The organism is Pseudomonas sp. BP01, assembly GCF_022760795.1.
GTDB classification, from domain to species: Bacteria; Pseudomonadota; Gammaproteobacteria; order Pseudomonadales; family Pseudomonadaceae; genus Aquipseudomonas; species Aquipseudomonas putida_Q.
Genome location: NZ_JAFBKA010000012.1, coordinates 113,559 through 169,214, shown reverse-complemented (window position 1 = coordinate 169,214; position 55,656 = coordinate 113,559). Strand labels below are relative to the sequence as shown.

61 protein-coding genes and 2 pseudogenes (2 of these 63 running past the window's edge) are annotated in these 55,656 nt (G+C 53.2%); 51 read left to right on the top strand and 12 right to left on the bottom strand.

Annotation, left to right across the window (positions count from 1 at the left end; genetic code table 11):
- A protein-coding gene (locus tag JOY50_RS13390; RefSeq protein WP_243055384.1) for a terminase large subunit domain-containing protein crosses the window boundary here: on the top strand, positions 1-458 show its 3' end. The gene continues 1,099 nt to the left of window position 1, outside the view; the window shows 458 of its 1,557 coding nt (coding positions 1,100-1,557); its start codon lies beyond the left edge, outside the window; it ends in the stop codon at positions 456-458.
- Here JOY50_RS13390 and JOY50_RS13385 read toward each other — a convergent pair.
- Positions 430-933, bottom strand: coding sequence for a hypothetical protein (locus JOY50_RS13385; protein WP_243055383.1), 504 nt, complete (start codon positions 931-933; stop codon positions 430-432). The genes JOY50_RS13390 and JOY50_RS13385 overlap by 29 nt on opposite strands.
- A gap of 171 nt (positions 934-1,104) precedes the next feature.
- On the opposite strand from JOY50_RS13385, the gene JOY50_RS13380 reads away from it, so the two are divergent.
- From JOY50_RS13380 to JOY50_RS13350, 7 genes are all read left to right on the top strand, one after another.
- On the top strand, positions 1,105-2,412 hold the full coding sequence (locus JOY50_RS13380) for a DUF4055 domain-containing protein (RefSeq protein ID WP_243055382.1): 1,308 nt from the start codon (positions 1,105-1,107) through the stop codon (positions 2,410-2,412).
- A 21-nt stretch (positions 2,413-2,433) separates the two neighbouring features.
- Positions 2,434-2,751: a hypothetical protein gene (locus tag JOY50_RS13375; protein WP_243055381.1), complete on the top strand. Its 318-nt coding sequence runs from the start codon at positions 2,434-2,436 to the stop codon at positions 2,749-2,751.
- A gap of 59 nt (positions 2,752-2,810) precedes the next feature.
- The gene (locus JOY50_RS13370) at positions 2,811-3,179 is read left to right on the top strand and encodes a histone-like nucleoid-structuring protein, MvaT/MvaU family (RefSeq protein ID WP_243055380.1); all 369 of its coding nucleotides are present in this window, start codon (positions 2,811-2,813) and stop codon (positions 3,177-3,179) included.
- A gap of 54 nt (positions 3,180-3,233) precedes the next feature.
- Positions 3,234-4,040: a hypothetical protein gene (locus tag JOY50_RS13365; protein WP_243055379.1), complete on the top strand. Its 807-nt coding sequence runs from the start codon at positions 3,234-3,236 to the stop codon at positions 4,038-4,040.
- 189 nt (positions 4,041-4,229) lie between these two features.
- Positions 4,230-4,547 (top strand): hypothetical protein, encoded by a 318-nt coding sequence (locus tag JOY50_RS13360; protein WP_243055378.1) that lies wholly within the window; start codon positions 4,230-4,232, stop codon positions 4,545-4,547.
- Positions 4,544-5,191, top strand: a complete 648-nt coding sequence (locus JOY50_RS13355) for a hypothetical protein (RefSeq protein WP_243055377.1) — start codon at positions 4,544-4,546, stop codon at positions 5,189-5,191. Before JOY50_RS13360 ends, JOY50_RS13355 begins: the two co-directional genes overlap by 4 nt.
- A 241-nt stretch (positions 5,192-5,432) precedes the next feature.
- Positions 5,433-5,957 (top strand): hypothetical protein, encoded by a 525-nt coding sequence (locus JOY50_RS13350; protein WP_243055376.1) that lies wholly within the window; start codon positions 5,433-5,435, stop codon positions 5,955-5,957.
- 362 nt (positions 5,958-6,319) lie between these two features.
- Here the strand turns inward: JOY50_RS13350 and JOY50_RS13345 are convergent, their stop codons facing one another.
- Positions 6,320-6,580, bottom strand: a complete 261-nt coding sequence (locus JOY50_RS13345; RefSeq protein WP_243055375.1) for a hypothetical protein — start codon at positions 6,578-6,580, stop codon at positions 6,320-6,322.
- Positions 6,581-7,159: 579 nt separating this feature from the next.
- Between JOY50_RS13345 and JOY50_RS13340 the strand changes: the two genes are divergently transcribed.
- The 11 genes from JOY50_RS13340 (at position 7,160) to JOY50_RS13290 (ending at position 15,023) form a co-directional block, all read left to right on the top strand.
- Complete coding sequence (locus JOY50_RS13340) at positions 7,160-7,504, top strand: hypothetical protein (protein ID WP_243055374.1); 345 nt, start codon at positions 7,160-7,162, stop codon at positions 7,502-7,504.
- 25 nt (positions 7,505-7,529) lie between these two features.
- A complete protein-coding gene (locus JOY50_RS13335) occupies positions 7,530-8,177 on the top strand; it encodes a hypothetical protein (protein WP_243055373.1) in 648 nt (215 codons plus the stop codon).
- Positions 8,178-8,257: 80 nt separating this feature from the next.
- On the top strand, positions 8,258-9,049 hold the full coding sequence (locus JOY50_RS13330) for a hypothetical protein (protein ID WP_243055372.1): 792 nt from the start codon (positions 8,258-8,260) through the stop codon (positions 9,047-9,049).
- A gap of 130 nt (positions 9,050-9,179) precedes the next feature.
- Positions 9,180-10,343: a P22 phage major capsid protein family protein gene (locus JOY50_RS13325; RefSeq protein ID WP_243055371.1), complete on the top strand. Its 1,164-nt coding sequence runs from the start codon at positions 9,180-9,182 to the stop codon at positions 10,341-10,343.
- 89 nt (positions 10,344-10,432) lie between these two features.
- Entirely contained in the window at positions 10,433-10,744 is a 312-nt protein-coding gene (locus JOY50_RS13320) for a hypothetical protein (RefSeq protein ID WP_243055370.1), read from the top strand.
- Positions 10,745-10,748: 4 nt separating this feature from the next.
- Positions 10,749-11,468 carry an Ig-like domain-containing protein gene (locus JOY50_RS13315; RefSeq protein ID WP_243055369.1) on the top strand — a complete coding sequence of 240 codons (720 nt, stop codon included), beginning with the start codon at positions 10,749-10,751 and terminating at the stop codon, positions 11,466-11,468.
- Positions 11,461-11,769 (top strand): tail fiber protein, encoded by a 309-nt coding sequence (locus JOY50_RS13310; RefSeq protein ID WP_243055368.1) that lies wholly within the window; start codon positions 11,461-11,463, stop codon positions 11,767-11,769. Before JOY50_RS13315 ends, JOY50_RS13310 begins: the two co-directional genes overlap by 8 nt.
- 51 nt (positions 11,770-11,820) lie before the next feature.
- Positions 11,821-13,143, top strand: coding sequence for a hypothetical protein (locus tag JOY50_RS13305; protein ID WP_243055367.1), 1,323 nt, complete (start codon positions 11,821-11,823; stop codon positions 13,141-13,143).
- 32 nt (positions 13,144-13,175) lie between these two features.
- Positions 13,176-14,486 (top strand): hypothetical protein, encoded by a 1,311-nt coding sequence (locus tag JOY50_RS13300; RefSeq protein ID WP_243055366.1) that lies wholly within the window; start codon positions 13,176-13,178, stop codon positions 14,484-14,486.
- The gene (locus tag JOY50_RS13295; protein ID WP_243055365.1) at positions 14,473-14,856 is read left to right on the top strand and encodes a phage tail assembly chaperone; all 384 of its coding nucleotides are present in this window, start codon (positions 14,473-14,475) and stop codon (positions 14,854-14,856) included. Before JOY50_RS13300 ends, JOY50_RS13295 begins: the two co-directional genes overlap by 14 nt.
- Positions 14,853-15,023 (top strand): hypothetical protein, encoded by a 171-nt coding sequence (locus tag JOY50_RS13290; RefSeq protein ID WP_243055364.1) that lies wholly within the window; start codon positions 14,853-14,855, stop codon positions 15,021-15,023. The genes JOY50_RS13295 and JOY50_RS13290 overlap by 4 nt, the downstream gene beginning before the upstream one ends.
- A gap of 201 nt (positions 15,024-15,224) precedes the next feature.
- Here JOY50_RS13290 and JOY50_RS13285 read toward each other — a convergent pair whose 3' ends face one another.
- Positions 15,225-15,440 carry a hypothetical protein gene (locus JOY50_RS13285; RefSeq protein ID WP_243055363.1) on the bottom strand — a complete coding sequence of 72 codons (216 nt, stop codon included), beginning with the start codon at positions 15,438-15,440 and terminating at the stop codon, positions 15,225-15,227.
- Positions 15,441-15,504: 64 nt separating this feature from the next.
- Between JOY50_RS13285 and JOY50_RS13280 the strand changes: the two genes are divergently transcribed.
- From JOY50_RS13280 to JOY50_RS13245, 8 genes are all read left to right on the top strand, one after another.
- Entirely contained in the window at positions 15,505-15,708 is a 204-nt protein-coding gene (locus JOY50_RS13280; protein ID WP_243055362.1) for a hypothetical protein, read from the top strand.
- Positions 15,698-16,162, top strand: a complete 465-nt coding sequence (locus tag JOY50_RS13275; RefSeq protein ID WP_243055361.1) for a lysozyme — start codon at positions 15,698-15,700, stop codon at positions 16,160-16,162. The genes JOY50_RS13280 and JOY50_RS13275 overlap by 11 nt, the downstream gene beginning before the upstream one ends.
- Positions 16,159-16,617: a lysis protein gene (locus JOY50_RS13270; protein WP_243055360.1), complete on the top strand. Its 459-nt coding sequence runs from the start codon at positions 16,159-16,161 to the stop codon at positions 16,615-16,617. The genes JOY50_RS13275 and JOY50_RS13270 overlap by 4 nt, the downstream gene beginning before the upstream one ends.
- A complete protein-coding gene (locus tag JOY50_RS13265; RefSeq protein WP_243055359.1) occupies positions 16,617-17,573 on the top strand; it encodes a minor capsid protein in 957 nt (318 codons plus the stop codon). Before JOY50_RS13270 ends, JOY50_RS13265 begins: the two co-directional genes overlap by 1 nt.
- Before the next feature lie 150 nt (positions 17,574-17,723).
- Positions 17,724-18,098, top strand: a complete 375-nt coding sequence (locus JOY50_RS13260) for a phage protein Gp36 family protein (protein ID WP_243055358.1) — start codon at positions 17,724-17,726, stop codon at positions 18,096-18,098.
- Between the two features lie 6 nt (positions 18,099-18,104).
- Positions 18,105-18,581, top strand: coding sequence for a phage virion morphogenesis protein (locus JOY50_RS13255; protein ID WP_243055357.1), 477 nt, complete (start codon positions 18,105-18,107; stop codon positions 18,579-18,581).
- Positions 18,578-19,021 (top strand): hypothetical protein, encoded by a 444-nt coding sequence (locus JOY50_RS13250; RefSeq protein WP_243055356.1) that lies wholly within the window; start codon positions 18,578-18,580, stop codon positions 19,019-19,021. Before JOY50_RS13255 ends, JOY50_RS13250 begins: the two co-directional genes overlap by 4 nt.
- Positions 19,022-19,054: 33 nt before the next feature.
- A complete protein-coding gene (locus tag JOY50_RS13245; RefSeq protein ID WP_243055355.1) occupies positions 19,055-19,831 on the top strand; it encodes a hypothetical protein in 777 nt (258 codons plus the stop codon).
- Between the two features lie 213 nt (positions 19,832-20,044).
- Here the strand turns inward: JOY50_RS13245 and JOY50_RS13240 are convergent, their stop codons facing one another.
- Positions 20,045-20,899: a hypothetical protein gene (locus JOY50_RS13240; protein WP_243055354.1), complete on the bottom strand. Its 855-nt coding sequence runs from the start codon at positions 20,897-20,899 to the stop codon at positions 20,045-20,047.
- Between the two features lie 65 nt (positions 20,900-20,964).
- Here JOY50_RS13240 and JOY50_RS13235 point away from each other — a divergent pair, with 65 nt between their 5' ends.
- The 7 genes from JOY50_RS13235 to JOY50_RS13205 all read left to right on the top strand — a co-directional run bounded on the left by JOY50_RS13235 (position 20,965) and on the right by JOY50_RS13205 (position 30,977).
- The gene (locus JOY50_RS13235; RefSeq protein WP_243055353.1) at positions 20,965-21,372 is read left to right on the top strand and encodes a hypothetical protein; all 408 of its coding nucleotides are present in this window, start codon (positions 20,965-20,967) and stop codon (positions 21,370-21,372) included.
- Positions 21,373-21,678: 306 nt separating this feature from the next.
- On the top strand, positions 21,679-24,450 hold the full coding sequence (locus JOY50_RS13230; RefSeq protein ID WP_243055352.1) for a phage tail tape measure protein: 2,772 nt from the start codon (positions 21,679-21,681) through the stop codon (positions 24,448-24,450).
- A 47-nt stretch (positions 24,451-24,497) separates the two neighbouring features.
- The gene (locus JOY50_RS13225; RefSeq protein WP_243055351.1) at positions 24,498-25,370 is read left to right on the top strand and encodes a hypothetical protein; all 873 of its coding nucleotides are present in this window, start codon (positions 24,498-24,500) and stop codon (positions 25,368-25,370) included.
- Positions 25,367-26,296, top strand: coding sequence for a hypothetical protein (locus tag JOY50_RS13220; RefSeq protein WP_243055350.1), 930 nt, complete (start codon positions 25,367-25,369; stop codon positions 26,294-26,296). Before JOY50_RS13225 ends, JOY50_RS13220 begins: the two co-directional genes overlap by 4 nt.
- Before the next feature lie 2 nt (positions 26,297-26,298).
- Positions 26,299-27,807, top strand: a complete 1,509-nt coding sequence (locus JOY50_RS13215) for a hypothetical protein (protein WP_243055349.1) — start codon at positions 26,299-26,301, stop codon at positions 27,805-27,807.
- Complete coding sequence (locus JOY50_RS13210; protein ID WP_243055348.1) at positions 27,785-28,582, top strand: phage BR0599 family protein; 798 nt, start codon at positions 27,785-27,787, stop codon at positions 28,580-28,582. Before JOY50_RS13215 ends, JOY50_RS13210 begins: the two co-directional genes overlap by 23 nt.
- Before the next feature lie 25 nt (positions 28,583-28,607).
- Positions 28,608-30,977, top strand: coding sequence for a phage tail protein (locus JOY50_RS13205; protein ID WP_243055347.1), 2,370 nt, complete (start codon positions 28,608-28,610; stop codon positions 30,975-30,977).
- Positions 30,978-31,084: 107 nt separating this feature from the next.
- On the opposite strand, the gene JOY50_RS13200 is transcribed toward JOY50_RS13205, so the two are convergent.
- The 3 genes from JOY50_RS13200 to JOY50_RS13190 all read right to left on the bottom strand — a co-directional run bounded on the left by JOY50_RS13200 (position 31,085) and on the right by JOY50_RS13190 (position 33,547).
- Positions 31,085-32,041 (bottom strand): hypothetical protein, encoded by a 957-nt coding sequence (locus JOY50_RS13200; RefSeq protein ID WP_243055346.1) that lies wholly within the window; start codon positions 32,039-32,041, stop codon positions 31,085-31,087.
- Positions 32,042-32,257: 216 nt separating this feature from the next.
- Positions 32,258-33,232 carry a hypothetical protein gene (locus JOY50_RS13195; protein WP_243055345.1) on the bottom strand — a complete coding sequence of 325 codons (975 nt, stop codon included), beginning with the start codon at positions 33,230-33,232 and terminating at the stop codon, positions 32,258-32,260.
- Between the two features lie 36 nt (positions 33,233-33,268).
- Positions 33,269-33,547 carry a hypothetical protein gene (locus tag JOY50_RS13190; protein ID WP_243055344.1) on the bottom strand — a complete coding sequence of 93 codons (279 nt, stop codon included), beginning with the start codon at positions 33,545-33,547 and terminating at the stop codon, positions 33,269-33,271.
- A gap of 797 nt (positions 33,548-34,344) precedes the next feature.
- Between JOY50_RS13190 and JOY50_RS13185 the strand changes: the two genes are divergently transcribed.
- The gene (locus tag JOY50_RS13185; RefSeq protein WP_243055343.1) at positions 34,345-35,364 is read left to right on the top strand and encodes a DUF4365 and DUF1817 domain-containing protein; all 1,020 of its coding nucleotides are present in this window, start codon (positions 34,345-34,347) and stop codon (positions 35,362-35,364) included.
- A gap of 148 nt (positions 35,365-35,512) precedes the next feature.
- Here JOY50_RS13185 and JOY50_RS13180 read toward each other — a convergent pair whose 3' ends face one another.
- The 3 genes from JOY50_RS13180 to JOY50_RS13170 all read right to left on the bottom strand — a co-directional run bounded on the left by JOY50_RS13180 (position 35,513) and on the right by JOY50_RS13170 (position 38,282).
- A complete protein-coding gene (locus tag JOY50_RS13180; RefSeq protein WP_243055342.1) occupies positions 35,513-36,694 on the bottom strand; it encodes a relaxase/mobilization nuclease domain-containing protein in 1,182 nt (393 codons plus the stop codon).
- On the bottom strand, positions 36,691-36,984 hold the full coding sequence (locus JOY50_RS13175) for a plasmid mobilization protein (protein WP_243055341.1): 294 nt from the start codon (positions 36,982-36,984) through the stop codon (positions 36,691-36,693). Before JOY50_RS13175 ends, JOY50_RS13180 begins: the two co-directional genes overlap by 4 nt.
- Before the next feature lie 350 nt (positions 36,985-37,334).
- Positions 37,335-38,282: a hypothetical protein gene (locus tag JOY50_RS13170; RefSeq protein WP_243055340.1), complete on the bottom strand. Its 948-nt coding sequence runs from the start codon at positions 38,280-38,282 to the stop codon at positions 37,335-37,337.
- 576 nt (positions 38,283-38,858) lie between these two features.
- Between JOY50_RS13170 and JOY50_RS13165 the strand changes: the two are divergent.
- A pseudogene (locus JOY50_RS13165) lies at positions 38,859-39,420 on the top strand (site-specific integrase); the annotation flags it as partial.
- A 563-nt stretch (positions 39,421-39,983) separates the two neighbouring features.
- Here the strand turns inward: JOY50_RS13165 and JOY50_RS13160 are convergent.
- Both JOY50_RS13160 and JOY50_RS13155 read right to left on the bottom strand, forming a co-directional pair.
- Positions 39,984-40,610: a LysE family translocator gene (locus tag JOY50_RS13160; protein WP_138737216.1), complete on the bottom strand. Its 627-nt coding sequence runs from the start codon at positions 40,608-40,610 to the stop codon at positions 39,984-39,986.
- Positions 40,611-40,635: 25 nt separating this feature from the next.
- A complete protein-coding gene (locus tag JOY50_RS13155) occupies positions 40,636-41,349 on the bottom strand; it encodes an autoinducer binding domain-containing protein (RefSeq protein ID WP_138737217.1) in 714 nt (237 codons plus the stop codon).
- A 219-nt stretch (positions 41,350-41,568) separates the two neighbouring features.
- Between JOY50_RS13155 and trpC the strand changes: the two genes are divergently transcribed.
- From trpC to JOY50_RS13080, 15 genes and pseudogenes are all read left to right on the top strand, one after another.
- On the top strand, positions 41,569-42,357 hold the full coding sequence (gene trpC, locus JOY50_RS13150) for an indole-3-glycerol phosphate synthase TrpC (protein WP_138737218.1): 789 nt from the start codon (positions 41,569-41,571) through the stop codon (positions 42,355-42,357).
- Positions 42,354-43,388, top strand: a complete 1,035-nt coding sequence (locus JOY50_RS13145; RefSeq protein ID WP_138737219.1) for a Gfo/Idh/MocA family oxidoreductase — start codon at positions 42,354-42,356, stop codon at positions 43,386-43,388. Before trpC ends, JOY50_RS13145 begins: the two co-directional genes overlap by 4 nt.
- Positions 43,388-44,521: a DegT/DnrJ/EryC1/StrS aminotransferase family protein gene (locus tag JOY50_RS13140; protein ID WP_138737220.1), complete on the top strand. Its 1,134-nt coding sequence runs from the start codon at positions 43,388-43,390 to the stop codon at positions 44,519-44,521. The genes JOY50_RS13145 and JOY50_RS13140 overlap by 1 nt, the downstream gene beginning before the upstream one ends.
- Positions 44,518-45,633 (top strand): DegT/DnrJ/EryC1/StrS aminotransferase family protein, encoded by a 1,116-nt coding sequence (locus JOY50_RS13135; RefSeq protein WP_138737221.1) that lies wholly within the window; start codon positions 44,518-44,520, stop codon positions 45,631-45,633. The genes JOY50_RS13140 and JOY50_RS13135 overlap by 4 nt, the downstream gene beginning before the upstream one ends.
- The gene (locus tag JOY50_RS13130; RefSeq protein ID WP_138737222.1) at positions 45,617-46,486 is read left to right on the top strand and encodes a sugar phosphate isomerase/epimerase; all 870 of its coding nucleotides are present in this window, start codon (positions 45,617-45,619) and stop codon (positions 46,484-46,486) included. Before JOY50_RS13135 ends, JOY50_RS13130 begins: the two co-directional genes overlap by 17 nt.
- Complete coding sequence (locus JOY50_RS13125; protein WP_192902527.1) at positions 46,470-47,744, top strand: M20/M25/M40 family metallo-hydrolase; 1,275 nt, start codon at positions 46,470-46,472, stop codon at positions 47,742-47,744. The genes JOY50_RS13130 and JOY50_RS13125 overlap by 17 nt, the downstream gene beginning before the upstream one ends.
- 5 nt (positions 47,745-47,749) lie before the next feature.
- On the top strand, positions 47,750-48,835 hold the full coding sequence (locus tag JOY50_RS13120; protein ID WP_192902528.1) for an Ldh family oxidoreductase: 1,086 nt from the start codon (positions 47,750-47,752) through the stop codon (positions 48,833-48,835).
- Positions 48,832-49,749 carry a Gfo/Idh/MocA family protein gene (locus JOY50_RS13115; protein ID WP_138737225.1) on the top strand — a complete coding sequence of 306 codons (918 nt, stop codon included), beginning with the start codon at positions 48,832-48,834 and terminating at the stop codon, positions 49,747-49,749. The genes JOY50_RS13120 and JOY50_RS13115 overlap by 4 nt, the downstream gene beginning before the upstream one ends.
- Positions 49,739-50,155, top strand: coding sequence for a DUF6917 domain-containing protein (locus JOY50_RS13110; protein WP_138737226.1), 417 nt, complete (start codon positions 49,739-49,741; stop codon positions 50,153-50,155). Before JOY50_RS13115 ends, JOY50_RS13110 begins: the two co-directional genes overlap by 11 nt.
- A pseudogene (locus tag JOY50_RS29000) lies at positions 50,152-50,760 on the top strand (phenylalanine--tRNA ligase beta subunit-related protein); the annotation flags it as partial. The gene JOY50_RS13110 and the pseudogene JOY50_RS29000, both read left to right, overlap by 4 nt.
- Before the next feature lie 24 nt (positions 50,761-50,784).
- Complete coding sequence (trpB, locus tag JOY50_RS13100) at positions 50,785-52,017, top strand: tryptophan synthase subunit beta (protein ID WP_405045987.1); 1,233 nt, start codon at positions 50,785-50,787, stop codon at positions 52,015-52,017.
- Positions 52,014-52,799 carry a tryptophan synthase subunit alpha gene (gene trpA, locus JOY50_RS13095; protein WP_138737228.1) on the top strand — a complete coding sequence of 262 codons (786 nt, stop codon included), beginning with the start codon at positions 52,014-52,016 and terminating at the stop codon, positions 52,797-52,799. The genes trpB and trpA overlap by 4 nt, the downstream gene beginning before the upstream one ends.
- Positions 52,796-53,476 carry a phosphoribosylanthranilate isomerase gene (locus JOY50_RS13090; RefSeq protein ID WP_138737229.1) on the top strand — a complete coding sequence of 227 codons (681 nt, stop codon included), beginning with the start codon at positions 52,796-52,798 and terminating at the stop codon, positions 53,474-53,476. Before trpA ends, JOY50_RS13090 begins: the two co-directional genes overlap by 4 nt.
- 12 nt (positions 53,477-53,488) lie before the next feature.
- Positions 53,489-54,520 carry an anthranilate phosphoribosyltransferase gene (trpD, locus tag JOY50_RS13085; protein ID WP_138737230.1) on the top strand — a complete coding sequence of 344 codons (1,032 nt, stop codon included), beginning with the start codon at positions 53,489-53,491 and terminating at the stop codon, positions 54,518-54,520.
- A gap of 30 nt (positions 54,521-54,550) precedes the next feature.
- Positions 54,551-55,656 carry the 5' portion of a nucleotide sugar dehydrogenase gene (locus JOY50_RS13080; protein WP_202877132.1) on the top strand. 187 nt of this gene lie beyond the right edge of the window, so only the first 1,106 of its 1,293 coding nucleotides appear in the window; the start codon lies at positions 54,551-54,553; its stop codon lies off the right edge, out of view.

Here is a 55,656-nt window from a genome sequence, read left to right as displayed (position 1 = left end):
TGAGCGCCGGCAACATCGGTAAGCGCCTGAAAGCTAGGGAGCTCAAGCTGCAGGAGACCATCCTAAAAAGCCATGCGAAAGTGACGCCGGGGCCGGCTGACAATCAGATTTTTAATGGATCGAAGGTCGATCAGGGCACCGCACCGACCGTAGCCAAAGATCTTGCCGCCGAGGGAATGACTTTTGTAAACAGCGACAAATCGCCGGGTTCTCGCGTGACGAGTGCGCAGCTCATGTTCAACCGGCTGCAGGCGACGATTGAGCAGGATCCCAGCAAGCCGCACATCTATTTCTTCACGAATTGCAGGTTTCTGACTTCTTCTATTCCTGAGCTTCAGCGTGATGAAGATCAGCTTGATAGCGTGGCTAAGTGCGGCGATGACCATGCCTGGGACGCGCTTGCATACCGTTTGACTTGGAAGCGACCAGTTACATCAGTGCAGCAAGGCGTGCGGTGAATACAGGGCTCTTTTCATTGTAGTACCACTTGATGACCTCCATGTTCTGCAGCTTCGTTCGGAATGTGATGGATTCAATGTGGTTTGATGAGAATACTGTATATGCGTGGTTCGGTTCTCTAATTAATTCAAAGGTGCATATTTTGGTGCCAAACTCCTCACGGACTTTAACGTGCCCCCACATTTTCTGCTCTCGTAAAAGCTCACGGTTGGTGCCAGTAATTATGTCCGATGGGTTGCCTGGGCATTTTTCGTAGACGTGTAAGGTGATGTGGTTTTCAACGGAAAAGTCGACCATGACTACGGCTGCAGAGTTGTACTTTTTTCCTGGTCGCCATAGCCTGCGAATTCTTCTAGCCAGCTTATCCTCAAAGATGGCGCGAGATATCTTCTGATGCTTCTTGTCCCTCTCCCAATAAACTACGCGCATCCACCTATAGAGATCTTCATGAGTGCCAATTCCACGAGTAGCCATTTGATCACTCCAAATCATTGGTGGAGACAAACCTACAGCCCGTTTGCGGACTTGTAAAGTATGTGTTTACGCTTACGAAATTAGGGAAGTTTCAAAATCCACCAAGTTTCGTGTCAAGCACTATTTGATAAATGATAGAATATTTACATAACAATAAGAGGCATTAGCAAGATGTCCGTATCGACGCGCACCCTGAGGTGCCAAAAATTTTACGATGATCGCGAGCTGATCCGCGCCGTTCGAGGCGGGACGCAGGCGCTCAGAGCTGCTGGAACGAAGTACCTTCCGCGAGAGCCTGGCGAGTCACAGGACTCACACCGCAGGCGCCTGGACAGGTCTTTTCTGACGAATTACACCGACCGGACGGCCAAAAACCTCGCATCTAAGCCATTCACGCGCCCGTTAGTTTTGAAAAGTGAAAACTATCAAGACCTCGCGGATGAGTACCTAAAAGCTGTTGACGGTAGGGGAACAAGCCTGAGCGGACTGGCTTCGACGGTCTTCGAGGATGCCTTGTGGAACGGTTCGGGCTTCATTTCCGTCGACTGCGCTGTTCACGGTGGCCGGCCTTACGCATATCACCTCTCGGGAGACCACATTCTCGGATACAGACTCGATGAGGACGACCGCCTGACCGAGATCCGCATCCAGGAGAAGGCCGTGGTTGCTGACGGCGAGTGGGGCGAGAAAGAAGTAGTGCGGGTGAGGGTGTTCAAGCGCGAAGGTGAGCACGTTACCTGGTCACTCTACGAAGAAGACGGCACAGCCGTGGCGCTCGACCAGGCGTTTGCGCTCAAAGAAATCCCTGTCGCTCCGGTGCATTCATCAGCCGTCGTCGCCAGCGGTGAGCTCTTTGCGCCGCCGCCCTTGAAAGATCTGGCTTTCATGAACGTACAGCACTATCAAGAGAGCTCAGATCAGTCGAACATATTGCGGATTGCCAGAGTGCCTGTGCTTTTTGCATCGGGTGTTGCGGATGACGCCGCCATCGCGATTGGTTCGGAGTACGCGATCAAGGGCGATGCTGGGGCTGATCTGAAGTATGTTGAGCACAGCGGTGCGGCTATCGGTGCAGGGAGGGATTCCCTGAAAGACCTGGAAGCGAAAATGCAGAGCTACGGTTCAGATATGCTCGAAAATACAGGGGCTGTCGAGACTGCTACAGGTCGGGCGCTGCGAGCTGGGGAGACGAACAACAGGGTAGCGCTGATTGCTCTCAATCTGGCGTCGGCGGTAGAGCGGGTGCTGGGGTGGATTGCATACTTCAACAAAGTCGCTGAGCCTGATTTCCACGTCGACATCCACACCGAATACGGGATCAACAGCTCGGCTGAAGAGCTGGCGGCGCTTGCTAACGCCAGGGCGATGGGTGATCTGTCTCGGGAAGATTACCTCCAAGAGCTGAAGAGGCGTGGGTCGCTGAGGAACGATTTCAGCCTCAGTGATAATGCAGATAGACTCGCTGTAGAGCTCGCGTAATCTTAGCAACTGGAGATGCCTGTGAATATCCATGAACTGCACGATATGTACAGCTTGGAAGCCCACAGGCTTGTGGCCAAAAAGCTGCTGGCAGATCCGGGGCTGCTGGATGTCGCAAAGGCTAACTTAGCCAAGATTGCTGACGAACTCCCTGAGTCGTCAGTTGTCGTCCAAGAATGGGGGATCGTCTTGATGTGCAATGTCGAGAGCATTTGCGAGTTTATCACTCAAGACAACGATCACCTGCGCGAGTTGCGACAGTCTTCGCCCTTTTCGGGATTCATTAGTAAAACTGAGCGCGAGGCCTTACGCAAGGCTATCTACGATAGATTTACTTGACGTGGCTATTAGTACTTGTGTAAAACCTGCTTCAAATATACCCGAACATGAGGATTCTTATGTCACGTCTTGCCGAATTCCGCGCACTCGAACAGCAACTGGCCGCTCAACTGGCCGAGCTCGAAGCCCTAAAAAATGACGACTCGCTCAAAAAAGAGATCGAGTTCGAGCAAAAGCTCCGCGATCTGCTGGCCGAGTACGGCTACAGCCTGCGCAATGTGATCGCCATTCTTGATCCACAAGCTGCAAATCGCCGTTCTGCTCCAGCAGTGCAGACCAAAGCTGAGCGCAAACCCCGCCAGGTAAAGCAGTACAAAAATCCACACAACGGCGAAACGATTGAAACCAAAGGCGGCAATCACAAGGTCTTGAAAGAATGGAAGGCCAAGTGGGGCGCCGACGAAGTCGAATCTTGGTTGGCTAAGTAATACTGTTTGAGTACAAATCAGGGCCCTGCGGGGCCCTTTTCATTGGATACGGATATGTGGGATTTTTTGAAGGACAGGTTTGAAAGGAGGCTTTGTGCCTGGGCAGTTGGTGCTCTGCTTTGCCTGTGTGCGGTCAAGGTGAAATTTCCGGCAACCGACTACATGCTTTCAGACTGGCCCAAAGTCGTGATCTTCTTTCAGTCGAAAGCCTTTGAAGACATCGTGGGAGACCTTCTGACGGGGTTGATCGCAGCCTACTTCTTCTACTTGGTGATCGATGTCGTTCCTCGACTCCGCAAGGAAAAGCAGGTGATGGTGGTCTTAAATCGGCTGGTGGCTTCTGTCGTTGACTCTTACGCCACGACCGACTGGTTTGGACATACCAAGGAGATCACTCAATTCGATGTCGGCCTTCTGACAACCGAAAATATTGACACGCTAATCAACGAGGTGAAACAGGAAAATCCGAGTTTCGGAAAGCTCAAGTGTGCTCTATTTACAGCTCACTCAAGGCTATCAGACTTCACCTCGACCCTGAACCTTGCGGCTTCACTGGGCTCTGAGCGTGCTCTGCAGTGGCTGGTGCTGACTGACAAAGTTCGTTTACTTGTCGACAACTACGAAAAGCATCCAGAAAGCGATGACTATGAGCCGATTCATGTATACGGTAGCAGAAGAGCCGAAATCGACGACACAGCGGCTGATTTCCTTCAGTACGAATCAGCGCTGAATAGCTTTCTGGAGAGCCTGCAGTTCTGCGTGTTAGAGTACCTTGAGCAGGCCAGAAACTGGATCAGCCCAACCCCCGCTGGCGATCTATTGGAAGCATCGACCGACCCCGCCGCAACCAAAACCGACTGAATTATTTCAGGTTGAGTTCGAAAAAACTAATGGCCCCAGCGGGGCCTTTTTAGTTTTTGCTGTTCATGAGATCAGGCGGGGTGATGGCTAGTTGACATCAAAACTTTTTGTTTGTTAGTGTGTGTGGCACAACGACATCAAGGAGTAGATGAATTGGCAATACTATATCGAACGGGCTGGATCATTTTGATGATCTTAGTCGTTGCGCCTGGCTTCATCATGGCCGGCCAAGTTGATGGCATCACATACACGGAAGCCACCGCTGTCGTGACGGAAAATATTCATTATTGGTTCTCCATTCCTTGGGAAGTAGCCGCTGTTTTAAGTCCGGTTGTGGCATTTGTGGCTCAGTTATTTCCCGCATCGAGTGCAGTTGCAGTAATGGCCGGAGAGATGGTATGGGAGCACCTTGGGGTGATTCTCACGTTCTTGTTCTTCGCGACAATCAAGCCGCCGTTTTACGCAAAAATCCAAAAGAAATATGAACTGCAGGGGCAGGCAGCATGAAGTCACGTACTTTCAAGCAAGCAGTATGCATCCTTGCGACATTTTGGGTTTTGGTTGAGGTTTACTGGGGTTTCAGCAGAAGCCCGATTGATGACCGCTGGACGGGCGAGGTAAGCATTGTCAACGTGTTCAAACCAACCAACGTTGACGCGACAATGACCATGGATATGATCGACCCTGGGCTCATCATGAACCGGCGCCCGGACGTTGATAAGCCAGGGGCTCGCATCAGCTTTGACGGGTCGCAGGCCGACGGTATCCAGAAGCTTGGTGTTTCAGCCGCTTTTTTTGAGAATCCAGAGAGCTGGAAATTCAGCCAAGGCTTCTGTGCGCTCAAATTTGAGAAGCATCGTGGCTCGGGTGGTTCATGGATCAACGGCCATGAAGATGTACGAAAAGTGGCTGTGATAGATTACGAGTCAAACACCGCAGGCTGCTTTAACTTTGAGCTTGGCGTTGTCGACTTTGATCATATTGAATTCATGATCGTTAAGCCGGGCCAATCAATCACAAATCGCGAAAGCCTGAAGAACGTCGTTTTTGTTGAGCTGAAGCGCGACAGCCGTGTTAGCTTCATTCAGCGGCTGATCATGCGAGCTCGATTCTCGTCTTGGGTCGATAAACCATCTCTCATAGATGCATAAAAAGAAGGCCCCACGGGGCCTTTTTTATACAGAGCCGTGGTTTGCAAGAATAAGCATTGCAGCGCCAACGGCCATCATCACAACTCCCACAACCATCTTTTTAACGCCGCTGCGCATACCAACTCCAGCCCTAATGGCAAAGGGCCTTCTTATACCGGAGGGGTGGGTTGCCGTCAAACTGCGGAGCGGCCTTTGGATCAAACGGCTTTGAGGGGGTTGAGCTGCGTGCTACGTTGGGCCCATGAGCCAGCCTTTGTTTGACCTCGATCTTTCTCGCGTTACCCGTGAGCATTACATAACGGGTAAAGCCGCGATCAATTTCCCTTTTCCCGGAGTGACGACTGGCGGATGGCATTTTCTGTCGTATTGGGATCGAGCTGCAGGCATTGCGAAGGTGTCGCTAGCTGGGATTCACTACCCGGATACCACGAATTTTTTCGGTGATGCCGGAATCTGCGATGTCACCCAGGTGCTGGGGAGGCTTGGTTGGGTGGTTGCAGGCCAGGCGATCTACATAGCGGATCACTACAGGGCTGCAGCGGATATGGTCATCCGCTGGGCATTGAGCGAATCGCCGCACTGCAATGTCGAGATTGAGGAGTGGTTTCCTGGCGATGATGACAAGCAGCGGTTCGTCGATCTCCTTTTGACCGCTAGGCTTAGGCTGGGGGAGCTGGGGCGGCTTGAGAAAGTGTATTCCTGGTTGAGTGATCAGCTGGGGTTTCGCGGAGCGGACTGGATGCAGTATCTGCCGTCGTCGTCATAGATGAAGTACACACGGGTGGGCGACCACAAGTGCTTCTTGTGCACCAGCGTTTCGTCCAGGTTCGATGAATACCCTAGCTCGTCCACATTTATGATCTGAGCCAAATCACTGTTGCTGAAGTCATGCACGCATTCTTCGAAAAAGACTTCAGGTTCTTTCTTTGACAGAGCTGTACTAAGAAAGTCGCGGAGGGGCATTTCGATTGTGCCGCTGTAGAGCCAAGCCTTGTATTCAGGGGAGTTGAAGCTCATGACGACCTCTTGGTTGCTGTCAACTCAGGTGTTATAGCGCAGGGCGGCAGGGTCGTCAAAGCTGAGAGAAAAGGCACTACTGGGGCATGGGTAAGTAGAGAGCCCAGGTTGCTAGCTGCTCTCATTTGCAAAACCAGCAATAATACCTGAGCGATCTCTGAATGCTGGTTCTGAGAGTTGATTTTTGTCGAAGAAAATATCCCACTCTTCTTGAGTGACGCTTCTCATCGTCTTGAAGGTGTTCGAGCGGTCAGCTCTGCGCTGAATGTTAACAGTGAGACCGTTGCTCGTAGCTCTGAACATTGCGCCGCCGTAATAGAAGCAGCTGGGTCTGTAAATTTCTTTGAATCTAGTGCCGGTTTGATTGCCCATTTTGTGATTCCCGTTTGCGTTGGAGTTGATGTTTAAATTCTGGCAGTGGTGCTCAAGAGATAGCAATAACTTTTTTTGGCGGGAGTATGGCTATTTACTATAAATATCATAGCTCAGATGCCGGATTCCCTTTGGTTTAAAGGGATTTCTAGATTTTGCGTGGGGGCGACTCCTAGAAAAATATTTTCATTTGATAGTAACTTGCTATTAAATTCACAGGTATTTTACGGCAATATGCTATCAATTTGCGCCCGGTTGGCAGCGTTAGACGACTAAAGGCAGTCTCTCTTAGCCAAATAGCCTACTGCCACCACCCATGCCCCCCATTGTTTTCTTCTTTATATAGAGAGGAGGGCATCGGGGGTGAGGATGGGAATGCTGCAGCTACCAGTTTGGCTAAGAAAAACTTGAATAGATTGGTGAGAGTCATCATCACTGGCCACAGAATTAACAAGTTCAGTTGATTTAGACTTGCTGGCAAACTATTTTCAGGTATATGCAAAATAGTTCTAGACAACGATAAATCTGTCTGGCTACTATTTACTTAATAAGAAAAAGAATGTCTAAAAGGCATCGGTAATGACGCTAATCACATCAGTCACATCTGCGACCGTCGACATCTGCGCCATCTATCTGGTCGGCGGATACTGCGGTCATCGAGACAACGGTACGCGCAGCTACACTCCGCCACTGCACATCTTTCGTGCCGGGTACAAAGAGCGCTTTGCAAAGCTCTGCGCAGCTGCCGAAAAATTCGAACCGCAGGCACTCAGAGCTCTAAGAAAACTTGTCGAATCAGAACTCCGGCGCGCCAAGTGGCTTAGGTTTGATGGCAAAGAGTATACATTTGAGATTAAGTCTTTTGATCCGCCAGCCATCGGCTTCTTAATGAGAGAAGTGATGGCACAGGTTAACCCGCTATAACAATAATAAGAAAAGGGTGAGAACAATGAGCAAAATCCTTAAAGACTTTATCGTTAGCTGTGTCATCGAGTCTGACTATGTCGCTCTCAGCAGTCTCAAAGAGCAGGAGGGTGGTGTGCTCGACAGTATCTATCTGCCGATGTCGCGAGAGCTGCGTGCAGCTGAGTTGATGATGGGTCGACACTCTCTGGACTACGTCTACTCAGATCCGCAGCGCCTGACGCTGATCGAGCTAGCCAGGGTTTTTGGGACTGTCCAAGTACTCAAAGGCGTCACCAATTACGCGCTGCCAAACGATCTTGCACTTGTTGAGCACTTCTTGAGCAGCGGGGAATTCGACAAGAACTGCCGCTACGAGCTTCGTAATTTCGCAATGGCAGCGGCGAGACAGGGGCAGACTGAGGTTGTGCGGGCAATCGTTAAGTGGATGCTGAAGAATTTGAGCAAGACTGATCTGCCGGAGATAATCTACGAAATCTATGAAGTGGATAGTGATCCATGGATATTCCGCAAGATGTACGAAACTGGGTTGCTCGTGACAGTGCTAAACGCCGCACGCATTGGACGGTTCGGCATCCTCCCTGCGCTGCTTAATGACTTAAATGAAATGCAAGAGCTGGAGAAGTTGGAAGTGCTCACCGCGATCTTTAGAAAGAGAACTAGGCGAGCGTAAAAATATTTTCAAGTCAACCCCTTTTGATCTTTTTGTTGTTATAATGGAAGCATAACAATAAGAAGATCCTCGGGGGATCCATGCAACACTCCAACAAACTCGTTGTATTCCAAGCCTTCGGCGACGAAGAAGGTGCTAACGAGCCTGGGGCTCAAGTACCGATCACTGAAACTCCTGAATTCCAGGAAACCCTTCGCGCCGAGCTCGCCAAAGCCCTTGCAGCCGAAACTGGCGGTTTGAAGTCAAAGAACGCAGAAATTCTGGCTGAAAAGCGGAAAGTCCAAGAGCAGCTCAACGCTATTTTGGCTCAAGCGGAAGACGAAGCGGATCAAGCGGCATTGAAGTCCGGGAAGATGGATTTTCAGGCGTTGTTGGATAAACGCGTTAATGCCGCCAATGCTACTTGGCAGGAAAGGCTCCAGTCTGAGCAGAACGAGAAGGAAGAGCTGCGCAAAGCAGTTGAGGCTGAGAAAGTCCGATTAAAGCAGTTTCAGATCAAGCAGCTGATTGGAAATGAAGCCCTGAAAAATGAGTTCTTCCAGCCAACCGCCATCGACGACCTGATCAACCTGGCGGGTGGATCTTGGGAACTGACCGACTCGGGCGAACTGGTTAGCCGTGACCAACATGGTAACGTCGCGATGGGCAAATCGGGTCGAGCGCTGACTCCAAAAGAGTGGATTGAAAGCCTGACTCAAACTCGTCCGCACTACTTTAAGACGATGCCGGGATCTGGCGGTAAGCAAGGTACTGGTGGTGCTGGTAAATCAGTTAGTCGCGAAGAATGGCAGAGTATGATTATGCTTGCCGACGCTAAGACTCAGTCTGAACTTTTCGCGAAGAGAACGAAAGGCGAAATCGTTGTCAGTTAAGTAAGGCCGAAGTACCTGGGCCTAAGCCAAGGCCCAGATCCCCTGCTGGTCGGGCCAGCGACTGTTTTGCTCTGTGAGCGACAGATACCTCAGAAATACCAAATAAAAACAATAATAAATAGGTATATACATGTCTCAAAGTAATGCACTCGTTGTCCTGCGCGCCTTCGGCAATGATTTCGAAGCGCTGATTAACGAAACTATCCTGCCGGTGGCTATGTCCCGTTTGCGCGGCCAGCTGACTATGCCAAGGCTCATTTCGGTCGATAAAGCAGACGAGGCCAAGAAAGTTGGTGAATTGGTTCGCGTCAACAAACCAGTGGAGTTTGCTCAGGCTGACGAGCACGGCACTGGCGGTTCTGTTGCTACAGACCTGAACGTCGAGAAAGTCGAACTGCGTCTGGATCGCCATGTGTATAAGGAGTTCAAGCTCTCTGATCGCGAGTTCACTGGCATGCAGCCCGGCGTGATCCCTGATGCCCTGGCAGCTGCAGTGGATGTCCTGGCTCGTACTGTGAACGAGGCGATCTTCAACATGTACGCCGAGGTTCCGTACTTCTCGGGCGTGCTCACCTCAAGCAACGCTCGCGACAAGAAAGACCTGATCCAGGCTCGAAAATCCCTCAACAATCGAAAAGTGTTGGGTGACAAAAACCTCGTGCTGACTTCCGACACGGAAGCAGATTTGCTCGGCATCTTTACCGTGGGCACCGAACAGCCGGCAGAGAAAGAGGGCATCATTGGTCGCCGCTTTGGTTTCGACGTATACAGCGACGTTCAAGCCCCGATGCACTTTGCCGGTAGCGCTTCGGCGAGCAACGGGATCAAAACCTCAGTGGCTGGTAACGTCGGTTCGAGCCTGCTCGTACTGTCGGGTGCAGGCGCAAACGCAACGTTTGTTAAGGGTGACATCCTGACCGTCGCAGGCAGTGACCAGGTGTTCGCTGTGACTGCTGACATTGCCGCTGATGAGGATGGTGCTGTTGCTGTAGCTGTCACTCCAGAAATCACCACGGCCATCGCCTCGGGCACCTCGGTAGCCGTAGTTGGCGATCACCCGGTCGACCTAGCTTTCAGTAAGTCTGCGTTCCTGATCGCCTTCCGCCAGCTGGAAACCCCGGCTAATGCCCCAGGCGTGACCATGGGCAGCATGACCGATCCGGAGACCGGCATCACTCTGAGGCTGCTCAGCTGGTACAACGCCAGCACCGAATCAACTCACTGGAAGCTGGAAACGCTGTTCGGCACCAAAGCCGTGGCTCCAGAACGCGCAAGCCGACTCGGCGGGCACTGATAGAGCTGGCTCGCTAGAGCCGCAGGCGTAACCAAGCCCTCGTTTGCTGCGCACCAGCTGCGGGGGCTTTTCACTTTCAGGAGCTCAGAATGAGTGAAGTAACAGCAACAACGGAACGCAACGGAGCAATCCTGCCAATCGTTTCGCCTGGTATATCTCGCGGGAAATCAGCCCTGACGCAGGGCGCCACATTTACAAGCGAGGTCATCCAGAGCGAAGCGTTTTACATCTTCTGCCAGTCACTGATCCACCTGGCCGAAGGTGACACTGTCACAGACAACGACGCACCAATCGACCCGCGCGGCGGCATCTATTTGAATGCAAACCGGGGTAAGCGAATCAGTGTGCGGCTGCTGGCTGGGGAAGAGCCGGCGACAGTTTGGATTCACGAAGTGAGATGAACTGATGAATCTGCCTGGCCGCAATCTCTTATCGCTCACTGTTTATCATCTGCGTCGTGTCGTTCGGCTGGTGATCGGTGTGCCGACGACTCCGGAGCCAGGAGAGGTGAAACCTGGGGAGGGCGGCGGCACTGTCGTCGGCGGCGGTGGAGCGACCCCTGGTGATGACGTAGAAGTCACTCTGCCTGGCGGTGAGACCGGCTCGGGCGAAGTTGGTGACGGCGGCGAATGGGAAGTCGAGTTTCCGGATGTGCCGTACGACCCAGACGTGGAGCCCGGCGACGTCGACGTGGTGACTAAGCCTAAGCCTGGCGAACCTGTAATCGAAGTTATTACGCCAAACCCCGATGGTAGCGTGACAGTTGGCGGCGGAGCAAAGCCGGGCGAAACCGTTGAGGTCACATTCCCTGACGGTTCTGTCGGCAGTGGTACTGCAGACGACAACGGAAACTGGGCAGTAACGTCACCAACCCCGCAGCCACCCGACCTGGACTCGGATGATCTAACAGTCGTATCGAAACCAAGTCCATGGCAAGAGTCAGTGTCCGGCGCGGACGCTATTTGGATGGAAATTCTAAGCTACGATTTCGTTGAGTGCGACGATGACGGTGATTACATCGTTTTCGAAACTATAGTTGAGTTAGATCCTGCACTGATAGTTGAAACAATGAACCCGGACGGCTACGAAGTAACAGAGGGTGGGAGGTATATATCCTTTGGCTAAGATAAACGCTTTACCAGGATTCGCGGGCGGCAGCGACGCAGTAGCACACGTCTCGAAGTCCGGTACTTCGCAAAAGATTCAGGTCAGCCAGCTGGTCGATGCTCTGGGCCACATCCTGAGCACTGGTGACATCGTGATCCGTCCGAAAAAAACATATGCTGACGCCCTGATTTGCAATGGGCAGACATACCATTCAAATGCATATCCACAGCTGGCAGCAAAGCTCGGTGGCGGCGAAGCGTTTAACGTGCCGAACATCCAAATCAATGCAAGCAATATCAGTTACTATATAAAGACATAAAGCCCTGGTTTGCCATCAAACCCACATTGCAGACAACAACAAGAGAGCGCAATGACTACACCAATCAAAATCAGTGAGCTCCCGGCATGGGAAGGCGACACCAGCATGTGTTTGCATGTGAGCAATTCCGGCCACTCTCAGAAGCTTGCTGTTTCCGATATCGCTAGTCTGGGCACTGCTGGATCTGGTTTGGTAACTGGGGATATTGTACTCCGGCCTGATGGTGTCTATCCGGGGTTGCTGAAAGCCGATGGTGCTGTTTATGACGTTATCGCGCATCCGGGGCTGTTTGATGTGCTGTCTGAGAGGCTTGATAGTAAGTATCAGATTTACGGCTTGGAGTATTTGTCGCGTATCACTCTTGAGGGATTAGATTCGTCTAAAGCGATTGTTGATGCATGCTTCTTCGGTGATCGTATTGCTGCTGTTTCTGCAGATGGTACTGCTGGGGTTTTTAATCTCGACGGAAGCTTGGCATCCAATAGTGTTGATCTGGGAGTGGGCGGCAGTTCGCTTGACAAGTTCTACAAGGTATTCGCTACGGCTAATTCGGTGTACTTCAAGAATAATTCTACTAGCCAGCTATATGCTTACGACAAAATAGCTGGTGCTGTTGTTGAAGTCGGAAATATAGTTGTGAGTCGTGACTATGTTCCGGTTTCTGTTTCGCTGACAGAAGATGTGTTTCTAACTACTCCAGGTTCCGGCAGACTCGGCGTCAGCATATTCAATGTAGACCAGCTGGCATTTACTCAGCTTGATAAAATCACCGAAGACCTTGGCGCCGGAGCCCTGTTTATTAAGTGGAATAGTGAAGTCTGGACGCAGAAAGAGACTGGTAGTCGTGATTTTTGCAAGGTTATCGATCTGCTGACAACTCCAAGGCTTGCTGATGAGGTAGTCGCAAATCCTGTGCCGGGAGTCGGAGTCACCGCGTACACTGGAGTTTCAGACTACATCTATTTCCAGATCGAGCTGAACGGTGTTAACTGGAGGCTCGATACAGCAAATAACACGTTCGAAGCAGTGGCCGAGTATCACGAATCGTCCGGCTATACCCGACTCTTACCTTATTTGAACGCGGCTGTCAGAAGTGATACCTCTCTTGATGATCCAGGTGCAGTAGCGTTGTCTCTGATTTCCTATGACTTCTGTGAGAGCTGGCAGCAGTTACCAGACTTTAGCGGCAGCAGGATTGTAAGCTTGAGCGATACGTATGCTCTGCAAGCTGGAAAAATGACAACTGCCGGCGCACCTGACGGATCATCGGGTAATGTGCAGATATCCCGACTGTTACTCAACGACAGCCAAAAATTCCGTGTTCCAAGTCTAACTTCTAGCGTCACCGGCTTCAGTTATTACATCAAAGCCTGATGTATAATGAAAATAAATAAAGGGCTTGTTTGATGGTAACTAATAAAAAGAAAATCTCTGATCTGCCTGTTTGGGGCGGTGACAAAGAGATGAGGCTACATGCGCACAAGCCGGGTATGTCGCAGGCTGTTTCGATTGCTGAGATCGTTGCTGCCGTCCCGGTTCCTGAGGCTCAAGAGGGTGGGGCACTTCCGACTGGCGCTGTGGTGATGATGCCAGTCGGGGCGTATGAAGACTATTTGGAGTGCAATGGAGCAGTGATTGCTGACGCGTCTGCTCCTGAGCTTGCGCAGGTTTTGAAGACTGACGGGCATGGCCAAAAGTATGCTGGCTATATTGCAGACTCTGAAGTGAGATCTACGGTCGGCACGTCCGTTGAGATTTCGCATGCAGTCCGGCATAAAGGATATACGTTCTACAAGACTCCAACGGCTGGTAACTTGATTGTCGCTGTGGACTCGACTGGAAATGTAGTGTTTACGGGCACTACAGCAGCTTCCGGTGACTTATATGCGACAGAGAACGCCGTCTACTTTGTCAGTAGCAATAGTCTTTACTCCATTACGGTTGTTGATGGCGTTTTTAAAAGTCAGTACACAGGTGAGTCGGCTTCCTCATTTGGGGGTGTTGCTACTGTCAGCGAGACCGAAGATCTTTATATTCAGGCGACTGGTGTAGCTCGACTGTTTAACCCGGTTGCGAAGACGTCGCGCGCGGTCAGTTACGCTAATGGCGCATCGTTGTCCGGCATCTATACCGGCCTGATTGGATGTGCTGGTGGGCGAATCTTTGCCGCATCAACTATCAATACTGTGCCTGGGTTATACGAGTTTAAGTATGATCAAGTGACTGGCTTGCTTTCTGCTGATTTAGTTATGCATGCAAGTCCGGCGTTCAACGTTCTGGTGGCTAGCGTTAACAGTAGTGGCGTTTACTTTGGTGTGAATGGAATTCAGTATCGACTTGATGTTGCTAGCGGAAACGTCAATAGGCTGCATGCGCCGGTCTTTGCGTCATATAGCGCTAGTGTTTTTAAGGCGTATGCTTTGGATGATTTCGTTTTCTTCACGATGAACAGTGGAGGCAACCTAGCTTACATGTCTTTTGACGGCGGTAGAAATTGGGTTGGTGCACCAGGCTTTAACGCTAAGCTCTCGCTTGCATTCGTCGATGAAAGTACGGGTGAGTTGGTAGTTGCGGGTAGTGCCGGCTCCCAAGGTTCGGTTAATGGTTCTACTGGAAACATTCAGAGAAATTTGCTGAAACTGCTGGCAGTTGATCAGTTTATTCTTCCAAAAATTAATACGACTGCTGACGGATACAGATACTATGTCAAAAAGTAAGGTTCACTTCGCGCGGGATGGCTTTGTCGTCGGTGTCGGCGAAATTCCTGGTAGCGCAAACTTTGTGGAAGTTGATGGTGACGAGGTGCTGGCTGCTTTAAACGCTGGAAAGAGTGCGTCTGTAATTGACGGCCAGGTCGTAATTACCGAGAGTCGTGCGGAAAAGTGGTCTGAAATCCGTAGCGCACGCGACTTATTGCTTGCTGAGTCGGACGTTGAAATCCTGAAAATCAATGATCTTGAAGCGATCAATGGTCATGTTGACGTTGAGCTTCGTCAGAGCCTGGCTCAGTACAGACAAGATCTCCGGGATTTAACAACTCAATCAGATCCTTTCGACATTACCTGGCCGACTTGGAGTTCAATATGACAAAAGAAACAATCAAGCTTATCAAAGGCGAAGACTATGTAATCGTTGATCCCGGCTCAAGGGCGTATGAGCACTTCGTATCTTTGGGGTATCAAGAAAAAGGGGCGGCGCTAGAGAAGTCCAAGCCGAAGAGGCGGGTTAAAGAGTCGAGTGGTACTGCTGCTTGAGAGCTTTAATGCTAGCTTCGTTGCTGTAGATTTTAGTAATGCCGGCTGTAAGCTTGTCACGCGAGTAGCTATCGAGATGGTTGGGAGCTATTTGGCTGACGACGTAATCGATGACTATTTTGAAAAGCGCATCTCCGTGCTCTCGGCGCTCATTTTCGAACTGGCGATGCTCGATGTAAAAATGATACGGCGCCGGGTTTTTCATATATTCAGGTCTTCTTCAAAGCGATATTTGAGCATCTGTATCTCGTCGTCGAAGATCTGTTGAGCCGTTTCGCGTATAGCAATCAGTACAAGCGCTGGCTTATCTGTCAATCTGAATTCGTCTTGATGCATTTCCGTCGCAGCAAAGATTACACGTCGGCAGACGTCGTATCCAAACTTCTCTTGCTCTTTCGAAAATTCTTCGAATCGCATGCACAAACTCCTTTTAGATAGTGATACAATTATCAGAAAGCTATAATAATAACAAGAAGTGCTTATGTCAAATCTCCAAGAAGTGACGACTGAAGTTGTAAAGTCTGCGCCACCAATCGCTGTAACAAGTGCAATGATTATGGGTATTTCAGTCAGCGATTGGGCTGCAATTGTCACAATTGTTTACGCCTCACTCCAAATATTTTTTTTGCTTCGAAAGCAGTTAAAGAAAGAGCCTAAAAAACCGGTGGCTACAGATGCTAAGTAAACGCTTAGTAGCTGCATCCCTGGCTGCGACTGTTGCTATCGCTTCAGCTGTAGTGACGCATTTCGAGGGCTTGCGCACGAAAGCATATTTGGATCCTGTGGGCATACCGACCGTGTGTTTCGGACACACCTCGAGTGCCGCCCTGGGCCAGGTGAAAACCACCACTGAATGCCAGCAGCTCCTGGAAGCCGATCTCGCGGTTGCCATCAATGCCGTCGACAGCTTAGTCAAAGTGCCTCTGCCGGTTGAGCGGCGCGCGGCCCTGACTTCCTTTGTCTACAACGTTGGCGCGACGAAGTTTGCGAGTTCGACGCTGCTGCGGATGCTCAATTCTGGGGACGTGCGTGGCGCATGTGCTGAGCTGGATCGGTGGGTGTACGCAGGTGGTATGAAGCTCAACGGGCTGGTGGCGCGCCGGGCTGAGGAGCGGCAGCTGTGTGAGGTGGGGCTATGAGCAGGTATCTGGTAATCGCCTTGTCCGCCTTGGCGGCTGTGCTGTTGATTTGCTTTTTGATCAGCGACAGGGGGCGTCTGGCTGATGAACTGAAGGCTTCGCGCGCCATGGTTGTTCAGATGCAGGCGGACGCTGAATTTGCTGCGCAGACACTGGCCGCGCGGGATGCTTTGGATCGTAAGTATTTTCAGGAGTTGTCGGATGCTAAACGCGAAAACGAAAGCCTGCGCGCTGATGTTGCTGCTGGCAATAAGCGGGTGCTCGTCAAAGCCAGTTGTCCAAAGCCAGTGCCGGGCCCTGCCGGAGCCACCGGCTTGGATGATGCAACCGGCGCCGAGCTTAACGCCGATGCTCGACAAGATTATTTCGATCTCAGAGAGCAAATAGTCACCACCGAAAAGCAGTTAGCTGGGCTGCAGGAGTACGTGCGTACTCTTGTTCAGGCGGTGAAGTGATGTCCAAGAAAAGTAACCGTCACGCTGACGACACGATCCGCCACCAGATCATGCTGCGGGGTCAGTACACCAGGATCGCTAAGCAAGCAGTGGCTCACCTGGCTGCACTCAAAGGGCTGATCAAAGCTGAGCTCGATGAAGCATCGACAGCGAAGAACTGGAGCGCAGCGGCGAAGCTCAGAAAGACGTTGTACAACTTAGACAAGCTCGTCGAAGCTCAATATGCAGTGATGTCAGACGAGCTAATAGCTGAGCTGTCCGACCTTTTTTACTACCAGAGCGAGTGGACTTCGAAGCTTCTGGGGGCGGACGTTGGCTACTCCGTGCTGACAGAAAACGCTGTGCGGGGGCTGATTGAGAGTGACCCCTTTGATGGCAAAATCCTATCGGAGTGGATTGCGGAGCAGAGGCTCGGGACACAGACCAAAGTCAAGCAGGCAGTCAGGGTAGGCGTGATGAATGGCTTGCCGGCTAAGGATATCGTCGATGCGTTGATGAATGATCCCGCTAGCCCTTTTGTGGGTACCCGTCGCAACGCGGAAATGTTAGTGCGCACGGCTGCAGCCCATGTCTCGTCGCAAGCTGACATCAGGTCTTTCAGACAAGCCGGGTATGAGTCGTATCAGCTGTCTGCAGTGCTCGACACGCGTACTACGAAGCTGTGCGCGGCGTTGGATGGCAAGGTCTACAAGATGTCCGATCCGGCTCGAAAGGTGCCGCCGTTTCATCCCGGCTGTCGTACAACAATGATTGCGATTTTTGATGGCGATGAGCCATTTGGCGATAGCTACGAGACCTGGCTCGGCAAGCAGAGCGAAGCTGCTCAGCGGAAGGTTCTGGGAGCGGCTAGGTACAAAATGTGGAAAGCCGGCGCGGCGCTGGAGAGCTTCGTGGATCTGGACAGCGACCACGTCATCCCACTTTCCGATCTCAAATCTTCTGAAAGTTTCGCTTGACCAAGATAAACACGACCAAGTTTCTGACGTCACATTGCCACCCCCGATGCTATTCATCTCTCTTTATATAAAGAAAAGAAGTAGAGGGAGGGCATGGGGGGTGAGCGGTGCAGAGGTTGCTTACTTAGCAAGATTGGATAAGGAAAACTTATGAATATCACAGCTTACGCAACACCCGATGAATACCTGAATGAGTTTAGCGGTGACCTCACTCACGAAGACAGCAGCACACGCATCCCGCGCACGCTTGAGCGAGCTTCTCGTCTCGTCGACACGTACATCCGCTCGACGGGCATTGCAGTTCCGCTCAGCGATCCGGCAACTCTACGCGACGTTAAGGGCCCTGTGCTCGACCTTGCTCGGTATTTCGCTTGGCCCGACCAGCCCTCAGAAGAAGTCCGTGCGCGATACGAAGATGCGATCAAATTCCTAGAACTTGTGAGTACAGGCAAGATCAAGCTCGTTGTCGCTGGCCAGGAAGTCGTCAAATCCGGCTTCACCAACATCCGACTTTTTCGAGCGTAATAACCTATGCTGCCACTGATCGCCCGAGCCCTTGCCGCAGGCGGACAAAGCAACGGCCCTGACTTCGAACTGACTGTAGATACAGCCCAGCTCCGCGCGCTAGCAGACAAAGTAAAACGCCTAGGCCCGCAAAACCCCCACATACACCAGGCGCTAACGACTATCGGGCAAAACTGGATCAATAGAATCAAAGCCAACTTCCGCAACTCTATCAGCCCATACGGCGAAGCCTGGGCGCCAATCCACTACCGCGAAGGCCAACCTTTGCTCGACACTGGCGCACTACGAAATAGCATCAAAGCCGAAGTCAGGGGATTGCAAATCGTACTCGGCACAAACATGAAATACGGCCAAACCCATAACGAAGGGCTGAGCGTCAAAAAGCGACAATTCCTCCCCGACTCTGAACGAAAACTTCCAAACAACTGGCAGCAAGAGTATGAGAGAATACTTGTAGAACAAATACAAAAGGCTCTCCAGTGAACATAACTTCACATCTCGAAAACGTCAAATCATTGCTCGAGGGGTTGCCATCAAAGCCAATAATCAAACTTTTTTCGGGTACTTTTGCTGATACAGATTTAAAAAATCTTCAGCTTGACGGCCAACGTCCATATATTCTACTAGCTTGCGCGGGAGGCCCTATCCCTGAGAAGTCAAAGCGCATAAAGCTCGAAGTAGATGCTGTTTTTGGCGCTTTTGTGATCGGCAAGACTGATCCTAGTACACGCGGCGTTTCACGAGTTGCGTCTGATACTGCTGTCGAAATTGCCAAGCTGATCGAGAAATATAGAGCTAGCTCAGACTCAAATACTAAGCTGCCTGAGTTACAATCGATTGAGGAACTTTTCTCCGGAGAGAAGAGTGGCAATAGTTACTCCGCGTGGAGTGTTCTCTGGGCTCAAAGAATAGTCCTGGGATAAACCGAACTACCTATAATAATAAGAGGCTACAAAATGTCCTTAGGTTTTAACGCGCCTGATACCACAATCGGTTGGATCGCTAACGGCGGTTTGCTGATTTCCAAACTGGACGCTAACGATCAACCCATCGGAGGTTTCTTCACTGTCGGCCAGGCATCGTCCGCAGTTCTAGCCCTGTCCAGTGACAAAGTAGAAATGCAAGACATGGTTTATGGCACGCTAGGTGTAGCGAAGTCCAAGATCATTAAAAACACTGCCGAAGCCACGATTAACCTCAAAAGCTTTTCGCCCGAAGTGATGGAGCTTGCCCTTTTTGGTCAAGTCACCGAAGACATCGCAGAAACGGGCGCCACGGCTACAGCCAAGGCGTACAAAGGGCGCAGCATCATCGTCAACGGCATCATCGCTGCGGTCACGAGCGTCAAAATCAGTGGCGAAACGGAAGCTCTCGCCGCTGGCACTGACTACGTCGTCTCTAACGGCTCGATCTACTTCCCGGCCACCTCTAGCATCACTGATGGCGAACTGGTTGATGTCGTGTACGACAAGGCAGCCGTGCGCCGAATTGAAGGGATGGTAAATACCGGGGTCGATGTGATGATCGTCTTTGATGGCGTAAACTTAGCGGAAAGCGATACTCCGGTCAAAGTGACCTATCACAAAGTTTCGCTTTCGCCGGCAGCTCAACGTCAGCTTCTGTCTAGCGACTACGCCGACCAGGAAATCAAAGGAACTCTCCAGGTCTCTAAAGCCGTGACCGGCAGCGGACTCAGCAAAATGTTCAAAGAAGAGCACGTCGTAGCTGTTTGACAGCAAACGTTGAGACTGCAATTGCGCATTTCCAGGCTTGGCTTTCCAGCGCGGCCCCCTGGGTTTGGCAGCGGTGGAGCTGGAATTCACCGACGTAGTGACAATCTGGACTCACGATTGGATTCTGACCCCACGGCTTTACGGCCAGGAGCTAAAGAATCGCTGCGACTACAGCTTTCATCTCAACACCATCGGGGCCAGTGGCCCCTTTTTTTATTCATCAGCAACGACTACGCCCATCTTCTTGCTAGCAATCATGATTTCATCGATGTCCAGTAGTAGATCATTCAGCAGTTCCTGGTCACCAACAATCGTTTTGATCATCGCTATTGTTTCAGTTGGGCAGGCGTCCTTCTTGCCACATTTTTTCAGCATATTCCTTGCAGTCCTGTAACCGATGGAAACTCGACCGTTGTAGCCATTACTGGCGTATTTCTCGATCATTCCGATCCCGGCAGAGCGATTTTCGTTGTAGGTGTAGGCAACTTGCTGACCGGCCACGACCGCTTCATCAAACAGGCCCATGAATTGGCTTGGTGTCAGGTTCTTGGCTTTCTTCCAGGCGGGCAGTAAGGCGGCTTGGTAAGCAGCGGTGCCGTTGACATAAGCATTCTTGGCGTGTAGAGCTTCATGAAACATCGTTGCTGTATCTTCTATCCAGCGAGCGTCTGTGACCACGATTGCAGTAATTTTTTGATGGTCACCATTTCCTGGAATGTTCTTACCGCTGACGGTATAGGCGCGTACACCCGATTCTGCAGTGAGATTTTTGGAAATTCTGGTTAGTAGATAGTCAATTGTTTTGGTAGAAAGTTCAGCGTTTAAGAATGCTTCGCCATCAATCTGTTTTAGAAAGCGCCCGCGATCACCTTTGGCAAAGTAGACAATTGAGGCGTCTTTGGGAAGCACGTCTTCTACTGCAGCGAACAGTTCATGAGCCTCTGAATTCGGCTTGTAGATGTTAGCTGACAAAGCAGGCGTTGCGCACAGCAGTAATGTGTAACCAAGAACTCGTATACCCTGCATTCGATCTTCCTTGAGGGAGCTTGTTGAGGCGATTGTAAGCATGCGCCCATCCAAGTCAATCTTAATGATAAGATAGGAGTATAAAAACAATAATAAAAGGTAGCTGTATGTCTCTGCTCGATCTTTTCATCCCATCAAAAAAAGTAACTATCACTCAAACCGTCGGCGACCGCCCTGAGGTAGTGCTTGAAGTCTATGGCCTGACGACTGAAGACATCATTTATCTCGTCGACAGTCACAGCAAAGTCCTAGCCGCGATTTTCCTTAGAAACGCAAAAGAAGAGCTGAAGAGCTTGGAGAATTCCAAAGAGATCATGATGGAATTCCCTGCGTTCGGCGCTGCTTGCATTGCTGCTGGCTGCAAACAGCGCGAAGCAGCTGAGCATGTACAAAATTTACCAGTACTTACTCAAGTAGAACTTCTTTCAGCAGTTTTCGCTTTAACATTCCCTGAAGGCCTAAAAAAAAGCCTGGAGAAACTCGCGCCAACAATCGCACGGCTGCTGAAGAAGTAGCAGCTTACGAAGCTCAACGGAAAAAAGAAGATGCCGGCACAGATGAATCAATCGATGACTTTGTCGGCAGCTTACTGAGTACCTGCGAGTTTCTAATATCTCGCGGACACAATACTGCAGATCTGAATCCGTACAGATACTCAATTCGCAAATTATTTAAAGTGGCGGTTATTCAAAAGGATAACTACCGCAGCGAACTCATGGGTACCCTTTTTGCTCAGCATCTAAGTCGCATTTCTTGCGTGTCTGGCGATGTTAAGCCTTTTAATGATTTGATGACTAAATTGGCCGGAGAATAAAAATAATATGGCTGCCAGTGCTGTAATTAATTTAGTCTTAAAAGCTAAAGACCAGGCGTCGAGTGTTCTCACAAGCACCGCCGCTAAAGTAACCGCACTTGTCGCGTCTTTCGCGGGCGCAGTTGCTATCAAAGAGACTGTCCACAACTTAACTGAGCTGGATTTTGCGGCTAAGAGGCTGGGAGTCTCGATGCAAGATTTAACGGCGGCTCAGTATGCGGCGTTCAACGGAGCTAACGTTTCTCCGGATCAATTGATTGACGCGCTGGATGAGGTGCGCATTAAAGTAGAGGAATTCAGCTCCATTGGCTCAGGTGGTGCTGTCGACTTCTTTGAAGTGCTTAATGTCGATGTTGAGAAGTTCAACAAGCTAAATCCATTGGAGCAGTTGGAGAAAATATCTGAAAGCCTGAAAGGCATGTCAGATAACTCCGCGTTTACTTTCCTGGATCAAATAGGTTCTGACCCGCTTCGTAATTTGCTGCCAGTATTGCGGGATGGTGGTGGTGAATTTAAGAGGCTCATGGAAGAAGCCAAGCGCTTTAATCTAACGCTTAGCGACACTGAGACTATTGCCGTTTCGCAACTGGGCAAAGCATTTTCGCAACTAGGAAATGTTGGTAGTACTGCTTTTAGTAAGGTTTTCGCGGAACTGTCTCCGCAGATTACTGCTGCCGTGCAACTAATCACTGAAGCCATTGTTGGTATGTCTTCTGATATCGAGAAGCCAGTCAAAAGCATTGGTGATAAGTTTGCAGATGTTTTTGCTGGGATTCTTGGTGGCGTGGTATTTGCCGGGAAGATAAAAGACACATTTGACGTTGTGTTTAGTTTTTTGGGTGAAGGTTTTCTATTCGTAGTCGAGTTATTTATTCGCGGGCTGACGACGATTGATGAAGGCTTCGTTAAAACTGCGAATGGAATGACGAATATCTTCCGTGCAGGGTTCTCAGTCATTGTTGGCTTGTTCAATACTCAGGTTGTACAGCCGATCAAGAACTTCGCCGACGCGTTTAACATGACCGGCGCGTCTGAGAAGATGGATCGCTTTCAAAAGAAAGTGCTCGCTCTTCAGGCTAGTTCGAGAAAGCCGATTGTAGTAGCGAAGCGTGAACAGATTGAACCGGTTATTGAGGCTGTTGAAGGCCTCAGGAAAAAGCTTCACGAGGTCGGTAAAGAAAACTTCAACATTCTAAATAGCGATGCTGATCAAAAAGCGGCAGATGAGCTACTAAATAAATTCAAGACGCAAATCGTCAAGAATGAAGATGCGACTCAAAAAGAGTTGGATGCACGGCGGGATAAGTCCAATCAAAAGAATATTGCGAAACTTCAGACTAAAAACGTAGAAGCATCGGCAGCTATTGCAGCAACTCAAGCAAAGTTACAGGCAGATCTCGCTAAAAAAGAAATCGATATAACAATCTCGAAGCTTGAGACGAAAAAGCAGATTGAGCTATCAGCACTGCTAGAGCGCGCGCGGCTAGAGAATTTGTCGGCAGTCCAGGTGGCTGACGAAAAATTCCGGATCGAGATGGAAGCCGCTAAAAAGCTCAGCGAGCAAAAAAGGCGGTCACTCGATCTCGACATCAAAGCGCTCCGGGGGAGTCTCGCGGGCCAGCAAAAGCTCCTGGGTGTCACTCAGAACCTGAACGACCGGCCTGGCATCTTGGCGACGATCAGCCAACTCGAAGCTGACATCACTAGCAAGCGTGCCGATCAAGCTACGATTGGTGCAGAGCTGATCAACCAGGCCTCGCTGCTCAGAGCTGAGCGTGCAGCTGAGCTTGGCGTGATCAAGCAGCAACTGCAGCAGATCAAAGACGACGCGGAGATCGAGCTGCTGGCTATCGGCGGTGACCAGTTCAGCGCTGACATCAGGAAGATCGAAGCTGATTTCAAAGACACGATCAAAAACATGGAGTCCTTAGGCGACGACTCAACAGCTATTCAGAAGCTGATCAGCGCGAAGAAAGCACAAGCTGAACTGCAAGAGATCGAGCGTCAGTACGCGACTTTGAAGTCAAGGCTTGAAAAGCATCAGATCTCCCCCCTGGATTACCTCGACCAGGCGAATAGGCTGGAGGAGCGGGGCACAAAGGCTGCTGAGGTTACGGGTAACTCAGCCGACCTTGAGAAAGTTAAGGATGCCGCGAAGGCCGCGCGGGCCGAAGTTTTTGATCTGTCCACCCTGACTGACACCGTCTCGGACAGCCTGCAAGGCGGGCTCGAAGGCTTATTCACAGACTTCATCTCGGGCACGAAATCAGCAAAAGAGGCGTTCTCGGACTTCGCACAGGGCGTGCTGACCGAGGTCTCTAAGATCATTGCAAAGCTTTTGATTCAGCTCGCAGTGCAGACGATGCTCAACGCATATACCGGCGGTGCTAGTTCTGGAGCCAGCTCACTGATGAGTATGATCGGGGCTGGAGTAAAACATGATGGCGGAGGGATTGGTAGTTCGGGCCGCAGTCGGAGTGTTCCATTGAGTCTTTTTGCCGGCGCGCAAAGTTATAGCACGGGTGGTCAAATCGGTTTGAAGCCCGGTGAAGTCCCGATCATTGCAGAACAGGGCGAGTACATGCTTACTGCAAACGATCCGTATCACCCGAAAAATCGTCACAAGCTTAAAAGCGCTGCGGTTGATCAAAGTCCAAGAATCACCATCAACAACGTACTTGATAGACCAAGCCTCGCAAGCGCGCTCGAGGGCCCTGAGGGCGAAAGAATGGTTATGAATCACCTCAGGGCAAATCGCGGAGAGATCAAAAACTTGTAAGTCTTATATGTTAAGATGAGTGAATAAAAGCTAACAAGAATAACAATATGGCTTTCGTTCACTCTACTCATGCATCTGGAGCTGACTACCTGTCGGCTCTTGCCGTTTCCATTTTGCCATCAAATAACTGGGTTGCTGTCAAAAGTAGCGACAGCGAGATTGTATTTAGACTGCCGCATGCACAGGGCTATATAGCATTTATAGTCGCCGGGGATGTGTGTGAAATACAAGCGTTCCAAGAATATGAGCCTGCTGTTTCGGCTAAGCAGCAGGCTGCCGGATACAATACTGCGTACTCTCCGTTTCTGCCTCGCTTCAGGGTTCCTGCAGGCGCTGTTGAGGTTTGGACGCTTGTAAGCTCGCGGCGTGTTGCTGCTGTTATTAAGTCTGGCGATGTGTGGCATTCATTTTATGCTGGGCTGATGTTGCCATTTGGTACTAATAAGACTTATCCGTTTCCGTGTTTCATCGGCGGCTCTGGTCAGATCGGTAATGCGACTTATGAGTCTGCTTATCCTTTCTTTTCTGGTGGAGACTCTTATTGTCCGAAGGTCGTTCTACCTGACGGCCAGTGGCAGAAAGTTGGCGGTAATGCTGGCGGCACGTCTTCTTTCTACAGTTTTCCGTATTCGTATGCCTACTCCTATGTCTGGCCGTTTGATGGCAAATTCCAAAAGCTGGGGAGCAAGTTGGACGGGTCGGCGATGTTGTACCAGGCGTTAGTGTGTAGTTCTGGTCGTGTTGATGCAGCTGATGCGTTGAATGCTGATGACGGTAAGTGGCTTGGCTATTTGGACGGTGTGTTCGCGGTTTCCCAAGGGCGGGCGGCTGGTAGTGTGATTGAAGTTGATGGTGTTGATTATCTGGTCGTTCCAAATGTTTCTAAAGTATCGGAAACTTATGCGCTGAGGCTCTCATGAGATATTACACATCGGCTTACTCGTCCGCTGAAGACTTGGTCGCTATTATTAACCAGCGGCTGAAAGCGGAGGGGTGGACTGAGCATAAATATGCGGATATGCCCGATCCGCGCATTGGCAAGCAGCTGCATATATCAAAGGGTGGTTTGCATTTTGGGCTTAGGAGTCTTGGGGCTTATGATCCGTACGTTGATTACTACGCGGAGCGTGGGCATGGGCAGCAGGGCGTAATCATAAATTTAAAGACTGGATTTGATGGCAGTGTTGGATATTCTTCTCAGCCAGGTTTTCAGTTTTCGCCCAAGTGCTATTTGGAAAGTGGTAATAAAGGTGTTTGCCACATCTTCACTTCTGCTGATTATGTTTTGGTGATTACTAACTACGAGTCTGATCAGTATTCGTGCTTGGCTTTCGGAGAACTTCCGGTTTTTGTTGGGGGTACTGGCGGGCAGTTTGTGGCGTCTACAAATGCGTACGAAGCGACTAACCGTGAATCGATATTTGCTAACGCTAGTAATTTTTTTGGCCTGTATCTGAAAAGTTCGGAGTTCACTGGGTTTGACCGGGGCGAGAGAACTGTTGGCACGCTATCGACTACTTCGCGTGGTGCTGTTTACGGGCTACCGCACATGCATGCCGGAAACTCGTCGTTTGGTAGTGTTGGGTCGGTAGTTAGATCCTCTAGTTTATCTGGTGGGTATAGCGGGCTTATACCGGTGGATTTGTTTACTTCGCATGTTGGAATGTATTCGCCGTATAGTCAGTTCGCTGATCTCTTTTATGTGTCTCTTGATGTTTTAGAACCTGGGCAGACGTATGAGATCGGTAGTTCTAAGTTCATGGTTTTTCCGCAGTTCAAGAAAGAGTACCCACTTAATCGAAATGCCCCGCATTACAACCTCGGGCTGGCTGTCCTTTTGGATTAACAATGAATCAGATTTCTAAAAGCTTTGGCGATTTTTTCTTTGATAATGTCTTTTTGACTCCGGCAGTGATCGAAGCTGGTATCGTTGGGCCGTCAGATGTGTTCGACTTTGAGCTTTGGCATTCTTTTACTGCAGATCAACTTCTTACCGGAGTGAACGAGTCAGGGGGAAATGGCCTCGTACTTGACGGGGCTAAATCTGGCGTGCTGCCAAGCTTTGCATCGACTGAGTACCGAGTTTTTCTGAGTCAAAGTGGGGGCGGGCTCATAGCCTACGAGGCTGGTTTCGACTTCGGCTCGCGTGGCGTTTTCCCGTTTCGTTTGACCGCGACCATGGCTACTATAATTGCAGATGGAATCGATTGGTCGACTCAGCCAGAAATGAATGTGCAGTACTTGACTGAAGTCCTCGAAAGCTTTGACGGCACTGAACAGCGTATAGCTTTGAGAGATCAGCCGCGAGTTTTACTCACTTATCAGTATCTGCTTGATGATAGTGCGCTCATTGAGTTTGATGTGAAGTATGGGAACTTCGGCGGGCAATTATTAGTTCCGGTGTGGCCACAGGCCTCCGAGCTGACAAACGATGTTGTTCCTGGTGATCGGACTATCAATCTCGAAACTAATAGATACATAGAATGCTCCAATACGGTGATGATCACTGATGGCGTTGATTCAGAATTTGTTGGTGTCGAGTCCTTCGCCGAAGGGCAGGTGGTCTTATCTAATTTGGCTCAGAAAAACTTTAAGATTGGCTCTCGGGTTGTGCCGGTTCGCGCAGGATATAGCTCTGATGAAAGCAGCGCAGATGTCAAAACGGACTCGCTAGCAAGCCATGGCATTACTTTCGATCTTGACGAAACGATGTTCAGTAAGCCGACCCCAGTCGATAGTTTCGAGAGATACAAAGGAAAGCATTTAATACCGTTCCGACCTGATCGCTCAACTGACATAACTGTACAGTATCAGAGACTACGCGAGCACTTCGATCCAACCATTGGCGCGCGGAGCATCTACGAACGCACACCAGGCGCTGTTCGCATATTCAGTCACAGCTTCAGGTTCTTTTCAGAAAAGGAGCGCCAAAACTTTGAAGACTTCGCGGAGCTGCAGAACGGGGCCCAAGGTGAATTCTGGATGCAGTCTGCCTCTATCGCCATGGAAATTTCCGAAGATATTTACGACGAGACGTACAAACTAAAAATAAAACCTGTTGGTTACAGCAGGCTTGATAAATCAAAGTCATTTCCTCCAGCGATAGCTATTCATCTGTATAATGGAGCTACGATCAAGCGATCTCTAGTCAGTGCGAAGTCCATAAGCGGTTTTGAAGAGATAACTCTCGACAAGCCGCTCAGCGACATCAAAATCGAAGACGTAGATTCGATCAAGCCTTTGTACTTGTGTCGATTCGAGTCTGACGACTTTAGATACGTGTTTGACACGACGCAAGACAGCACAATAACAAAAACAATAAGACAACTTTTGCATGCTGACACTACAGACAATTGAAGCCGCTCTCTCTCTTTCCCGTCCGATTGAGCTCTATCTTTTCGAACACGGGGAGAGTAAGTACGCATATACCAGCGGCAGCAAAGCCCACATGCACGTCGACGGCCTGGTCTACAATCCCCTGGCACTGCGGCGCGGCAAGCTCCAGCGTACTAATGAAGACTACAAGAACCGATTATCTGTAGAGCTTCCAGGTGATTCGCCTGTCCCGCTACTCTTTCGCTCCACGCTACCCTCCAACCATGTAACACTGAAAATATTCCGAACTCAGCGCGACGCAAAGACACAGTTCATGAGTATTTTCTCCGGTGAAGTGGTCGGAGTGACCTGGAATAATTCAATCGCAACTCTGGATTGCTGCCCTGCAACAGCTCTGTTGCGCCGGCAGATCATGCGCACAGGATATCAAAGTCAGTGCAACCATCATTTGTACGACCAGCGCTGCTCACTTGAACTTCAAGACTGGCAAGAAGAAACAATTGTCGAGTCAATCTCAAACAGCGGCTATACAATTGAACTAACTAACAGAGCACACGAAGCCGAATACTACAAAGCTGGTTTGCTGTCAACAGATGGATCTGACTTCAGGCAAGTCAATTCTGTGGACGGTAATTTCTTTGAGTTGATGTCGCCGATTGACGGCTTGTCGGTTGGGGATGTTGTACAAGTTGCGAAAGGGTGTGATCGATCTGCTGCTGCGTGTCAGTCTTTCGGAAACTTTGACAATTTCTTGGGGTTTCTGACGATCCCGACCGACAATCCTTTCCAAGCCTAATAATTATAATAGAAGGTGTGATTTCATGTGGTTGATGGCTGTAACGCTGCTGCTAGCAATTATCAGCATGGTGGTTTTTAAGCCGAAGGTTCCTTCGCCTTCTGCTGCCGGGCTTGAAGACTTTAGCTTTCCATCAGCAGCTGAACGTCCAGTACAGATCCTCGCTGGCACCAGGCGACTGAGCGGGCCCAACGTAGTTTGGTATGGCGACTTGGGGACATCAAAGATCGTTAAGAAAGTGAAAGGTCTCTTCTCCACGACGAAAACAACGACTGGATACAGGTATCGCATGGGTATACAGCTCGGCATATGCCATGGCCCTGACGTTGTCTTGAGAGAGGTTAAGTTTGGCGATCACGTGGCCTGGAGCGGTGAGTCAACGGGCGGCGCTATTCAGATCAATAAGCCCTCGCTGTTTGGTGGGGATGAAGATGGCACGGGTGGGGTTTCTGGCACTCTGCGCTTCTACGGCGGATCTCTAGTCCAAACCGCGAACGCATATCTGGTTGGTCTGCTCGGCGCTGACGTCGTATCCCCGATTCGTGGTGTTGCGTATGCGGTGCTCGAGGGTATGTACATCGGCAACACCTCGACACCCGAAGCCGTTAGCTTCGTTTGCTCGCGCTTCCCAAAATCACCATCCGCGGCCCCCGAGTCGCAGCTGTACGAGCGCATCGGACTGGACGCAAATCCAGCGTATTTCCTACACGAAATCATCACGCACCCGACTTTCGGCGCGGACATCGGATTTACCACGGTCGACGTCGACTCTTTCGTAGCCGCCGCTAAAACACTGCACGACGAAGGCCTCGGCATCTCGTGCGTCATTGACTCCGCGCGCACAGCTGCTGACGTGATCGAAGACATCAAAAAGATCATTCAAGGCTCACTCAACACCGACCCAGAGACGGGGGCGCTAAAGCTCAGGCTCATTCGCAACGACTACGACTTCGATGACATCCCGGAGATCGGCCCCTGGAACATCAAATCGCTATCGGATTTCAGCCGAGGCTCACTCGACACAGCGATCAACGAAGTGAAGCTCAAGTACGTCAGCCGAAACGATGACTACACCGAGCGCACGGTGATCGCCCAGAACAGCGGGCTACGCATTCATAAGGGTGATTCGGACGGCCAGACCATTTCAATGCCGATGGTTTCTACACGGGAAACCGCCGCGAAAATTGCTCAGCGGGAGATTTCCGCAATTTCTGTCCCGCTCGCGTCGTGTGTTGCCGAATGTCATCGCTCAATGGCCGACGCAGAGGTGGGGGATGTTGTGCAGCTCACGTGGCCGGCCCAAAAAATCGAAAAAATCGTCATGCGCGTCACTGCTGTCGACCTCGGAGCACCCACGGATGGCGCGGTAAGGCTCACGCTAATCCAGGACGTTTTCGGCGTTTTTGAGAGTTTCTACACCGCTGGAAACGAAGCCCAATGGCAGAAACCATTGTTCGATCCGGTCGACGTCACGCGCTACGACATCATCGAAGCCCCAACAATTCTCACCCCGCAGCAGACTACTCGAAGCATCCTCGTCCTAGCCGAAAAACCGGGGGCAGGCCTGGACTACCGTCTGCAGGTCAAGGGCAGTAGCGAGGGATCTTGGGTAGACGCTGGGCCGCAGCAGTTCACTCCACTCTGCTTCCTCGGCAGTGCTTTGATAGCAAACCGGTTTGTTGAGAGCGCTGTTGAGCTGGGAGGGGATGTCGGTGAACTGGATAGCTATTCGTCGGAGGAAGTGAGGAGGGGACTCGGGTTACTGCTGGTTTCCAGCGTGGCCGGCGTTGAGTGGATGTCTTACGAGTCAGTTTCCGGGTACGGCTCAGGCTCGGCAACTGTTGGGACTGTCAATCGAGGGCTGTTTAACACAAAGCCTGTCGATCACCCGGTTGGCGCGCGGGTGTGGGCTGTGAGCGAGGGCTTTGCTGTTACACCCTGGCAGTATGCCGTTGGTGAGACCGTCGCGCTGAAGATGCTGGTTGGCACGCAGACTGGCCGGCAGGATTTCGATGAGGCGGCGCAGAGGTCGTTTGTGGTCGGCGCGCGGAATGATGAGCCGTGGACGCCTGGCTGCGTAAGGGTTAATGGGCAGGAAGGCGGGTTCATCACTGGGCCGGCTACGGTCACTTGGCGGAGGAGGGATGGGGCTGTGCCGGCTGTGGTGTTTGATGGGGATGATGTTAGCTACGGCTCTGCGTTGACTAGGATTGTTATTAAATCTGGTGGAGTGGTTGTCAAGGAGGTTGCGGGTCTTGATGGGGAATCATGGGTGTTCGATGACGAGCAGGCGCTGAATGATGGGGCTTGGTTCTCCAACCTAACGTTTGAAGTGTCTACCAATAAAGTTGGGTTTCCGTATTCGACTACTGTAGTTATTGTCAGTACGCGTTGATGTTGACCGCTGTGTGCAATCCCCCTCCGCAGCGGCTTTGGCGGAATGATGTAGGTGGGGGCGCACCAGCGAGTATAGTAAAATCCGAGAGCAGAAGTTTTAAATCATCATCTGTTCTTAAAAGCCTTTATCTTGTTTTTTAATCTGAAAGCCCAGCTGGATATTTTCGTGTATCCTTTTCCAATTATGTGAGTTCCGACTGGCCCACTGTGAAATACATCACGGGATGGATAGTCCGCATAATCTCCATATGTGTATCCCACGCGCTCTACCGTGACCGTGGTTGAGCCTTCTGGAGGTCTAAGGAATTCCTCTAGTTCATTTTCACATGTGAAGTTATCAACAATTACGGTTTTGTCGTTGATTGTATAGGTGTTGCCACGGTATAGGAAACTCTCTTGGGTTAAGCCTTCGCTGTTCTTGGTGGTAGCCACAAATTGGAGAGCGTCGCTATATTCTTTACCTTTGTGATACTTTCTTACTGGATGTACCGGGATGATGAAATTGTTTCTCAGTGATTCTACATAAATATTCCAAAATTTCTTGTATTTTTTTACTTTTGATACACCCTGAGGTGTAACTACTAAAAGGGTTTTACGAATTTTTCTATTGGCAAGAAGTGAGTCTATGTCGACTTTGTATGTGGATGAGATATAGCCAGAAACACCTTTTCTTAAGTCAATTTTTATGGTTTCAAAAGGTGCTATGACTCGCGGAGACATTTCGTAGTTGACAAGTTCTAGATGTATGTTGCTTCCAATCCTTAAGTATATATAACTGATTGTGGCAGATTTATCTTTTTTGTTTTCAATGATTATGTCTGATACGTACCTTTGTTTGCTCCATACGCTGGCCGATGTTCCGAATATCCCATAGAAACTTGTCCCTTTCTTTAGAAGGAATTGGTAGCCTGTGTAGATTAGCGCGATCATGGCTACTGCGAATGAAAGTACAGCAACTGCTAGTGATGACGTGGATATTATCAGGTTCAGCAGGTCTGTATTGCTTAATCTAGAAGGGTCTATATCCATTACTTTGCTGAATATTTCCTTTAGGCTCTGCATTGAATTCCTTTTTAAAATCTTGTCTATGGGCTGAATTAACTGTTGATGTAGACATAGCGCGAAGCTGGCCATGCATCGACGATGTGCATAATAATAGCTTGGCAAAGCGTTGAATACACCCCCAAAGCACCCACTACGATTATGTGAGCTGTCGCAGGAGGCTTGGGTGCAGGCGCCCATCCGCGAGCTGACTCACTGCTTATCAAGCGTGATTGGTTAGACCGATTGCAGGGGGAGGTGAGGCTGTGCAGTTATCCAGCCAGTTTTGGTTTTTTGTATCGCTCCAAGCTCCTCAGCTATTTTAAACGCTTGGCAAGCTTTAACATTTCCAATCCGATTTTTAGTTGCAAAGTCCTTAACCTTGATCTTGCTATGCATTGGCAATTCTGCAGCCTGCTTCATGAGTACATCTAGAAGACTGTTGTTCGACACCAATTCAGTATTCTGCTCGTTCTCCGACACTGCTATTACGACAGATGATGGGATCGACGCCTCTTCTATCTGAGCGACCTCTGGCTTTTGTCTCGGAAGAATTGCAAGGATTAATGCAGGTACGAGCTCTAGCGACAGCGCAAACCCAGCGCAAAGGATGGCGGCCAAGAGTGCAGGAACGGATGACGCTTTGACTACAGAAGCTTGGATTCCGGAGATCTCATAAGAATTCGCTTTGATCCGATCCATTGCAGCTTGGCGCTGTGTGTCCGTCCGATTAAATACGGCTGACTCAAGCTCCTGTGCTTTTGTGATCATTCCCCGCTCTCTCAAGGCTGCTGACTCCACGTTCGCCTTATTTTCCGCATTGCCCAGAGCTGCCAAGAAATCTGAGTCTTTCTTAATCAATGCGGTGAGCTGTTCGGCGCGCGCGCCGCTCAGTGCATCGTGTAGAGCCTTACTTGCATTGATCGATCCAACCAAGCGATCGTACGTTGCCCAGCCGGAAACAGCCCCGAGGGTTAATGAACAAAACAGCAGTCCAGTAGCCGCAACCCAAGACCGCTCGATGATTAGTCGCATAGCTACAGGCCATGCGAGGTATTTAAAAACGTCGAGCAAAACAGCGGCGCCGGCAAATATGATTTTGAGAAACGGATCATCGATTAGACTGTAAACAGTCATAGCCACAGATATGGCTGTTACTGAAGACAGGGCAAAGGCCAGGCAGCCGAGTGCCTTGGACAGTTTCGCGTCCATGATCTAGTTTCCTTGATTGATTCGTGTGTGAGTTTCTTACTGGTCGATATTGCTTAAAGCTCTAAAACCCATAAGCGTGCTATATAGCTCATCTATATGATTGATGATATTGAAATCTGCAGAAAAGCTCTCTACTTCCCTCAGCTCGGCATGGCCAAATACTGTACAAACTAAATAGAGCTCGCTCTCAATAATTACGAAACCGTCAAATTCGGACTGGATAGCAAATCTTCGGCTCTTATGCATATATTTGACTTCATACATGCCACCACCGATAAACTTAAAGTCTTGAAGCTTTATCGACGAGATATGCATTACTTTCCAGGCCCAGGAAGCCAAAGGTCACAAAGCGTCTCATGCAAATGCCTATCACTGGTAGGCACTACATTTGCTATCACGTACCTGTAGCCATCGAGAATCGCCACTAAATCGCCTTTCTCGACTCGCAGATCCATCACAAAACCACAGGCTTCAGTGACTGTGCCATCTTGCAACGATGACCTCCCAGAGATATGCCCGTTACTACAAAAGCGCGCATCACGAAGCACGCGAGTCACCGGCTTCGGGAAAAGTAGGCTGTGGTAGTACTTTGTGACTGTGTACGGAATCAGCACGACGTACCACACAACGTACGCCCAGTACCTGAGTTTCGCAGCAAGCATGCCCAACATTCCTACCCCTCCTGGGTGGCGCGCCGAGCCAAATCCAAGCCGCGACGACACGACGCCAAAACGTTACTGACCCCTTGCGGACTCGTCCCAACCCGGCGCGCGGCTTCGGTTGTAGACAAACCCTCAACGAGCACCAGGCGCGCGGCTTCTTGGCTTGCACCACCGCGCATGCGTAGAAGCTCTGCAAGCGCGCTGAATTGATCTTCTGTCACCGTTCCCCCTGAGACCTTTAAGCAGGCGAGGGGATCTTAACGCGCAGGAAGCCGTTTGCCTTCACTGATGACGACATTACACCCTTAAAGGTTACATTTGCAATCCTTTTTCTCAAAATCAGGTGGGGGTCGCAGCTTGCATGGCTTCATAAAAGGCTAAATTTTGCACATAATGCGTTCAGACTGGTGCAGTATGGTTCAAACTACCCGACTGAGATGGAGTATTTGCATGGCACGAGGATTTCCAACGTACAGTAAAGCTGCTCGGAAGGGTGACCGAGGCGTTGAGATAGTATCGCGCGTAATTAACGAAGAGTTCGAGTGGCTATTTAAGCGTAATCATCAAGAACATGATTTCGGGATCGATGCGCACGTAGATGTTGTACTTGAAGATGGAGCTGTCACCGGGCAAATGCTCGCGCTACAAGTTAAGTATGGTGCCTCTTTTTTTAGTGAGAAAACTAAATGGGGTTACGTTTTCCGTGGCGAACAAAAGCACTTCAACTATCTAGCCAATTATCCAGCACCTGTTTTGATCGTGATTTGCGATCCTGACACAAATGATTGTTACTGGGTTCATTTCGATCCAGGCGCCACAGCCAAGGCAGGTGAAAACTGGAAGATTACTATTCCTTTTGAAAACAAGCTTGAGACGTCTAAAGAAGTAATTACCGCTTTGCTGCCGCCTCCGGCGGATCATTTGGGTGAAGTAGAAAATTATTGGCTCATGAATGACATCATTGTCAAGCATAATCATTTTTTATTCGCAATTGATCGCGTTGATGTCGAGTCCTTGGACTTCTCTAACGTTCGAGGATTTTTTGATAGAATTAGATCTACGCGCGAACTTGCAGAGCATTGTCAGGGGAAAGTAGAAATTTCATTTCATGGGTACGATCATGATCCCCGTGAGTTGTATGAGATTTCGGAGGTTCGTGTATTTGCATCAAAACTCTCAGCAGTAGTTCCAGAGCTGTTATTTTTTGCGTACACCGGGGATCAAAATAAAGGCTTAAGGGCTATTGCCATGTGCCTTACTACTGTAAAGAAAATATCTACAGTCCCGAATGCGGACGGTAAAATTCCAATCGAATTCGCGACCGACAAAGTTGCTCAGTTTCTTGACGAGCTTTGGCCTGGTTTGAATGAGCTTACCGACTGGCTAAATATGACAGTCGAAGATAATAAGCGAATTACCTTTGCTGCGGTGCGCGCCTTAGGCTTCTCGCCACCGACAGATGAGACTTAAGCAACGCACTAAAAGCGCTTGTAATAGTGGTGTGATTCTCTTCCCCAAATGCGCCGTTTGTGTATGTGGTCGTTGCCGATTGACAAGTTAAAATCGTACCCAGCTACGTATTGGCCGGGTACGATGGCGATAATCGCAAACAAGCGTGCTATGGATGTGGTGAACCAACCTCGTACTCAGGTTGCCTTTGGGTTGGCAGTGATAGGGGTTGACCAGGGACGTACTCGATATAATATTTTGATGGTCTATTGTTGGCGCCTTTGAAGGTCAGATCGATGCCAAGCAAGGTTTCCAAAGCCTCCAGGATTAGCCTGACGTCTCTGTCGAGCCGCCAGTTGTTCGATTTGACTTTAATGTGCACCGGCCTTTGGGCTCCGGTTTCGAAGAGCAGGTAGAAGAATCTGAGTCGCTCAGTTCTCTGATATTCGTTCTGATCTCTTCTTGCAATTTCTCTCTGAAGTTCATGAATGGTTTGCGGATCATATCCAATACCTTCTTGTGTGATGAGTTTTTGCCACGTAAGACGCGAGCGTTTGAGCTGTCTGCCGGAGATATGTTTGCCGTCAAATTCGTAGCTGATGCCTTTCGGTTGGCCTTCGTCGTTCAGTGTGAGGTGGATGTAGACCTTTTGCTTTCTCAGCGCACGGACGAAGTCGAACATGTCGCCGTCCCTGGCGTTCGTGGCTTCGATGGCGCCCGCGATCTTGGCGATCATTCGGTGCTTGTGTGGGAGTTCACCATCACGGATCGAGGCCTTTACTTCCGCGTGTGTGAGCGCGACGCCCCAGGTGTCTTTGGGCTTGGGGGCTTTCTGCAGGCCGAAGCGGTCTTCAATCTCTGAAACTGAGGTCAGGCTGACTGAGCGTTCGTTGCTGTCCTTGACCATGCTGAACTCCTCGTTGAGCCTGATCCTGTTGGCAACGATGTGAACGTGCTCGTGGTCTTTGTCACGGTGCATCACAGCGATGTACTGATTCGTCTCGTCGAAGCCCAAGTCGCTCATGTACTTCTGGACTGCTGAGCGCCACTGTGAAGCACTGAGGGACTCTCCAGGGCGGAGGGATAGCATTGCGTGGAAGACGGGCTTGATCTGTTTGTCAGAGTCAATGGACATCCGGCGCATGGCCTCCACGCTGTCAAACTCCTGGATCATTTCCTGGACGCCAGTTTCATCGCCGGCGAGGATGCCGGGGAGGGGATCTGAGCTCGTGCAGTTTGAGTCGATGGTGCGGATGCCGGTGATCTCGTGATCGTGCTTCGTGCAGCCGAAAATGTACCGGATTCTGTTCTTGAATGAACCCGAAGATTTAGGGAAGATCTTGCCTATCATTGAATACCTCCGGCGTTGATGCGAGCAATGTGTTTCACTTTTTCTAGAAGTGCGTCGCCGGGATATTCAGCATTGACCATCGAAGCTAAATTCATCAGTTCGCGTGCGATTTGGACAACGTCTCCACTGATTTTTGGTTTGACGTTGTTGCTGATCACGAAGTCTCGGATAAACGCTCCCGCAGCTTGGTAACCCGCCTGGGTCATCTTGGTTTCGAGGATTTCCAATTCGGACTTTGACAGTCTTATGGTGATCCTTGATTCTTTGTTCTGTTTGACCTGATCTTCCATTGTGCTCACCTTTTTATTGTTTTTATCTGAGCTTTGCTCTAACGCAACACCCGCAGGGATGTGAGTAGCTTTATTGTCTGACATAGACACAACTGGCTAGCTACTGATCTAAGCTTAGTATGCGGATGGAGCTTCTAGTGTTTCAACAAGAAAATGAAAATATTTTTGTGTATACCTGAACTTCGCAAAGAGGGTGTGTGAAGTCGCAAGAGGGGAGTGCGGTTTCACAGTGCGTGAGTGTTGTTTCGCAATATGTGAGTGCGGGTTTCGCAGAGGTCTAAAGCGAAACCGCAGATGAGGTTTGCGGTTTCACTAGATAGGTAAGCAAAATTTGGCGATATTCTTAGAGCTTATGCCTGATAGACAATTTTTTCAATGTTGTAGTGGTCTAAGGTTGTCATGGACATTGGGAATGCAATTCCGTTCTTGCCGCTAGCCTCAACAGTTCTAATGCATTCGCGCAAGAATTCAAGCATCGGTTGTGCAGGCGAAACGAAGGAGGATAGAGTGTTCGAGAAACATCCTTTAGCACTGGCTTCAAATTCTTTTCTCATGCCTAGTACAGCCACTTCATTAGTGGGGACAAGAGTTTTCTCTGTGAATGGGACTAATACACCATCTTCTCCTCGTTTGCTATCCATTCGATAGACGTATAGTTCGTGGCGTCTTTTTACAGGACACCATACACCTGCGACAATCTCTGTATGCATTGCCTTGAATTCATCCATGTCCAGCTTGTACTTGGATGCAGACATCAACGCCTCATTCATGGAGTATTCAATTGTGTCTGCTATTAACTCCCCGGTGAGTAGGCCTTCGAAGTCCCTATTTAGAAACGTATCATCATCCCAATACGAGAGTCCCTTTGGGCTTTCCAGTGGGTTGGGTTGGCAATGCCGGATTGCGGTATAGACTATGGTTCCATCTATTTCATGCCACTTGAAGCTAATTCTTAGGTTTTGCAGGTGGGTTGTGATGCTATTCATAATATGCTGTGCTGTCAGTGTGCTGCCCGCAAAGCTTATCGCCACATTGTTTGTCTCAAATACTTCTTTGTAGTCTCTGAAAGACCCGTCTGGCATGAAGTATGGCTTCCATAGCTTTACATCAATTTGATGTGTTTTTCTGAATCCGTTTAGAATTGTTCGCCCAGTAGAATGGTTCGTGATGGCTGAGTCAGCTGCAATAAAAATCCCATCCTCTTCCATTTCGGGGATGTACGTAGGGTCGTCATCATCCCCATATCGGGAGTAGTCGAACGATTTAGTATGCTGATAGCCCGCGATAATTAAAGTCATCTTGAATTTAAATCCTATTTGTGCCAATTGCAGTATTAGCATTAGGGCGGAGGCGTGCGTGAAACATGCGCCCCCTAGCTCTTTTGAGTTCGCAGGGGTTTCTAGTCATGGCATTGGGCTGCATGGCTTCATGCCTAGCTCTTAGTTTGCTCTCGCATCAATACTAATATCATGTCTCTTGTTATCCCACCTCTACAAAAGGCTAGAAAAATGGGCAGTGCCAGTCGGTAGTGCCACGAGCTGAAGCTACAGATGTGCCGATCTGTCCAGTCAGACTCAGTCCAGCCAGATAGGAGGTGGGGATGAAGTGTACTGATGGGGTATGCGCGCTTGCACATAGATTACACACGATAACGGCTACAGGCCCTGAAGATACTGGCTAGACAGTCCAATCCATCATCGGTGCAACGCTGAAGCGGCGTGACGGCTCAGGGCGCGTGGTTTCTGGCTTTGAGGCTGATTCTAGGGGCATTCTGGTCTACGCATTTTGTACCATTTTTTCGGGGTGTTAGGCGTTTTTGGTGTGACAGCTGGTACGAAGTACCACCGCAAGCCTCGCTTGTACCACCGGAAATCCTGGCAACGATTAGAACAAGGAAAAAGGCCGGTGGAACGGTAAGCTATACCGTCCAGATCCGCCTCAAGAAAAGGGTGTCCTAGTCTACCAAGAAGCCCAGACCTTCGCCCGTTAGCAGGCAGCGCAGGCCTGGGCGAAGCGACGAGAGACAGAGTTGGCAGTGCCAGGCGCAATCGAGCGCGCCAACCGTGGTGGGCATGCAGTCAAGGACGTGATTGATCGCTACCTGGGGGAGCCGAGAAAGCCCGGCCGCTGGGTAAGACGAAGCGGCAGACCCTCTTGGCTATCAAGAACAGTTACCTCGGCGAAGTGGTCGACTCCGACATCTCTCAGCAGGTGCTGGTGGACTATGCCCTCTGGCGTATGAGCCCTGAAGGCGGTGGCATCAAACCGCAGACAGCTGGCAATGATCTGGCTCACCTGGGTTCAGTGTTGTCGCTGGCTAGGCCAGCGTGAGTGGACGAGATCAACCCCCAAGCTATGCCCGACGCAGGCCTTGTCCTGAAGTGCCTCGGCTACAACATGAAAAGCCGGGCGCGGGTTCGCAGGCCAACGCTCGAAGCCAGCTGGAGGAACACCTCGGTGTCGATTTGTTTGAGCGGCATGGTCGCCATGTGCAGCCCACCACACAGGCGCGACTGCTGCTCAGGAGCCTTCAACAGGCGTTCGAGCTAATCGGTGCGACCTGCGATGAGATGCAGAACTCTAGGTTGCAGTCCCAGCTACATATCGCGGTCACGGCAGAAATTGCGCAGAAATGGTTGGTTGGGCGCTTGGCGGGTTTTTCTGAGTGGTACCCGCAGACCGTGTTGCATCTTCATGAGCAAGCGTTGGAGGCACTCGTGCCCAGCCCGGATATGTCTTCGACCAGTTTATTGACCATTCAGCGGTTGTCGTCGTGGTCATAGCTGGCATCGAGTCTTACATCGCCATGCACTGGATTTTCGGTAGTCCTGACAGCGAGCGCCGTAGGTTTCGACATCAGGTTTGGACGCTTGCAGGGCTGCATACGAAGTCTATCGGTTGATAATCTGCTGACTTCTCCAGAGCCCTCTTGCAAAGCCCCTATCCTTTTACGCAGCCATCAGTGGTTTGGCACTCCTCGACGATGCATTTCGCGTAACTTATCGCTGGCTCAGAGCTGCTATCGACAAGCCTGAAACGATGAAAGTCAATCCAGCCCCCAGATTAAGCCCGTTGGCAAGGCGTGGGCGATGACGAAGGTACGCTGAAAGCCGAGTGGCAAAAATCCCCATTAAGGCAAAACCGATAGCGGTGAGCAGAGCGAACCAAAGCCCGTACACCAACATTTGCAAAGTTACAGAGCCAAGTGACGGGTTTATGAACTGAGGGACGAACGCCAGCACGAAAAGGCCTGGTTTGGGGTTCAGTGCTGCCGACAGAAAGCCTGTGAGAAAGATACTGCGCAACGATTGCCGGGCTTCAGGTGCAAAGGTAATCAGGCTGCGCGAGCGCAAGACTTTGATTCCAAGCCAGAGCAGATAGGCTCCCCCAACCAGTTTGACCGCCCAGAACGCCAATTCTGATGTTTGAATGAGCAGGGTCAATCCGAGCGAGGCGGCGGTGACATGAAATACGATACCCATGCCAGAGGATAATCCGGAGACAACCGCGGCCAGGCGCCCTTGGCTGAGCCCACGTCCGATTGCAAGTAGGTTGTCCGGGCCGGGCGATATGACCAACAACAGGCAAGCTGTGGTATAGACGAGCCAGATTTTCATTGGAAACACGGAAACGCTCCTTCGAGTGCTAGGTTCAACTGATCATGCCCATGACGGCTGCCCGGACTACTGCTGCTGTCTTATTCGTTGTGCCAAGTTTGTTCATGGCATTCTTCACATGGAATTTGACCGTATCGACCGAAATCACTAGGATCTGCGCAATTTCGTCCAGGGTTTTACCGTCTGCGGTCCAGCGAAGTACCTCTATCTCCCGAGCGGTCAGGTGGTAGTGACAGGCTTGATAGACGGGTGGTACCAGTAGCCGCTCCATGCACGGCGCGATTGATTCGGCCAGCCAGCGCATTTTCAGCTCATTGGCGTCGAGCTCCGTTGCCTGCAATCGGTTGTGCCCTCGTGCCAGGGTTACCATGCTCTGTTGCCGTGAAGGGTGGGTGAGTGAGCACGCCCAGCCAACGCGCAAACCCTCGGACTTGGCCTCTTCCCAGAACTCGGGGGCTTGACCGAACATGTCGTCATCCCAGACGAATGGGGAGGGACTGGCACAAGCGCGCCGAACCGAAGGGTCGATTTGCAGGTAGCTTGCATCGTGGTAGCGGCGCTGCCAGGTTGGCGAGAAGTTGCAGCGCATCTGCATGACAGGATTGGAAAACGGGAGGTAGGTGCGTACACCAAACGAAAACCACTCGAATTCCATTTCTCTGGCGTAACGCTGAACACCCGTGAACAGGTCGTGTTCGCATTCTATCGAGTTTGTCCACGCCAAAAGACCATTGAGCCAGGTACGCATCTGATCTCCATTTCTGATGCCGTTCCTTCTTTTTTATACCCCAGTAAGACTGCCATGAAAAGCATTGGCGGCGCCAGGGCGCGAGCCTACCTGATTGGGTAGGTAGCCAGTATGGCTAGCGGCCAGTAGGTTCTCTCCCCGTTCGCCTGGGCTGACGCAGTGGTTTCCATCGCTTGGCATCGACCCCGGCGGCGTCTCGGATTCGCTAAGGGGAATGCCATGCTCGATGAAATAGTCAGGTACAAGATCGCTGAAACCGCACAGCGCAAGCAGGCCTTCGGCGTAGATCGAATGCTCAGCCGCATCGAGGGTGCGCGTCGTCCACGTGACTTTGCTGCTCGGCTGGTTGGGCAGGGGGTCTCGATCATCGCCGAGAGCAAATACCGCTCTCCCTCCAAAGGTGTGTTGCGCGCCGACTACGATCCGTTGCAACTGGCACTTGCCTATCAGGCTGGTGGTGCGAGCGCGCTTTCGGTCATTGCCGACAGCCGGTTCTTCGGCAATGCCCCCCACATTGTCGGACAGTTGGCCAACCATCCTAGTCTGACGCTGCCGGTCATGTACAAGGATTTCATTGTCGACGAGTATCAGATCTTCGAGGCCCGCGCCCTCGGCGCGGACGCTGTGCTGATGATCGTGCGCTGCCTGCCGGCCAACAGCCTTGAGCGACTGCACAGGCTGGCTACGGAGTTGGGCCTGCAGGTGCTGGTCGAGACCTTCGATGAAGCGGACATCGACCAGGCATTGGCGGCGGACGCGTCGATCATCGGTATCAATAATCGAGACCTGGAGACGTTCCAGGTCAACTTCGACCGCACTGCACAATTGTTCGAGCGTTTGCCCGCGTCGGTCGTTGCGGTCGCCGAAAGTGGCATCGCTGGTCGCGAGGACATGTGCACTGTAGAAGCTATCGGCTTTAGCGCGGCGTTGATCGGCGAACGTCTGCTGTCGGCGCCGGACCCAGAACTGGAAGTCCGGCACCTGCTTGGGCGGGGCGCACCGGCATGATGCAGCCCATCATCGTTGGCTTCGGTCACTGCGGCAGGAACCTGCATCTGGCAAGCCTGCGTACGCTGCATCGGCAGGGGCGGCTGGGCAATGTCGACTCCAGCGTCATTGCTGTCGACCCGGCTGTACGCGTGGTCTTGCCTGAGCAGGTCAGTCAGCAGCGCCAGCTACCGGACGCAGCGTCCCTCTCGGGCAAGCACGGTGTGGTGCATGTCTGCACGCCACCGGCCATGCATTTGCAGCATGTGCGCCAGGCGCTGGAAGCCGGCTATCGCTGCATCATTCTTGAAAAACCGATGGTCATGGACCCGAACGAATGCACGCAGTTGCTGGCACTGCAAGCCCGCTACCAGGCACGCATTCTTGTCGTTTCAGTGTGGAGCCACAGCCAGCTGGTGCCTCGGCTGATGCAGTGGTTGCACGGCCGCGAAGACAGGTTGAGGCGGGTACGCGTGGAGCATCACAAACCGCGCTTTTCTCGCACCCTGGCTCGTAACGATGAGCACCTGTTCGATATAGAAATGCCGCACCAGGTCAGCCTCGCCTTGCTGTTCGCCAAAGGGCCCCGCGACGCCATGCAGTGCGCTGTGCAGGACCTGCAACTGCAAGGTTCCTTGCGACCTGCCATGAAGAGCGGGTCGATCAACTGGGTGGATGAGCACGCGATCGAAGTACGGCTGGACTCCGACCTGTCCAGCCCTGTGCGACAACGCAGCATCCGCCTTGAACTGGAAGATGGCCACTGGTGTGAAGGATTTTTCCCGGTCAGCGCCGACGACAGCTATGCCCAGTTCAGGTGTTCCACTGCAGTAGCGCTGGACGCTTTTCCCGATGAGCCGCTGACCGCTTGCTTGGGCCGTTACTACCAGCATTTCTCTCAATACCTCGCCGGGAATGCCGATGATGCGCCACTGGGCAGCACGCTGGCATTCAATCAGCAGGTGGTTGCGCTGCTGGATCTGGCGCGTACCGCAGCGGCGGCAGCCAGTTCGGCTTTGCCCCATGACGCCCTGGCCAAGGAGGCCATTTGATGACCGTTCCTTTTTTCCGGATCACCGAAGGGTTCAGCCACACCTTGCCGTTGCTGGAGGAGGGACTTGAGCAGTTGCACGGCCAGGCTGGCTGGGTAAATGACCAACAAGTACGGGCACTTGAGCAGGCGCTGGCCAGCTACACCGGCGCGGCTCACGCCATCGCTACCGGCAATGCCACGGACTCGCTGGTGATATGCCTGATGGCGCTGGGGATTGGCCCTGGTGATGAGGTCATCGTGCCGTGCTACAGCTTCTTCGCCTCGGTTTCCTGCGTGTTGCAGGTTGGCGCCACCCCTGTGTTCGTCGATGTCGAGATGCACAGCTATGCGCTCGATTGCCAGCAGATCGAGGCCCGGATCACACCCCGGACCAAGGCCATCATGCCGGTCCACCTGTTCCGTCAGATGGCCGACATGGACAGTGTGATGAGCATTGCCCGCCGTCATGGCCTGCACGTTGTGGAAGACAGCGCGGAAGGTATTGGCATGCGCTGGAATGGGACTCATGCGGGGTTGATCGGCGAGATGGGCGTGCTGTCGTTCTTCCCGACCAAAACACTGGGTGCGCTGGGTGATGCAGGCATGATCCTGACGCGTGATGCAGAACTCGCCAGACGGGCGCGGCAAATACTGGACAACGGGCGAGATGCCCAAGGGCTGGCGCAGTGCCTGGGCTACAACAGCCGGATGGATGACCTGCAAGCGTTGTGGCTCCGGGCCCGTCTGCCAAAGCTGGAAACTGACATCGAGCGACGCGCTGTGCTCAGGCGGGCGTATGACCAAGGCCTTGCAGCGCTGCACCAGCACCTCAAGCTTCCGCTCACTCTGACCAGGTCTGCACAGCAACGCTGCGTAGATTATGTGTACCTGATCGAGGCCGAGTCTCGTGATGCCCTGGCAGCCTTTCTGACAACACGTGGCATCGGTACCGAAAGCTACTACCCATTGCCCCTCCACCTGCAGCCGGTTTGCGCAACGCGCGGCCATGCCTCCGGCAGTTTCCCGGTAGCTGAGCGCGCCGCCACCAGAGCCCTGGGGCTGCCTTTGTATGCCGACCTGACCACGGCCGATGTTGCGCTGGTCTGTCAGGTCATTGGTGATTTCTACGCCTTGAACGGAGTCAAGCCATGATCCAGTACCAGGACTTCCAGCGGCGCTATCCGCACGCGCCGCAGCAAATCCTCGATATTCTCTCTGGCCAGGTTCGCCAAGGTGATTTCATTCTCAAGCAGAACGTTCAGGACTTTGAACTGGCGCTGGCGGACGAGGTGGGAGCCAAGCATGCCGTGTGTGTGAGTTCCGCGACTTCCGCCATGACGCTGTCGTTGATTGCTGCCGGCATCGGTCCGGGCGATGAGGTGATCACGCCCGCGTTCTGCTACGTGTCGGCGGCTTCGGCGATTGTACGTGCAGGCGCGACACCTGTGTTCGTCGACGTGCAGCCCAGCACCTGCATGCTGGATGCGCAGGCGGTGGCCGAGGCGGTGACGGCGAAGACGCGGGCCGTGCTGGTTGCCCACTTGTTCAGTGGGGTAGCCGACATTGATGCCATACGCAACGCGTTGCCGGACAGGGTACTGCTGCTCGAAGACAGCGCCACGGCATTTGGTGCCCGCTTGCGCGGTCGCAGCTGTGGGGCCTTGGGGGACGTCGGCGTCTATTCGTTCTTCCCGGCCAAGCCGTTGGGTGGCTTGGGGGACGGTGGTGCTGTAGTCACCAACGATGATCAGTTGGCGCACACCGTCAGGATGCTGCGCAATCATGGCCAGGACGGTAAGCGGCGCTTCTATCACCAGCTGTTGGGTATGAACAGCCGGATGGATGAGGTCAATGCTGCCTGGTTGCTGTGTCAGCTTCCAGATAACGCCAGGCAGCTCGCACGAAAGCAAGCCATTGCCAGGCGCTACGACCAGGCGATTGAAGCGTCTGGGCTTGTGTTTGCAGGGCAAGAGCGGGGCTCGGCAGATTTTTCACCACATGCCTATGTCCTGCGCAGCACCCAGCGCGAGCAACTGAGCCATCATCTGTCAGCCAGGAGTATTCAGACCAAGGTGCATTTTCCCGTGCCTTTGCCGGCGCAGCCTGCCTTTGCGGCCTGGTCGCAAGGCTCTGGCAGCTATCCAGTGGCGGCGATGCTGGCGCGTCAGTGCCTGGCACTGCCACTGTGCCCCGGCATGCATGACAAGCAGGTCTCCCATGTGGTGACAGCCTTGGAGGCATTCTCCCATGCACACGCCGTTTAAGCTCACCGGCGTTTCTGACGAGGGCTGCTCCTCGCTTGCGCAACAGTTGGCATGCCACACGCAACTGGGGTGGCAGCACCTTGAGTTGCGCAGTGTCGACAATGTGCCTGTGGCCAGCCTGTCGGAACGTTCACGCTTTTCGCTGTGCGATGCACTGCGCGCGCAATCTTTCGAAGTGGTGGCACTGGCCTCGCAGATCGGTAACTGGGGCAGCCGCATCGATGGCCAGTTCCAGGCTGACCTGGACGAATTGCAACGCCTGCTGCAGATGGCATCGCGCCTGGGCTGCGGCTTGATCCGGGTGATGTCGTATCCCAACTGCGGCTGGAGCGAAGCGAACTGGCAGGCCGCGGTGGTAGAGCGCTTCAAGCGGCTTGTCGAAGTGGCCGAGCAGGCGGATGTGGTATTGGTCCATGAAAACTGCGCAGGTTGGGCCGGGCAGAGTGCCGAGCATACGCTGGAATTGCTCGATGCTGTTGGCTCAGCGCACCTGAAACTGCTGTTCGACATCGGCAATGGTCTTAGTTACGGCTACGAAGCGCTGGATTTTCTTCGGCAGGTGCTGCCGCATGTGGCGCATGTGCACCTGAAGGATGGGTACAAAGCGCAGCAGCAGGTGCACTACAGCTTCCCTGGCGATGGCCAGGCCCAAGCCCGCGCCTGCATCGACTTGTTGCTTGAGCATCAGTACACAGGCTGGTTCTCCATCGAACCGCACCTCTGCCTGATCCCCCATCTGCAACTGCAGGGCACTGATGCGCGCCAGCAGCGGCATACTTACCAGGACTACGCCAGGCAGGCCTTGGACCTGCTCGCTTCGTGTCAGGAGGTTCGCCATGCTGTTCACGCCTGAGTATGTCGCCAAGCTGGAAGCGTTGTTGAATATCGACACGGTAACACCGATGGAGACCGGCGAACCTTCATCCATCGCCCAGGCCAATGCGTGCTTTTCGCAATGGGCGCAGCAGATAGGCATGCGTGAGGTGTTCAACGGTGCTGGTGCTTTGCCAGCTGCCGAGCAGGTTCCAGTACCTGTGCAACGGCGCATGGCGGGCATGCCCGGTTTTCTGGAGAGCCAGCCACATCTCGTGCTGGAAGTTGGCGAGGGCGTAGCGCCGCACACGGTAATGTTCAACTTCCATATGGACACGGTTTCTCCCCATTTGCCGGTGCGGGTGGACGGCACTTGCGTGCACGGGCGGGGGGCGGTGGACAACAAGGGCCCCGGCCTTGCCTTGCTCGCCGCCCTCGAGGGCCTGCGTACGCGGCACCCGCAAGTGCTGGAGCAGGTGCGGGTGCTGATACAGGTGGTAGCCGGTGAGGAAGGTGGCGCCATGGGCGTCTATGGCACGCGGCACCTCTGCGCACTGGGCTATCAAGGGCGCTTGAATGTGTTCGTCGAGCCCACGGGTGGGGGGTACTTCGATGCTTCGACCACATCCATGACATATGAAGTCAGCATGGACGGGGAGGACTCGACTGATGATTTTCCTCAGCAAGGTGATAACGCAACGCTGGTGCTGGGCTTTGTTGCCCAATCGATGGCGGCGCGGCTGGCTGCGCCATTGCAGCAGCTGCAGGTAAAAATGACCTTGGCCGGGCTGCATACCGGCATGCACCACAACAGGGTGTATGGCAGCGGCCGCTGCCTGTTCAATTTTGCCTACCGTAGCGCGGTGCTGGCCCGAGACGCCGAAGGGTTGGTGGACGAGGCGTTCAAACATGCGTTGCAGGAATGCCAGGCAAGGTTTGCCGGCTGCCAGCCGTTCGCCAGGACTGTCGAGCGGTTGCAGGCAACTTGCCAGGCAAGGTGGCTCAAGCGTGGCTTGCCGGTACTGGACAACCACGACGCGGCGCTGCAATGCCTGCTGGCCGAGGCTGGCATCGTGCCTAACCCCGATCCAGCGCAGGCTTTTACCTGCGATGCAATGTGGGCCCAGGGCCAGGACGCCTACAGCGTCGTCTGGGGGCCGGGGTCGTTGGCCGCCAACGGAGCCCACACCAGCAGGGAGCATGTCTCGGTCACCGAACTGGAACATTTCGCCCAGGCTGTTCAAACCCTGCTGATCACTGTCGCCCGGCAGGCGACCAGCACTGCCAAACAAGGATGATTGACATGGAGTTTCAACGCATCGCAGCCAGTGAGCTGCACGCTTTCACGGTCGCGGGACTGTCAGCCTGCGGGGTGCCTGAGCACAAGGCCCAGGATGCTGCCCAGGTACTGCAGCATGCCGACCTTGCTGGTCACGATACCCACGGCATTGCCAATCTGGGCAATGTCTACATGGCAGGCATCCTCGACGGTGACATCGATCCGTTGGCCGAAGCGCGCTGGGAATGCGACCTGGGCGCCTGCGCCACCCTGGATGCCGGTGGTGGCCTCGGCTTGCTGGCTGGCCGCCAGGCAATGACCAGGGCAATAGACAAGGCGCGCGACTACGGCGTCGGTTGTGTCGTGGTGCGCAATAGCTCCCACTTCGGCGCCGCTGGGTTCTATGCCGGGCTGGCACTTGAACACCAGATGATCGGCATGGCCATGACCAATCTGGGGCGCGAGACGGTAGCACACCCCATGGGCAGCGTAGCGCCCTTGATGGGCACCAATCCCATCAGTCTGGCGTCACCGGTGGCCCAGGCGGCTGCCCCCTTCTTGCTGGACATGAGCACTACCGTCTGTGCCAGTGGCAAGGTGAAGCAGGCCATCCGGCGGCAGCAAACGGTGCCGCAAGGTTGGCTGCACGATGCCCGGGGCAGGGCAGTTGATGATCCGCGCAGTTACCTGAGCGGCAATGGGATGTTGCCGATGCTTGGCGGTTCGAGGTTCGAGCAGGGCGGGCACAAAGGATTCGGCCTGGGACTGATGGTCGACATCCTGTGCGGAATACTCAGTGGCGCGCAGACCGGCGCGGACCAAGCGGCGGTAGGGCGTAACGACATCGGGCACTTCTTCCTTGTGCTTCGCCCCGACGCATTCGGCAGCTCCAGCGCGTTCACCGGGGCGATGGACCGCCTGCTCCAGTTCATTCACGAGGCGCCAGTGCATGAGGGCTTCGAGCCCTTGCGCTACCCCGGCGAGCCTGATGCGCAAGTGCGTGAGGAACGCCTGCGTCTCGGCGTGCCGGTCGACGAGGTCCTGCTGGCACAACTCGATGATATCGCCGCAAGGCTCGGCATCGCGCCGCTGAGGAGGACAACAGCATGACTATCAAGCTTGGCATCATCGGTATGGGCGTCATTTCCCATTACTACCTCAAAGCGCTGCAGCACAGCACGGAGTGCGAGCTGCGGGCCGTGTGCGACACCTCGCAGGAGCGGCTGGCACCTTTCGCGGCCAGCTCGGTGGCCTGCCACGAAGACTATGCCGCTTTGCTTGAGGACCCGCAGGTTGATGCCGTCATCATCAACCTGCCCAACCATCTGCACTTCGACGCCTGCAAGGCGGCGCTACGGGCTGGCAAACACGTCTGCTGCGAGAAGCCCCTGACACTGGACCTGGAACAGGCCCTGCAACTCAGGGATATGGCCCGGCGTTACCAGCTGACGCTGCTCACGGCATTTCATCGTCGTTACAACCGCCATCTGTTGCGCGCGCTCGAGCAGGGCCGGTTCGAGGGCGCGCGGCGGGTAACAGCGCGCTATCACGAACGGATCGAAGAGCATGCCGGCCGTGATACCTGGTACCTGGACAGTGCTTCGTGCGGTGGCGGCTGTATTGCCGACAACGGGCCCAACGTTTACGACACCCTCAGCTTTGCACTGGGAACACTGCAGGTCCAGGGCGCCCAGGTACGGCGTAATTCCATGGGCATTGACATGGGGGCCCAGATTTCACTGGCGGGTCCGGGCGGGCTGGCGGTAAGTGCCGAGCTGAGCTGGGACTACCCCTTTGGCGAGCTGAAAGACCTGCTGATCGAATACGCCGATGGCAGCCAGATCATCATCGACATGCTTGAGGGCAGTGAAGGGTTCAAGACCTCGCTCTACCACGAGTACGAGGGCGTGCTGGCGCACTTGGCCAGCAGTATCCGCGGCAACGCCGAAGACGGCTCGATCGGGATCGATGCTGTGAGGCTGGTGCGCGATACCTATGCGCTGGAGGCCGGCGATGGGCGTTGAACGGATCCTGAGGCCTTCGAAAGCGCGGCTGGACGGCAAGCTGGTCAAGATGTTGTTCCATACACGGTATGACCGTGGCATGACCTTGATCGAGCATGCCTCGCGCTGCGTGCGCCAGGGCGAAGTGCATGAGGTGGTGAGCACCGACCAACTGGATGCCCAGGCCGGCAGCCGAATCGACAGGGTCGGCTTCATCGGTTTTGTCGAAATCCAGCAAGCCGGGGTCATCGAACGCGGGGATCTGCTGTGGTCGGGCGATGCCTGCCTTGGCAGGGTCCTGGGTTTCGATGAGTGCCACTTTCCCAATCATTACAACATCCTGATTGCCACGCACAGATTGATGACGGCAGACACGCTGAACGATGCCGGGATTGGCAGCGTTCTGCACTTCGAGGAGCAACGATGAACGAGATTTTCGAAATTGACGTCACTGCCGCTGCACGCGACCACTTCCCCGGTGCGCGTGTGCTGGCGCTGCGCGTGCCCAGCGTCGGTCATGGCTACAGCGACGAGCTGGACTGGTCCGCCAGCCAGGCCGCATGGGCGGGCGTGGACAAGGACCGGCTACTCGCCCATCCCGCAGTTGCCCCGTTTGCGGCTTATTACCAGCAGGCCGGAATCAACCCACGCAAGCACCTGCCTTCGGTCGCCGGGTTCATCTACCGGGCATTTGGCCGACCGCAGGCGCGTCTACCGCAGATCAATGCGCTGGTCGATACGGTGAACTGGGTCGCAGTGTCGACCATGACTTCCCTGGGTGCCTTCGATGCCAAGGCGATTGAAGGCAAATTGACGCTGGATATTTCGACCGAGGGCGAAGCGTTTCTACCTGTGGGCGGGCAGGGCACTGAAGCCTTGCCGGCAGGGCAACTGGTGCTGCGTGATGCAGGCAAGGTGCTGTCCCTGTTTTCCATTCGCGACACCGAGCATACGGCGGTCAGGCCGTCCAGCAGTGAGCTGCTGCTGCTTGGGTGCGTCCTGGCGCCGCTGGAAACCGCCTCGGTGGCGGCGGCACTGAACCTGGCCGCGCGGCGATTGAGCCTGGGCGGCGATGCCCTTGAGGTATTACGACATCAAGGGCCGTGGTTTGGTGAGCATGGCGGCAGCTTCATTGCAGAAACCCTTTCTCCCCCCATCGGTGAGCTTACCGAATGCTACCGGCAGGTCATTGGCAGTGCGCAGTTCCAGGCCCGCTACCGGCAATTGCTTGAACACTATGTCGGCCGTGCCACGCCGCTGACACTGGTGGAGAACTTCTCGCGCGAGATTGGCGTAAAAACCTACCTTAAACGTGAGGACCTGACCCACACCGGCGCGCACAAGATCAACAATGCCCTTGGACAGGCGTTGTTGGCCCAGATGATGGGCAAGCGCCGCGTGGTGGCCGAGACCGGCGCTGGCCAGCATGGCGTGGCGACGGCGGCAGCCTGCGCCTTGCTTGGGATCGAGTGCGTCATCTACATGGGCCTTCGCGACACCCAGCGTCAGGCGCTGAACGTACAGCGCATGCGCTTGATGGGGGCAAAGGTGGTTGCGGTAAGTGGTGGCACGCAGACGCTCAAGGATGCCATCAACGATGCATTACGTGACTGGGTGGCCAACGCCGATGACACCTACTACCTGCTGGGTTCAGCCTTGGGGCCGCATCCATACCCCGCGATCGTGCGATATTTCCAGAGTGTTATCGGCGATGAGGCCAAGCGCCAGTTCATGGCTTTCGAACAGGGTGCGCTGCCCGATGCTGTAGTCGCTTGCGTGGGTGGAGGCTCCAATGCCATCGGCCTGTTCTCGGCATTCGTCGACGACGCGTCCGTGCAACTGTTTGGTATAGAGGCCGCAGGGCAGGGTGAAGACAGCGGGCAGCATTCGATCCGGTTCGGTGGTGGCGGGCAGAGCCGCCCGGGTGTACTGCAAGGCTGTCGTTCCTACGTGCTGCAGGACTGCCATGGCCAGATCGGCGAGACCCATAGCATGGCGCCTGGCCTGGACTACCCGATGGTCGGCCCGGAGCATGCGCAGCTGCATGACAGTGGCCGGGCCAGCTACCTCGCGGCCAGCGATGCGCAGGCCTTGCATGCCCTGCAACTGCTGGCGCGCAGCGAGGGCATCATCGCGGCGCTGGAAAGCGCCCACGCCCTGGCCGGCGCAATCATGTTGGCGCCTCGCTTGCCAGAGGGCGCGCGCATCATCGTCAACCTCAGCGGCCGTGGCGACAAGGATATGCAGACCATCACCGAACTCACCACAGTGCAGGAGAATCGGCAATGAACCGAATCGACAGCTGTTTCGCCAGTCTGGCGCGGCAAGGCAGAAAAGCGTTGATGCCCTACCTGACGGTGGGCTATCCCGCGCTCGACAGCCTGCCGGCACTGATGCAGGCCGTGCAGCAGGGCGGGGCCGACATTGTTGAACTGGGTATCCCCTTCTCCGACCCGGTGGCCGATGGCCCCGTCATCCAGAACACCAGCCATACGGCAATCACCAATGGCATGACGCTGTCGTTGGCGCTGGAGCAGATAGCCAGCCTGCCTCGCGACGGGCAGTCGCCTGCGCTGGTGGTCATGACCTATACCAACCTGCTGCTCAATCACGGGTATGCGCGATTCGCCGAGCAAGCCGCCAAGGCAGGGGTAAGTGGCGTTATCGTTCCTGACATGCCGGTAGAGCAGAGCGAACCTCTGCGTACCGCGCTGGAAGATCAGGGGCTGTACCAAGTGTTCCTGGTTACGCCCAACCTGAGCGATGAGCGCCTAGCAACCATCGCCCGACACGCGAGGGGCTTTCTCTATCTGGTTTCGGTGCTGGGCACGACTGGCGAGCGCGATCAGTTGGCTGATATCACGCCATTCGTCGAGCGAGTGCGGCGGATGACTAGCCTGCCGCTGGCGGTGGGTTTTGGCATAGGCACGCCGGAGCAGGCCAACCTCATGTGGCAGCAGGCAGAGGGTGTGATCATCGGTAGCGCCCTGGCCAGGCGTTTGGCCAACCCGGTTGATGCGGCGGAACAGGCGAAGCAATACCTAGCGGCGTTCAAGGGGACACACGCATGACTGCGGTGTGGCCGCAGGGCACGATAAAGGTCTGCGGCATTACCCGCCATGAAGATGTCGAGGCTTGCCTGCAGGCCGACGTCGACCTGATAGGCCTGGTGCTGGTAGCCGGCTCGAAGCGCTACCTGACGGTCGAGCAAGCAATTGCGTTGCGCAGGCAGGTAGGCGCGCGCGCGCGGGTGGTTGGTGTATTCATGGATCAGCCGTTCGAGCATGTGAGGCAGGCGTGTGCAGCGCTTGCACCAGACCTGGTGCAACTGCACGGCAGTGAGCAGGGCGCCTGTTGGGCGAACCTGGGGCTGCCGCTGATCCGCCGCGTTCAACCGGCGGCTTACCGGCCAGGGCTGTGCAGCACCGAACTGCCATTGCTCGACCCAGGCGCGGGAGATGGAGTAGCCCACCGTTGGCCGCCGGGAGACTACCGCGCCGCGATGATCGCCGGTGGCCTCCAGGTGGGAAATGTCGCAGCCATGGTACGGGCCCTGTCACCTGCCGGCGTGGATGTCTCTTCAGGGGTAGAGACGTCAGCGGGGTGCAAGTCAGCCCAGGCCATAGAAACATTCTGCACCAATGCCCGGCTGGCCTTTTCCCACAACGCGCGAAATGCGCAGCAAGCCAGCCTGATGGACGCACGCCTGGGTGCCGCTGCCATGCAATCCGGCCTCTGGCCCAATTGATGAGTACTGACCATGCCGCAGAATGTACGAGACCTGGTGTTGAGATATAGCCAGGGAGAGTCTTTGCCAGCCGCGCAGTTGCAAGGTGCGTTTGGTGCATTGATGCAAGGGCAACTGCCCGATTCGCTGATCGCCGCCCTGTTGACCGCCTTGCAGGTAAGGGGCTTTCAGGCTCACGAGATCGAAACGGTCGCGCGGGTAGTGCGTGACCATCTGATTCCGGTACAGCATGCATGCAAGGGGCCTTTGATAGACCTTTGCGGTACGGGCGGCGATACCCGTTCCACCTTCAATGTCTCGACTACCAGCAGCTTTGTCGTAGCTGCCGCTGGCGTGCGGGTTGCCAAGCACGGCAATCGCAGTGTGAGTTCCACCTGCGGCAGTGCCGATGTCATGGAGGCACTGGGGCTGGACCTTGACCTTGCTCCTACGCAAATTGCCAGGTGCCTTGAAGAGATCGGTATCGGTTTCATGTTCTCGCCTGTTCATCGCCCGGCATTGCCTGAATTGACCCGTGTGCGCAGCGAACTAGCCATACGCACGATCTTCAATGTTGTCGGCCCGCTGACCAACCCTGCGCACGTTGACCGCCAGTTGCTCGGGGTGTTCAGCGCTGAACTGGTGCCGATCATGGCCCAGGTACTCGATGCGCTGGGCAGCGAGCGGGCAATGGTGGTCCACGGTCTGGATGGCCTGGACGAGATTTCGCTGTCTGGCGCCACCGTGGTTGCCGAACTCAAAGACGGCTGCATCAGCGAATACTCCCTGCACCCGTCCGACTTCGGGCTGGTCCCGCAAGCGCTGGACGCCTTGAAGGTGAAAAGCGTCGCGCAAGCCCGGCAGATGTTCCTGGACGTGCTGGAAGGGCAACCGGGAGCGCCCCGCGACATTGTCCTGCTCAACAGTGCTGCTGCGCTCTATCTGTGCGGCAAGGTCGCTAGTGTGACCGAAGGCGTGACGATGGCGGCGCGTGCGGTGGATAGCGGGCAGGCCATGCATACCTACGAATCGTTGTTGTCATTTACCCACGGACTGCGCAACTGAAGGCAAGGCACGGGATATAAGGAGCTAAGGATGGACACGACTTTGGGCACCGTAGCGGTAGTTGGGTTGGGTTACGTCGGGCTGCCGCTGGCAGTCGAGTTTGGCAAGCATCTGCCCACCATCGGGTTCGATATCTGCCGACGCAGCATCGAGCAGTACCGGGATGCAATCGACCCCGCCGGGGAGCTGACTGCCCAGCAGATGCAACAGGCCACTCACCTTGTGTACAGCGAAGACCCGGCGGCGCTGCGCGATGCCGACGTCATCGTTGTCGCGGTTCCGACGCCGGTCGACGCGGCCAACCAGCCCGACCTGTCTCCGCTGTTGAAAGCCAGCGAGACAGTGGCGACGCACATGAAACGTGGCGCCTTGATAATCTTCGAATCCACGGTCTACCCCGGTGCCACCGAAGAACGCTGTATCCCGGTATTACAAACGGTGTCCGGTCTGCGCTGGAAAGAAGACTTCAATGTCGGCTATTCACCTGAACGGATAAACCCCGGTGACCGCACGCATACCCTGTGCGAAGTGGTGAAGGTGGTATCGGCAGATACTCCGCAAAGCCTTGCCACTGTGGCCAAGCTGTATGAGCTGATTATTCGTCCCGGTGTGCATCGGGCACCTTCGATCAAGGTGGCCGAGGCCGCCAAAGTGATCGAGAATACCCAGCGCGATTTGAATATTGCGCTGATGAACGAGCTATCGGTAATATTTTCTGAACTCAAGATCGACACGTGCCAAGTGCTCGAGGCGGCCAACACCAAGTGGAACTTCCTGGACTTCAAGCCAGGCTTGGTGGGCGGGCACTGTATTGGTGTGGACCCGTATTACCTGACCTACAAGGCCGAGTCTCATGGCTATCACCCGCAGGTGATCCTGGCCGGGCGGCGCATCAACGATGGTATGGGTAAATGGATCGTCGAGAAAACCATAAAGCAGATGATCGCCGCCAACCGTGTCGTCAAGGGCGCAACCGTGAACGTGCTGGGTTTCACCTTCAAGGAAAACTGCGCCGATGTGCGCAACTCCAAGGTCAATGACATTGTTGTCGAACTGCGCGCCTATGGCGTCAACGTGCATGTGCACGATCCGTTGGCCGACCCGGCGACGGTTGTCAGGCAGTACGGCTTCGAGCT

Coding starts and splice junctions, on each gene's coding strand:
- JOY50_RS13385 (WP_243055383.1), bottom strand. CDS start 933: ATGGCTACTCGTGGAATTGGCACTCATGAAGATCTCTATAGGTGGATG.
- JOY50_RS13380 (WP_243055382.1), top strand. CDS start 1,105: ATGTCCGTATCGACGCGCACCCTGAGGTGCCAAAAATTTTACGATGAT.
- JOY50_RS13370 (WP_243055380.1), top strand. CDS start 2,811: ATGTCACGTCTTGCCGAATTCCGCGCACTCGAACAGCAACTGGCCGCT.
- JOY50_RS13365 (WP_243055379.1), top strand. CDS start 3,234: ATGTGGGATTTTTTGAAGGACAGGTTTGAAAGGAGGCTTTGTGCCTGG.
- JOY50_RS13360 (WP_243055378.1), top strand. CDS start 4,230: ATGATCTTAGTCGTTGCGCCTGGCTTCATCATGGCCGGCCAAGTTGAT.
- JOY50_RS13355 (WP_243055377.1), top strand. CDS start 4,544: ATGAAGTCACGTACTTTCAAGCAAGCAGTATGCATCCTTGCGACATTT.
- JOY50_RS13350 (WP_243055376.1), top strand. CDS start 5,433: ATGAGCCAGCCTTTGTTTGACCTCGATCTTTCTCGCGTTACCCGTGAG.
- JOY50_RS13345 (WP_243055375.1), bottom strand. CDS start 6,580: ATGGGCAATCAAACCGGCACTAGATTCAAAGAAATTTACAGACCCAGC.
- JOY50_RS13340 (WP_243055374.1), top strand. CDS start 7,160: ATGACGCTAATCACATCAGTCACATCTGCGACCGTCGACATCTGCGCC.
- JOY50_RS13335 (WP_243055373.1), top strand. CDS start 7,530: ATGAGCAAAATCCTTAAAGACTTTATCGTTAGCTGTGTCATCGAGTCT.
- JOY50_RS13330 (WP_243055372.1), top strand. CDS start 8,258: ATGCAACACTCCAACAAACTCGTTGTATTCCAAGCCTTCGGCGACGAA.
- JOY50_RS13325 (WP_243055371.1), top strand. CDS start 9,180: ATGTCTCAAAGTAATGCACTCGTTGTCCTGCGCGCCTTCGGCAATGAT.
- JOY50_RS13320 (WP_243055370.1), top strand. CDS start 10,433: ATGAGTGAAGTAACAGCAACAACGGAACGCAACGGAGCAATCCTGCCA.
- JOY50_RS13315 (WP_243055369.1), top strand. CDS start 10,749: ATGAATCTGCCTGGCCGCAATCTCTTATCGCTCACTGTTTATCATCTG.
- JOY50_RS13305 (WP_243055367.1), top strand. CDS start 11,821: ATGACTACACCAATCAAAATCAGTGAGCTCCCGGCATGGGAAGGCGAC.
- JOY50_RS13300 (WP_243055366.1), top strand. CDS start 13,176: ATGGTAACTAATAAAAAGAAAATCTCTGATCTGCCTGTTTGGGGCGGT.
- JOY50_RS13295 (WP_243055365.1), top strand. CDS start 14,473: ATGTCAAAAAGTAAGGTTCACTTCGCGCGGGATGGCTTTGTCGTCGGT.
- JOY50_RS13290 (WP_243055364.1), top strand. CDS start 14,853: ATGACAAAAGAAACAATCAAGCTTATCAAAGGCGAAGACTATGTAATC.
- JOY50_RS13285 (WP_243055363.1), bottom strand. CDS start 15,440: ATGCGATTCGAAGAATTTTCGAAAGAGCAAGAGAAGTTTGGATACGAC.
- JOY50_RS13280 (WP_243055362.1), top strand. CDS start 15,505: ATGTCAAATCTCCAAGAAGTGACGACTGAAGTTGTAAAGTCTGCGCCA.
- JOY50_RS13275 (WP_243055361.1), top strand. CDS start 15,698: ATGCTAAGTAAACGCTTAGTAGCTGCATCCCTGGCTGCGACTGTTGCT.
- JOY50_RS13270 (WP_243055360.1), top strand. CDS start 16,159: ATGAGCAGGTATCTGGTAATCGCCTTGTCCGCCTTGGCGGCTGTGCTG.
- JOY50_RS13265 (WP_243055359.1), top strand. CDS start 16,617: ATGTCCAAGAAAAGTAACCGTCACGCTGACGACACGATCCGCCACCAG.
- JOY50_RS13260 (WP_243055358.1), top strand. CDS start 17,724: ATGAATATCACAGCTTACGCAACACCCGATGAATACCTGAATGAGTTT.
- JOY50_RS13255 (WP_243055357.1), top strand. CDS start 18,105: ATGCTGCCACTGATCGCCCGAGCCCTTGCCGCAGGCGGACAAAGCAAC.
- JOY50_RS13245 (WP_243055355.1), top strand. CDS start 19,055: ATGTCCTTAGGTTTTAACGCGCCTGATACCACAATCGGTTGGATCGCT.
- JOY50_RS13240 (WP_243055354.1), bottom strand. CDS start 20,899: ATGCTTACAATCGCCTCAACAAGCTCCCTCAAGGAAGATCGAATGCAG.
- JOY50_RS13235 (WP_243055353.1), top strand. CDS start 20,965: ATGTCTCTGCTCGATCTTTTCATCCCATCAAAAAAAGTAACTATCACT.
- JOY50_RS13230 (WP_243055352.1), top strand. CDS start 21,679: ATGGCTGCCAGTGCTGTAATTAATTTAGTCTTAAAAGCTAAAGACCAG.
- JOY50_RS13225 (WP_243055351.1), top strand. CDS start 24,498: ATGGCTTTCGTTCACTCTACTCATGCATCTGGAGCTGACTACCTGTCG.
- JOY50_RS13220 (WP_243055350.1), top strand. CDS start 25,367: ATGAGATATTACACATCGGCTTACTCGTCCGCTGAAGACTTGGTCGCT.
- JOY50_RS13215 (WP_243055349.1), top strand. CDS start 26,299: ATGAATCAGATTTCTAAAAGCTTTGGCGATTTTTTCTTTGATAATGTC.
- JOY50_RS13210 (WP_243055348.1), top strand. CDS start 27,785: ATGCTGACACTACAGACAATTGAAGCCGCTCTCTCTCTTTCCCGTCCG.
- JOY50_RS13205 (WP_243055347.1), top strand. CDS start 28,608: ATGTGGTTGATGGCTGTAACGCTGCTGCTAGCAATTATCAGCATGGTG.
- JOY50_RS13200 (WP_243055346.1), bottom strand. CDS start 32,041: ATGCAGAGCCTAAAGGAAATATTCAGCAAAGTAATGGATATAGACCCT.
- JOY50_RS13195 (WP_243055345.1), bottom strand. CDS start 33,232: ATGGACGCGAAACTGTCCAAGGCACTCGGCTGCCTGGCCTTTGCCCTG.
- JOY50_RS13190 (WP_243055344.1), bottom strand. CDS start 33,547: ATGCATATCTCGTCGATAAAGCTTCAAGACTTTAAGTTTATCGGTGGT.
- JOY50_RS13185 (WP_243055343.1), top strand. CDS start 34,345: ATGGCACGAGGATTTCCAACGTACAGTAAAGCTGCTCGGAAGGGTGAC.
- JOY50_RS13180 (WP_243055342.1), bottom strand. CDS start 36,694: ATGATAGGCAAGATCTTCCCTAAATCTTCGGGTTCATTCAAGAACAGA.
- JOY50_RS13175 (WP_243055341.1), bottom strand. CDS start 36,984: ATGGAAGATCAGGTCAAACAGAACAAAGAATCAAGGATCACCATAAGA.
- JOY50_RS13170 (WP_243055340.1), bottom strand. CDS start 38,282: ATGACTTTAATTATCGCGGGCTATCAGCATACTAAATCGTTCGACTAC.
- JOY50_RS13155 (WP_138737217.1), bottom strand. CDS start 41,349: ATGCGTACCTGGCTCAATGGTCTTTTGGCGTGGACAAACTCGATAGAA.
- trpC (WP_138737218.1), top strand. CDS start 41,569: ATGCTCGATGAAATAGTCAGGTACAAGATCGCTGAAACCGCACAGCGC.
- JOY50_RS13145 (WP_138737219.1), top strand. CDS start 42,354: ATGATGCAGCCCATCATCGTTGGCTTCGGTCACTGCGGCAGGAACCTG.
- JOY50_RS13140 (WP_138737220.1), top strand. CDS start 43,388: ATGACCGTTCCTTTTTTCCGGATCACCGAAGGGTTCAGCCACACCTTG.
- JOY50_RS13135 (WP_138737221.1), top strand. CDS start 44,518: ATGATCCAGTACCAGGACTTCCAGCGGCGCTATCCGCACGCGCCGCAG.
- JOY50_RS13130 (WP_138737222.1), top strand. CDS start 45,617: ATGCACACGCCGTTTAAGCTCACCGGCGTTTCTGACGAGGGCTGCTCC.
- JOY50_RS13125 (WP_192902527.1), top strand. CDS start 46,470: ATGCTGTTCACGCCTGAGTATGTCGCCAAGCTGGAAGCGTTGTTGAAT.
- JOY50_RS13120 (WP_192902528.1), top strand. CDS start 47,750: ATGGAGTTTCAACGCATCGCAGCCAGTGAGCTGCACGCTTTCACGGTC.
- JOY50_RS13115 (WP_138737225.1), top strand. CDS start 48,832: ATGACTATCAAGCTTGGCATCATCGGTATGGGCGTCATTTCCCATTAC.
- JOY50_RS13110 (WP_138737226.1), top strand. CDS start 49,739: ATGGGCGTTGAACGGATCCTGAGGCCTTCGAAAGCGCGGCTGGACGGC.
- trpA (WP_138737228.1), top strand. CDS start 52,014: ATGAACCGAATCGACAGCTGTTTCGCCAGTCTGGCGCGGCAAGGCAGA.
- JOY50_RS13090 (WP_138737229.1), top strand. CDS start 52,796: ATGACTGCGGTGTGGCCGCAGGGCACGATAAAGGTCTGCGGCATTACC.
- trpD (WP_138737230.1), top strand. CDS start 53,489: ATGCCGCAGAATGTACGAGACCTGGTGTTGAGATATAGCCAGGGAGAG.